The sequence below is a fragment of the Rhodococcus sp. SJ-2 genome (assembly GCF_053750035.1).
Map to the genome: position 1 here is coordinate 5550290 of NZ_CM132340.1, position 57671 is coordinate 5607960.

The following is a 57671-nucleotide window of genomic DNA, read 5'->3' on the forward strand; positions in this document are numbered from 1 at the left end:
TGAGCTACCGCCCCTCCGCAGCGACACGTCGCCGCAGAGCGCTATCCCGTACCGGACAGCGCGTACGCATGGTACCCGGCAGCAGATACCTTCCGACGCATCGGGGGTCGCGACCCGCTGAGAAACCTTCCTCCGCTTACTCGGGTCTCCTCAGGTTGTCGACGCGAGGAAACCCGAGAACATGGGGGAAAGTCGCGAACCTGGCCGCTGTGCCTGATACGTCATATCTGAAAGGCACCGAAACAGAAAATCCTCCCACCCCGCGTGGGGTGGAAGGATTTTGTGCGCTCCCCCGGCTGGACTCGAACCAGCAACCCTTCGATTAACAGTCGAATGCTCTGCCAATTGAGCTACAGGGGATTGACCTGCGGTGCTCCGGGGCGTTTCCCCCGGTGCGTGAAAAACCATAGCGCCCCTCCCACCGCAGCACCAAATCGCCTGCGTGTGGGCATGCGGAGCGTCATCGGGCAGGATGGAGAAGACGCGCACACAGGGTGGAAGGACGACACATTGATGGGATTGTTGGTCGGGGTTGCCGCGGGATACGTGCTCGGCACCCGGGCAGGCCGAGCCCGATACGAACAGATCAGCAAGACCGCCAAGGCGGTGGCCGCCAGTCCGGTCACCAAAAAAGCCATCGAGGTGGGACGTCAGAAGCTCTCGGACTCGTTGAACCCGCAGCCGAAGCTCGAACCGATGAAGCCGATCGACGAGACGACGACGGTCATGATCCCGCGAGATCAGCTCAAGAAGTAGCGTCAGCCGGCCAGGCCATCGCTGCCCGCATCTCCGATGGCCTGGTCGAGCAGGCTACGCCGATACTGTTCCAATGCGACGAGGTCGCCGAGCAGCGCATGGAACTCGTCCGACTCCGTGGCCGGCGAGATGCGTTGCAGCTTCGATTTGAGCTCTGCGACCTGCTCACCTACCCACACTTCCTGCAGACGCGCGAGTACTCCCCCGATGTAGCGGGGCATGCGGTCCTCTTCCGCAGGGATCGGCTCGACTGCGAGTTCCGTCACCAGCGAGTGCACAACCGGGTCGGTTGCGGCGCGACCGACCGCGTCGACCCATTCGGCACCGCCCATTCCCGAACCCACGCCTCCTACGCGAGCGATCGCCTCACGCACGGCAGAATAGGCAGGGTCGGTGAACGTCTCGGCGGGCAACGAATCGAACACCGTGCCCGCGATACCCGGATACTGCAGCGCAGCCTTGAGGCCGTCACGTTGCGGCCACAGCGCAGGATCACCCGGCCGGGGACGGCGCATCGCCGACTCCTGCGACGAGGAACTCTTGTCGACCGCGACGGCCCGAGATCTGGGCGCTGATGTCCGGCTGCCCCCGCGACGCGCTTCTTCCTGGACTCGGCGGCGAACCATGGGGATGTCGTCCCAGCCCACCCAGTGGGCCAGTTGCACCGCATAATTGTCCCGCAGGGAGCGGTCCTTGATCTGGGCAACAACCGGTACACAGCGACGGAGCGCTTCGACGCGTCCTTCCGCCGTGTCGAGATCGTGTTCGAGCAGGATCGACTTCACGACGAACTCGAACATCGGGGTGCGCCGCGCAACGAGATCACGAACAGCGGTGTCGCCGGACGCCTGCCGGAGCTCGCACGGATCCATTCCCTCCGGTGCGATCGCGACGTACGTCTTCGCTGCCGTCTTCTGGTCGCCCTCGAACGCCTTCATGGCTGCGGCCTGCCCGGCAGCGTCACCGTCGAAAGTGTAGATGACCTCGCCGCGGAAGTAGCTGTCGTCCATGAGCAGACGCCGCAGCATCGCGAGGTGCTCATCGCCGAACGCGGTACCGCACGACGCAACAGCGGTTTTCACCCCGGCAAGGTGCATGGCCATGACATCGGTATAGCCCTCGACGATCACCGCCTGATGCGACTTGGCGATCTCCCGTTTCGCGAGGTCGAGACCGAACAGCACCTGAGACTTCTTGTACAGCACCGTTTCCGGCGTATTCATGTACTTGGCGGTGATGGTGTCGTCGTCGTAGAGCCTGCGGGCACCGAATCCGATGACATCGCCTGCGAGATTGCGGATGGGCCAGAGCAACCGGCGGTGGAACCGGTCGATCGGTCCGCGACGCCCCTGCCGCGACAATCCCGCCGCCTCGAGTTCCGCAAACTCGAATCCGCGGCCCAGAAGGTGCTTGGTGAGCTGATCCCAGCCCCCCGGCGCATATCCGCAGCCGAACATCTCGGCGGCAGTCTGGTCGAAGCTGCGCTCGGTGAGGTAGTCGCGCGCGGCCTGCGCGTCGGGGCTGCGGAGCTGTTCGGCGTAGAACTGCTGCGCGGCGGCGTTCGCGGCGACCAGACGGGCACGGGTACCGCGATCGCGCTGCACGGACGGACCCCCGCCCTCGTAGCTGAGGGTGTAGCCGACACGTTCGGCGAGCTGCTCGACGGCCTCCACGAAGCTGACGTGTTCGATCTTCTGAATGAACGAGTACACGTCGCCACCCTCACCACAACCGAAGCAGTGGAAATGCCCGTGGTTGGGTCGGACGTGGAACGACGGCGACTTCTCGTCGTGGAAGGGGCACAACCCCTTCATCGAGTCGGCGCCCCCACGTTTGAGAGCGACATAGTCGCCCACGATGTCTTCGATCCGAACGCGGTCGCGAATGGCCGCGATGTCTCTGTCTGAAATTCTGCCGGCCACGACGACGAGTCTAGGCCGTGATCGCGTCCCGTCCGGCAGCGGTCGCTACTAGCCCCAACTGGCCTGCGCGGCGAGACTGTCGCGGTCGATCCGCTCCAGTCGCGATTCGGTACAGGACGCGATCTGATCGACGATGACACGCACCTTGGCTGCATCATCGGGTGCAGCCTCCCACTCGGCGACGTAGATCGGGTCGAGGCCTACCGGCGCCGTTCGCAGCAACCATTCGGCTACCCGATGGATACGTTCGCGCTGGCCCGCCTGCCTCGTTCGATGAGCACTGTCGGACATCACGAACTGCAGAGCCATGGTCTTGAGCAACGCGACCTCGGACGCCACGATCGACGGAATCACCAGGTCGGCGTCGTAACGGATGATCGGCGCGTCGCCGGTGGCGGCACGGGTACCGCTGATCGCGGCCGTCGCATAACGGCCGACGAGTTCGCTGGTGAGCCGTTTGAGCGCGACAGAGCTGGTGAGTGTGCCGTCGTATGTTCCCACCCCGACCACGACAGGCAGAGTGAACAGGCGCTGCGCGGCCTCCTCTAGCTCGGCCGGGTCGAGGCCGGAGAACTCTTTCATGCCCAGTGCGATCAGACCGGCCACGGATCCGGCTTCGCCGAGGATCCGCAGGTCGATGCGACCGTCGATCACACCGTCTTCGACGTCGTGCACCGAATACGCGACGTCGTCGGACCAATCCATGATCTGCGCTTCGAGGCACCGGCGACGCTCAGGAGCACCGTCGCGGATCCAGTCCAGTTCGTCGGCGTCGTCGTCGTAAGCGCCGAACTTCGCTCCCGGTGCGGGGCGGATCCACGGATACTTGAGCGTCGCGTCCAACGAGGTACGAGTGAGATTCAACCCCGCGCTCGTACCGTCCGCATGGAGGATCTTCGGTTCGAGTGCAGTGAGGATCCGCAGGTTCTGGGCATTTCCTTCGAAGCCCCCGCACGGCGCCGCAACCTCGTCGAGCGCGCGTTCACCATTGTGCCCGTAGGGCGGGTGGCCGATGTCGTGGGCGAGTCCTGCCAGGTCGACCACGTCGGGGTCGGCCCCGAGTCCTTCGGCGATGCTACGACCGATCTGGCCTACTTCCATCGAGTGGGTGAGCCGGGTGCGGGGGGTGTCGCCGTCGCGGGGGCCCACCACCTGCGTTTTGTCCGCGAGGCGGCGTAGAGCAGCGCAGTGCTGGACGCGGGCGCGGTCGCGCGCGAAGGCGGTGCGATCGGCTGCAGCGGCTCCCGCACCGGCAAGTCCCGATCGTTTCGGCGCTTCCTCCGCACGTCGCGCGAGGTCGTGTTCGCTGTATCCCGGCATCCCACCGCCCTTCGTCGTTGCGATCTCGGTCACTGGTCGGCCGTATATTCGAAATCCGCTGAGTAGTGCGTGATCTGGTACCAGATGAGCGCCCCGGTTTCCCGGGCAATGCCGTGGAACTGCGACTCGCGTGTGAATACTGCCGGCCCCTGCCGAGTGGGTGCGGTCCATGCATCGAGTCCGGCGTCGCGTGCCATCGTCCGCGTACGCAGGCCGTGCCATGGATCACTCACCAGGACAGCGGAGGACAGACCCATATCGCTCATCTCCTCGCTGACCGCCTTGATGCTCAGGAGGGTGTCGGACCCCTCCTCGACCGCCACGATGGCATCCGCGGGCACGCCGGTCTCGATGAGGTAGTTCTTGCCCGCGGCCGCTTCGGTGAACAGATCGCCCTCCTGCTTGCCACCGACCGTGACGATCGTGTCGGATACACCGTGTTCGTAGAGCTTGCGCGCCTGTTCGAGGCGCGCCTCGAACACCGGCGACGGAGTTCCCGAGTACTGCGCGGCACCGAGTACGACGATGGCGTCTGCTGGTGTCCAGTCATCGATGCGCGCAACCTGCCACACCCGCACTGCCGTGCCGCCCACCACCAGGAGCGCAGCGAGGAGCACTCCTGCGATCAGACGACGGCACCACCGAGCGAGTCGAGACCCGAGACTGCGCTGGTCGTCGGCGACGCTCGTGGCGATGTCGGGGCGGCGGGATGCGGTGCTCACTCCCCGATTCTGCCAGTGCCCCGCCGGGCGCCCGTGCTGACACGCACCACGGAGCCATCCGGGCGCGTGAAACCGATAGATTCGTCCCATGGCTCACCCATCGGCCGCGCAACGGCATCTCACGCCTGCCGCACTCGCCCTCATTCCCGTCCTGCTCGCGGTCGCAGCCTGGTTGATGGCTCCGGCCCTGGCCTCCGCCGAGCCGCCCTCGCGGCTTCCGCAACCGATCACCGACACAGCGGGTGTGCTGAGCGATGACGACACCGCCCGCATCCAGGCTGCGACGAATGTGTTGTACGACGAGCATCAGCTGCAACTCTGGGTCACGTACGTGTCGACGTTCGACGGGTACGACCGCGATAGCTGGGTCCAGACGACCGCGCGAGCCAGCGGATTCGGCTCGGACACCGCCCTGCTCGCTGTCGCGACCGACGATCGCGACTTCGCACTGTGGACTCCGAACGGCTCCGAGATCACCTCGTCCGAACGCGACCGGATCGCGACGAACGACGTCACGCCGGCGTTGCGCACGAGCGACTGGGCGGGAGCCGCAGTGGCAGCCTCCGAAGGACTCGGCAACGCCCTGACCCCCTCGAACGCACCCGTGACGACGCTGCTGGTCGGCGGTGGTGTCATCGCCGCAGGTGCCGGCGGGGTGTACCTGTACTCACGCCGGTCGAAGAGCAAGCGCGCCGAGGCCGGTGCCGCGCAGGCCGCCCAGATCGACCCCAATGACGTGGACAGCCTGCGTTCGCTGCCGCTAGAGGGTCTCGAACTGTACGCGCAGGAAGTGCTCGTGGAGACCGACAACGCGGTGCGATCGAGTTCTGAAGCACTCGAACTGGCGCGTGGTGAGTTCGGGCCGTCCGCGGTGCAACCGTTCGACCGGGCCTACGAGCAGGCCAGAGCTGCTCTGACTTCCGCGTTCGAGATCAGGCAGCGTCTCGACGACGACATCCCGGAGACCCCGCAGCAGCAGCGCGACATGCTCGTGCAGTTGATCTCGTCGTGCGGTAAGGCAAACAACGATCTCGACGCGCAGGTCGAGGCGTTCGACACCATGCGCAACCTGCTTCTCGATGCCCCGAAACGCCTCGACGCGCTGACCCAGCGCGCGATCGGGCTGCGAGCTCGACTCCCCCGGTCCGAGACGGTCCTCACCCAGCTGCGCGGCGAGTTCCCTGCCGGTGCGCTGACGCCCGTCGCCGACAATGTCGCGCTCGCGCGGGAGGAAATCTCGTTCGCCGAGAAGGCGATCGACGAGGGCCGGACCGCGGTCGCGCGACCCGCAGGCGAGCAGGGCGACGCGGTACGCGCCATCCGCGAAGCCGAGGGCGGCCTGGGCCATGCGACGACGCTGCTCGACTCCGTCGACCATGCTGCCGAGGACATCCGGCGGGCCATCGCGACCCTTCCCGCAGCGATGGAGGATGCGGCGCAGGGCATCGCGGACGCCGCCCAGCTTTCATCGGCGGGCGGCCCGGACCTCGATGAAGCGCGTAAGGCGGCACAGGACGCGCTCGATCGTGCGCGAGCCGAGCAGCACAACGACCCGCTGGGCAGTTTCACCCGCGTGGTGGAAACGGATGCACGACTCGATGCGTTGCGCGCGCAGACCCGCGAAGCGCAGGAAGCCGCGGAACAGGCCCGCCGACGCCTCGAGCAGGACCTGGCAGCGGCACAAGCACAGGTCACCGCCGCATCGGATTTCATCGGCACGAGGCGCGGTGCGGTCGGAGCGCAGGCCCGTACCCGGTTGTCGGAGGCAGAGCGGCATCTGGAGGCGGCACAGCAGTTGGCGCAATCGGATTCTGCTGCCGCCCTGCAGCACGCTCACGCCGCCGCGAGCCTGGCCGCGCAGGCGTTGCGATCGGCTCAGAACGACGTGCAGAAATGGGACCGGCAGCAGCGACCGCCGGGTGGGGGCTCGTCGGGCAGCAACATGACCGGCGCGATCCTCGGCGGCATCCTCATCAACAGCGTCCTGAACAGCGGCCGCGGAGGCGGAGGCTTCGGCGGCGGGGGTGGTTTCGGCGGCGGGGGTGGTTTCGGCGGGTCGAGCGGGGGCCGCTTCTAGAGAACACGCCGAGCCCGCAGTATCGGAGAATATCGCTCTCGCAGCCATCGAATTGCTTTCTTGTTTCGGAGAACCCTGGTAGCTTGCCGGTCAACCCCCGAATAGGTGACGAATGCCACATTCCACGTGAGGAGCTCCTTGTCGTGACGCAGACGGATTCCGGCAGAAATCGCATCCACTTCGATCGACACGCCCCCGCGTATCGAGAACAGTTCGAGTCGATCACCAAGGACATGCACTCGGGTTGTCCCATTGCGTGGACCGACACCCACGGTGGGCATTGGGTCGCGGCCGGGGCCGATGAGGTGTTCCACCTCGCCCGGTCCGAGGACATCTCCAACGACAACGACGTCCAGGGCGTCCGCCGCGGCTACCGTGGCATCACGATTCCCACCGGGGAGCTGCCGAACGGCGCACGCGGCGGCATGCTCGAGATGGACCCGCCCGAGCATCGGTATTACCGCCAGACGCTGAACCCCTACCTCTCACCGGCGGCTGTCAAACGATGGATTCCGGTCATCGACGAGGTGGTCCGCGCATGTCTCGACGAGAAGATCACCACCGGACGGATCGACTTCGTCGACGATCTCGCGAATGTCGTGCCTGCGGTGCTCACCCTCGGGATGCTCGGCATCCCGCTCGCAAAATGGGCGATCTACAACGAACCGGTGCATGCGTCGGTGTATACGCCGCCCGACTCTCCCGATCGAGCCCGCGTCGCCGACCTGCAGCGCGCGATGGGAGCCGACCTCTACGCCGCCGTCGCGCAAGCTCGCGTGGATCCACGCCCCGGACTGGTGAATGCGGTGGTGCATGCGGATATCGACGGCGAGAACCCGCCCGATGTGGAAGTCCTCGGCATGTTGTCGCTGTTGATCGGCGGCGGATTCGATACGACGACCGCACTCACCGCACACTCACTCGAATGGCTGTCACACAACCCGGACCAGCGAGAACTACTCAGCCGCGAGCGGGAGACCTTGCTCGACTCCGCAACCGAGGAATTCCTGAGATTCTTCACACCCGCCCCCGGAGACGGACGCACCTTCTCGGCCGACTGCGAATACGCAGGAGCACAGTTCCAAGAAGGCGAACGACTGTGGCTCTCGTGGGCGATGGCCAATCGTGATCCCGCACTGTTCGACGATCCTCACAACGTCGATCTCGAACGGAAAGGAAACCGCCACTTCAGTTTCGGACTCGGGATTCATCGCTGCATCGGATCCAACGTAGCGCGAACGGTGTTCAAACGGATGCTCGTGGCGGTGCTGGACCGAATGCCGGACTTCCACTGCGACCCCACCGAGGCCGTGCATTACGAGACCATCGGGATCATCCAGGGAATGCGGAACCTTCCCGCAACCTTTACCCCCGGCCCCCGACTGGGCGCCGGTCTCGACGAGACGCTCGCCCGACTTCAGACGGAGTGCGACGAGCGAGGACTCGCCGAGCCCATCACAGCGCAGACCGGAAGGTCGCAGTAGACGCAGAAGTCAGGCCCACCGCGTCGACGCGGTGGGCCTGACTTCTGCTGTTGTGCCTGGGATCACCAGCTCGAGTACCGGCGATCAGCACCCGATCAGACGCTGCGCGAGGTAGCCCTCGACCTGATCGAGGCTCACGCGCTCCTGCGCCATCGTGTCGCGCTCGCGGACGGTGACGGCCTGATCTTCGAGAGTGTCGAAGTCGACGGTGATGCAGAACGGCGTGCCGATCTCGTCCTGGCGGCGGTAGCGGCGACCGATCGCACCGGCGTCGTCGAACTCGATGTTCCAGTTCTGACGAAGACGAGCGGCGAGATCCTTGGCCTTCGGGCTGAGATCCGCGTTGCGCGAGAGCGGCAGCACCGCCGCCTTGACGGGTGCGAGCCTGCGGTCGAGGCGCAGCACGGTGCGCTTGTCGACGCCGCCCTTGGCGTTCGGCGCTTCGTCCTCGGTGTAGGCATCGACGAGGAATGCCATCAGCGACCGGGTGAGGCCTGCAGCCGGTTCGATCACGTACGGCGTGTAGCGCTCGCTGGTGGTCTGGTCGAAGAAGCTCAGGTCGGCACCCGAATGCTGTGCGTGGGTGGACAGATCGAAGTCGGTGCGGTTCGCGACGCCCTCGAGCTCACCCCATTCGCTGCCTTGGAAGTGGAAACGGTACTCGATGTCGACGGTGCGCTTCGAGTAGTGCGACAGCTTGTCCTGCGGGTGCTCGTACAGGCGCAGGTTGTCCTTGTTGATGCCGAGGCCGGTGTACCAGTCCATGCGGTAGTCGATCCAGTACTGGTGCCACTGTTCGTCTTCACCCGGCTTGACGAAGAACTCCATCTCCATCTGCTCGAACTCACGCGTGCGGAAGATGAAGTTGCCCGGGGTGATCTCGTTGCGGAAGCTCTTACCGATCTGGCCGATGCCGAACGGCGGCTTCTTGCGGGACGTGGTGAGCACGTTTGCGAAGTTCACGAAGATGCCCTGAGCGGTCTCGGGGCGCAGGTAATGCAGACCCTCTTCGCTCTCGATCGGGCCGAGGTACGTCTTGAGCATCATGTTGAAGTCGCGGGGCTCGGTCCATTGCCCCTTGGTGCCACAGTCGGGGCACGCGATCTCGGTCATCGCGACGGAGTCCGGGTCGTCGAGCTTGTTCTTCTCGGCGTACGCCTCCTGCAAGTGGTCCTGCCTGTGGCGCTTGTGACAGCTCAGGCACTCGACGAGCGGGTCGTTGAAGACGCCGACATGGCCGGAGGCGACCCACACCTGACGGGGCAGGATCACCGACGAATCGAGGCCCACGACGTCGTCACGGCTGGTGACCATATTGCGCCACCACTGCTTCTTGATGTTGTCCTTGAGTTCCACGCCGAGCGGGCCGTAGTCCCAGGCCGACTTGGTGCCGCCGTAGATCTCACCGCAGGGATAGACCAGCCCACGGCGCTTGGCGAGGTTGGCAACGGTATCGATCTTGGATTTGGGTGCCACTCGGATTCTCTCCATCTCGGATGCGGGTTCGCAGCATGCGTCGATCTCCAAGACTATCGTTCGGTGACCGGGCACCGAACACGCGGCGGTTGACATGCACATCCATGCATATCAAAATGAGATCGGTTTGCATTAGTGCGCTGTCCGCCCCCGAAGGAGCACCCTTGAGTCTCGACTCCGGTCATCACGACTGCACGGTGGGCGCTCGCACTCCAGAACCGCACGAACCCGGCGAGATCCGGCAGCCGATCCCCCCCGACACTTTGGTCACCGCGGGCGAATTGCTTCGCGCACTGTCCGCGCCTATAAGAATCGCGATCGTCCTTCAATTGCGGGAATCCGCGCGATGTGTGCACGAGCTCGTCGGCGCACTCGGCGTCACCCAGCCATTGATCAGCCAGCACCTACGTGTCCTGAAGACCGCCGGCGTCGTCCGCGGAGACCGATCCGGACGTGAAGTCCTCTACCGACTCGCGGACGAACACCTCGCCCACATCGTCGTCGACGCTGTCGCCCATGCCCAGGAACCTGCCGCCCAGGAAACAATCGCCCTGGGAACACCTGAACAGGAAGGTTGACGTCCACCTTGACCTCCGCCCGCAAGCCCCTCGTCGGGGTTCGCTCGACCAAACAACGCAGCGCGATCGTCGCCCTGCTCGACGACACCGAAGAGTTCCGGACGGCCCAGGACCTCCACGACGAACTCCGCAAGCGCGGAGACGCGATCGGCCTGACCACCGTGTATCGAACACTGCAGTCGCTCGCCGAGACGGGCAGCGTCGATGTGCTCCGCACCGATTCCGGGGAGTCGATGTTCCGACGCTGCTCCTCGGGTCATCACCACCATCTCGTGTGCCGCCGCTGTGGATTCACCGTCGAGGTGGACGGACCCGAGGTCGAGCGCTGGGCACACGAGATGGCTGACGCGAACGGATTCGTCGACGTCAGTCACACCATCGAGATCTTCGGCACGTGCAAGGATTGCGCACTCGCCGAGGACTGATCGGTCATGTCGTTTCGTCTGCAGGGTCGGCGCCTGCGCCCACGGCCCCCCGAGCACTCGCAGCACCGTCGAGCACCAGCAGGAGCATCGTCGTCAGCGCGGTGTCTTCGAGGCCGGTGATGGGGAACGAGTAACGCAGGACGACGTCGGCCTCGGCGTCGCGTTCGATCAGATGAACCGAACCGAACTGCACGGCGTCGGCAGCCGTGGCCACCCGAGCGCGCACGTCGTCGCCGAGGGGAAGATCCCAGCCTAGGACCCCGGTGAGCGACACGACATCGAGCCCGTCGGTGAGGGTGACCACCTGTGCCGCGAACGGGACCGCACCGTAATCGAATCCGAGGGCGTCGTCGCCATTCGGCTCGGAGGTGCGCAGATCGACGAACGGGGCGAGCAGACCGGCAATCCGCTCCCGGAAAGCCGTCATTTCACACCGCCGAACCGGCGGTCGCGGGACGCGTACTCGACGCAGGCCGACCAGAGGTCGCGTCGGTCGAAGTCTGGAAAGTTCTTGTCCTGGAATACCATTTCGGCGTAAGCCGATTGCCACAGCAGAAAGTTCGAGGTCCGCTGTTCCCCTGACGGCCGAAGGAACAGATCGACATCGGGCATATCCGGCTCGTCGAGATAGCGGGCCACCGTCGCTTCGGTCACCTTCTCGGGATCGATCTCGCCGGCCGCGACGCGACGTGCGATCTCGCGGGCCGCATCGGCGATCTCGGCTCGGCCACCGTAGTTGACGCACATGACGAGAGTCATCACGTCGTTGTCCTTGGTGAGCTCCTCGGCGATCTCGAGTTCCTTGATCACGCTGCGCCACAGGCGCGGGCGACGCCCGGCCCACCTGACGCGCACACCCATCTCGTGCATCTCGTCGCGGCGGCGGCGGATCACGTCACGGTTGAAGCCCATGAGGAACCGGACCTCATCGGGGCTGCGCTTCCAGTTCTCGGTGGAGAACGCGTACGCGGACAACCACTTGACGCCCACCTCGATGCTGCCGCACACGGCGTCCATGAGAACTGCTTCGCCTCGTTCGTGGCCGGCGGTGCGCGGCAATCCGCGCTCCTGCGCCCAGCGACCGTTTCCGTCCATGACCAACGCGACATGCTGCGGAATCAGCTCGGGCTGGATGATCGGGGCACGCGCCCCCGACGGATGCGGGTCTGGTGGGCGGATGGTGCGGTCAGCCGGTCGGTGCGGTTCGCGTCGTCGAATCACGGTCTCCATCCTGCCTGACGCCGACTTCCGAGCTCCCGCCCGCGTGCGGACCGCCACGTTCGATGAGCGGCAGCGTCCGTAGTTGACGCTCTAGGTGCCATTGCAGATGCGCAGCGATCAGACCGCTCGTCTGACTCAGTACCGAGGCCGATGCAGATTCGCTGACCTCCCAGTTCCCCCGGTTGAGCGCATCCATCAGCTCCAGCACTCCCGGTGCGGGCGTCGCCGCTCCCGGCGGCCTGCATTCGACACAGACGGCACCGCCCGCTCCTACATGGAACGCCGTGTGTGGTCCTGGACGGTCGCAACGGGCGCAGTGTGTGATCGCGGGTGCCCAGCCGGCGTAGAGCATGGCGCGCAGCAAGTAGGCGTCGAACACCAACTCCGGAGGACGCGTGCGGTCGCACACCGCACGCAGGGCACCGACGGTCAGTGCGTGGAGCCGGGGAACGGGAGCGCGTTCCTCGCCGGCAAGGCGTTCGGCCGTCTCGAGAATCGCACACGCGGTGGTATAGCGCCCGTAGTCGTCCACGATGCCGATTGCGAACGCGTCGAGCGTCTGGACCTGGGTGACGACATCGAGATTGCGCCCGGGGTGCAACTGCACATCGATATGAGCGAAAGGTTCGAGGCGCGCACCGAACTTCGAGCGGGTGCGGCGGACCCCCTTCGCGACGGCTCTGACCAGCCCGTGACGGCGGGTGAGCAGGGTGACGATGCGGTCGGCCTCACCCAGCTTGTGCTGGCGCAGCACCACAGCGTTGTCCCTGTACAACTTCACGCATCCGAGTGTGTCATGTCGCAACGACAACGCCTTCGCGGTGCGCGACCCCGCGTCGGGAACCTCGACACCGATACTGAAACGCGTTACTGTTCGTTCGAACGAACAACTTGGGGGATGCATGACCACGCACGACGTAACCACCCGATCCGCCGGGCTGACCGAGACGGTTGCCGCCCTCGACGCCGGCACCGCCACCTCGGTCGAACTCGTCCGCGTCGCACTCGACCGGATCGACGCGAGCCGATCCACACTCAACGCTTTCCGCGTCGCACGGCGGGAAGCAGCGCTGACCGAGGCAGCCGAGGCCGATCGACGCCGCGCCGCGGGCGAACGCCGTCCCCTGCTCGGCGTCCCGATCGCAGTCAAGGACGACACCGACGTCACCGGTGAGACCACAGCCTTCGGCTGCCCGGGCGAATTCCCGGTTCGCAACGACGACGCCGAAATGGTCCGCCGTCTGCGCGACGCCGGTGCAGTGATCGTCGGCAAGACCCATTCCTCCGAGGTCGGTCAGTGGCCCCTGACCGGGAACTCCACCTACGGATACACACGCAACCCTTGGTCACGGGGGCACACACCTGGCGGATCATCCGGCGGGAGCGCCGCGGCGGTCGCCGCCGGACTGGTCCCCGCAGCACTCGGCTCCGACGGCGCCGGTTCGGTTCGGATCCCGGCCGCCTGGACCAATCTGGTGGGCATCAAGCCGCAGCGCGGTCGGATCTCGATGTGGCCCCATCCCGAGGCGTTCTATGGGCTGACCACGCACGGACCACTCGCTCGCACGGTCGCCGACGCTGCGCTTCTCCTCGACGTGGTGAGCGGCAATCGCGCAGGCGATCTCCATCGCCGCGAGCCGATGGCCGTCTCCGACGCGGTAGGACGCGACCCCGGACGACTGAGAATCGCGTTGTCACTGAAGCTTCCGTTCACCGCCACGCCGAGACAGCTCGATCCTCGGGTACGTGTCCGCATCACCGCACTCGCCGCGACCCTCCGCGATCTCGGACACAAGGTGATCCTCGCCGACCCGGACTACGGAATCATGTTCGGTCTGAATTTTCTTCCGCGGTCGATGGCCGGAATCAACGACTGGGTGAGCGCGTTGTCCGACCCGTCCCTGACCGACCCGCGCACACGTGGCAATGCCCGCACCGGCAAACTCCTGCACGGATTTCCGCTTCGCGCCGCGAGAGCCGCCGAACCCAGGCTGCGGCGCCGTGTCGGCCGGATATTCGACCGGGTCGATGTCGTCCTCACCCCTACCACCGCGACACCGCCGCCACCGATCGGTGCGATCGACGGCCTCGGTGGCTGGGCCACCGACAAGGTGATCACCGCAGCGTGCCCGTATGCGTGGCCGTGGAACGTACTCGGATGGCCCGGAGTGAACGTTCCTGCCGGTTTCACCGACGAAGGATTGCCCGTAGGTGCACAACTTCTCGGGCACGACGACTCCGAGCCGATGCTCGTCTCACTCGCAGCGCAACTCGAATCGGTATTGCGCTGGGACGAACAGAGCCCGGTCGGGTGGTGGTAGTCGTGACCACCGATGCCCGGCACCGAATCATCGAGGCAACACTGCATCTCATCGGAACGGACGGAATCGCGGGAATCACCAATCGGCGCATCGCGTCCCGCGCCGAGGTGTCGCTGGGGTCGATCACCTACCACTTCCCCAGCCAATCCGATCTGCTGAAGGCGGCGCTCACGACCTTCGTCGACGAAGAGACCGAACGACTGCGCACGATCGCCGACTCGTATCGTTCTCAGACACTGTCGGTCATGGAAGCCGCGGCCCTCACCGAGCGGGTCGCAGAGGATCTCGCATTCACCGCCGAACGGATCGCACCGTACGAACTGTGGATCCAGGCGGGCCGGGATCCGGATCTGCGTGCGACCGCGGACGAATGCTGGTCCGCGTACGACGCACTGACCGTGACGATCCTCCGCGTCCTCGACGTCCCGAACGCAGAGGTGATCGGGCCGATCCTGGTCGCGACGATCGCCGGACTGCAACTGCGGCGTCTGTCGACCGGGTCCGGCGCGGATATTGCCGCCGCGACACTCCTCCTGCTCCAGGGAGCAACGCAACCCTGATCCACCGCGTTACGCGACGTCTTCCTCAGAGTTGCACCGTTCCGCTACCCACTTCCCTACCGCCCTCCAGGACACCGACTTCCACGTCCTCAGAATCGACGGTGATCTCGGCTGTGCATACGATCGGAACGGTCGACCTCGTCCCCGGTGCGAACGGCTCACCATGCGCAGGCCCTTTGATCGTGCAGGTGATCGCGTCCGCCGACGCAAAGGACACCTGTGGGCGATATCCGGAGAAGAAGGGGCTGCTGCGTCCACCGACGTTGCTCGGCTTCATCGACAGGTCGACGAGAATCTCTTCTCCCGCAGGGAACGTGACCGGACCCACCGCGACTTCGTCCTCCGCGAGACACCCGGCGACGAAGAACAGGGACGCCGCGGCAACCGCGAGAGGGGCATATACACGCATTCGGACCTCCGCATCGACAACGATGCGGAGACCCTAGCTCCATCGGACATATCCGACATCTACGTATTCCATCGGGAGGATCACCCGAAAGCAGCAGCGACGGGGTCAGAACCCGAGGCGACCGAGTTGCTTGGGATCCCGCTGCCAATCCTTCGCGACCTTGACATGCAGATCCAGGAAGATCTTCACCCCGAGCAGCCTCTCGATCTGAGTGCGCGCCGCCGTGCCCACCTCGCGCAGACGCGCGCCACCCTTGCCGATGACGATGCCTTTCTGGCTCGGGCGTTCCACGTAGAGCAGAGCATGCACATCGAGCATCTCACCCTGTTTCTCGGTGCGCCCCTCACGCTCTCGAATCTCCTCGATCACCACGGCAAGTGAATGTGGAAGCTCGTCGCCGAGGCCCTCGAGTGCCGCCTCGCGAATGAGCTCCGCCATGAGGGTTTCTTCGGGTTCGTCGGTGAGTTCACCGTCGGGGTAGAAGGCAGGCCCCGGCTCCATGTGCGAGGCGATCACGTCGACGAGGACTTCGACCTGCTCCCCCGAGGTCGCCGATACGGGAACCACGTCGGTCTCGCTGCCGAGCAACTGCGACACCGCGAGTAGCTGCGCTGCGACCTGCTCCTTACCCACTTTGTCGATCTTCGTCACGATGCCGATCAGCGGAGTGCGCGGCGCCACGGTGCGGAGCTGTTCGAGAATCCAGCGGTCGCCGGGGCCGATCTTCTCATCTGCGGGAAAACACATGCCGATGGCGTCGACCTCGGAGTATGTGTCGCGCACGAGGTCGTTGAGTCGCTGACCGAGCAAGGTCCGGGGCCGGTGCAGTCCCGGAGTGTCCACGAGGATCAGCTGCGTATGGTCACGGTGGACGATCCCGCGAATGGTATGGCGTGTGGTCTGCGGTCGCGACGACGTGATGGCGATCTTGCTGCCCACCATCGCATTCGTCAGCGTCGACTTACCGGTATTGGGACGCCCTACGAAACAGATGAATCCGGAACGGAATTCGGAGGCGCTCATTCTGTGTTCTGCCATCTGGTGTTCGACGCTGCTACGTCCTCGTTCACGATGCAGAGCACGCGCCGTCCTCCTTTCGTGAGGTGGGTGAGTCTTCGGATTCCGGAACGCGCCGGACGAACACGGTATTGACGCGGACGCGGCCGCGGACATCGGGGCCGCCTTCGCCACGCAGGACGAGTCCGTGAGTGTGCACCTGCGACCCCGGCAGCGGAACGCGCCCGAGTTCGTAGCCGAGTAGTCCGCCGACGGTGTCGACCTCGTCGTCGTCGATCTCGATACCGAACAGTTCGCCGAGATCCTCGACCGGGAGGCGAGCGGAGACACGATAGGTCTCATCACCGAGAGCCTCGATATCGGGGATCTCCCCGACGTCGTACTCGTCGGCGATCTCGCCCACGATTTCCTCGATGAGATCCTCGATCGTGACCAAGCCCGCGATGCCGCCGTATTCGTCGACGAGCACGGCCATATGGTTGCGGTCGCGCTGCATATCGGACAAGAGGTCGTCGAGACGCTTAGAATCGGGCACGAACACCGGCGGACGCATCACCTCGGCGACCGAGACACTGTGCCCGCCGTCGCTCGCGTCGTAGGTCTGTTGTACGAGGTCCTTCAGATAGACGACCCCGCAGATGTCGTCGACGTTCTCGCCGATCACCGGGATGCGGGAATGTCCGCTGCGCACGGCGAGAGAAGTCGCCTGCCCTGCGGTCTTGGTGCTCTCGATCCAGACCATCTCCGGTCGGGGCACCATGATCTCGCGCGCGGTGGTGTCGCCGAAATCGAAGACCGACTGGATCATCCGTCTCTCGTCATCGGCCACCACTCCGCGTTCCTGCGCCAGGTCGACGAGCTCGCGCAGCTCGATCTCGTTGGCGAACGGACCGTTACGGAACCCTCGGCCGGGGGTGACGGCGTTGCCCACGAGGATCAGGACCCTGCTGATCGGGCCGAGGACCACACCCAGCACGCGCAGCGGCGCAGCAGCGGTGAGTGCGATCGTGTAGGCGTGCTGCCTGCCGAGTGTCCGCGGCCCCACACCGATCACGACATAGTCGATCACGACCATGACCGCGGCACTGATGACGAGAGCCGCCGTACGATTCAAATGACCGAGCAGCTCCCCGGCGAGCACGACTGTCGCCGTGAGCTCACACAGGATACGAAGCAGCACGGCAAGATTGACGTATCGAGGCCGGTCTTCGAGGATTGCGCGGAGCCGGCGGGCACCCGCACGGCCTTCTTTCGCGAGGTCGTCCACGCGCGCAGGCGAGACCGTGTTGAGCGCTGAATCGACGGCCGCGAAGAGCCCGCCGATCACGACGAGCAGTACCGCGAGGACGTAGGAGATCACGGTGCTCACGCCGGCCTCACTCCAGCGGTGATGCCGGTGGTCTCACATCGCGTCCCATCTTCCGACGACACGGCTCAGATCTCCGGATTGTCGACGAATCCGGCCTTTCCGAGCAGCTGCTGATCGCGCGCGGCAAGCCGTGCGTCACGCTCGGCAAGGCGCAGTTCCTCGTACCACTCGGCGAGCAACTGGTTCTGGAGGCCGAACATCTCCTTCTCTTCCTCCGGCTCGGCGTGGTCGTAGCCGAGTAGGTGCAACATTCCGTGCACCGTGAGAAGAGCGAGTTCGTGGTCGAGCGAATGACCGGCCTTCTCCGCTTGGTCTGCGGCGAACGACGGACACAACACGATGTCGCCGAGCATGGACGGGCCCGGCTCGGGTGCGTCCGGTCGGCCTCCAGGCTCGAGTTCGTCCATCGGGAACGACATCACGTCGGTGGGACCGGGCAGATCCATCCAACGCACGTGCAGATCGGCCATGGTGTCGGAATCCACGAGCACCATCGACAGTTCCGCAGCGGGATGCACGTCCATTCGGGCGATGACGAAACGGGCGACGTCGAGCAGTTCTTCCTCGACGACCTCCATCCCGGACTCGTTCGAGATTTCGATGCTCATGACTGTCGTTCCTTCTGCACTTCTGACGGATTCGGGTTGTGCGGCATGCTCACCGGCGCTGGACCCGGTGTTGTGCGGCGCGACGCTGGGCTCGATTGCCGAGGCCCGCTGCGCCGTCTCGCTCGGCTTCGAAGCGCCCATAGGCGTCGACGATGTCGGAGACGAGCCGGTGACGCACCACGTCGCTGCTGTCGAGCCGTGCGAAGTGGATGTCGTCGATGTTGTCGAGGATCTCGGCAACAGCAGCAAGACCCGACCGGGCGCCGCCGGGCAGGTCGACCTGGGTGATGTCGCCGGTCACGACGATCTTCGACCCGAAGCCCAGTCGAGTGAGGAACATCTTCATCTGCTCAGCAGTGGTGTTCTGCGCCTCGTCGAGGATGATGAAGGCGTCGTTCAAACTCCTACCACGCATGTATGCCAGCGGCGCGACCTCGATCACCCCGGCCTGCATGAGCTTCGGAATCGCTTCGGGATCCATCATGTCGTGAAGGGCGTCGTGCAGGGGACGCAGATACGGGTCGATCTTCTCGTGGAGAGTTCCCGGCAGGAATCCGAGCCGTTCGCCTGCCTCGACCGCGGGACGGGTGAGGATGATGCGGGTGACCTGCTTGGCCTGCAGAGCCTGCACTGCCTTCGCCATTGCCAGGTACGTCTTGCCGGTGCCCGCCGGACCGATGCCGAACACGATCGTGTTGGCGTCGATCGCGTCGACGTACCGCTTCTGATTGAGCGTCTTCGGACGGATCGTCTTTCCACGTCGCGACAGGATGTCGAGGCTGAGCACCTCCGCCGGCGACTCGGACAGCCCGTTCGTGAGCATCCCGACGGTGCGGCGCACGGCATCGGGACCCAGTTGCTGGCCTCGGCGTACCAGCGTGACCAGTTCCCCGATCACCCGTTCGGCAAGGGCAACATCAGCGGGCGTACCACTGAGGCTGACGGTGTTGCCTCGCACGTGGATGTCGGCGGCAAGGGCCGCTTCGAGTGCGATGAGGTTTTCGTCGGCTGCGCCGACCAGGGGGGCTGCAGCCTCCGGCGGAAGATCCAGGCTCGATCGGACCGGGATCCGGCCTGCGTCGTCGGGGTCGCGTGTGCGGTCTGGTTCACTCACGTGGACGGAACGGCCTGCTTTCGGGTCAGATACGGACACGACGGGCGTCGTGTCCGTAGCCCAGTCTAGCGCCGTACGGTGCGCGCCTTCACGGCATTGCTGCGGCCGGTGCCCGGGCTCCGCATCGCGGCCCCGGATTCACTCCCTCGCCTGCAGCCAAAGCCGCGCCGATGCGACCACTTCGGCGGCGCGATCGGGACTCACGCCGGCGAGGACCAGCACTCCGAGTGCCATGGCACGGCTCGCATCATCGACGACCCCCTGATTGGCTTGTTCGAGCGTGGCAATCGTCAGGCCCTCCATCATCCCCACGAGCACAACGGTCGGTAGATAGCGAGAGAAGACGCCCGCTGCGCGCCCTCGTTCGACGACACCGAACGTGTGAGTGCGAACCGGCGCGATCAGCTGAGCGATTCGTTCCTCTCCGACTTCCTTCCGGGCAAACGACAGCAACACCCGGTATCGATCGCCGACCGGGCTCAGGCGCAGCACCCCGACCGCAAGCGCCACGGCAGCATCCTCGGGCTCGGGCTGCTCGACGGACGCCGCGAGCGCCGTTCCCGCCTCGTCCGCGAGCCCCTCGACGAGCGCGTCCCGGTTGGGGAAGTGCGCGTACACGGTACGTCGCACCACGCCCGCTGCTTTCGCGACGTCGTCCATGCTCGCATCCGGGTCCGCTGCGAAGCAGCGCATGGCCGCGTCGAGGATCCGCGAGCGGTTCGCATTGGCACGCTTCCGCGGACTGGGGACCGATTCCTCCACGCTGCTCATCCTCGTTTCTCCGCACATGTGATTCACGTTCCAGTCTAGTTGCACACGTCTGTGCAATTAACTAGATTGCACACGACTGTGCAACAACGGCCCGGCGCCCGGGCTCTCATCGAGGAGAACCGCATGACCGACACTGCCCCGGAGGTTCGGCGATCCGCCGAATCGGACCCCTACCCACGGCGATGGGCCGGTCTGGCGATCCTGTGCCTGAGTCTGCTCATCGTGGTGATGGCGAACACCGCGCTGATCGTCGCGGCGCCGGACATGCTTCGTGATCTACAGCTCACGAGCACCGACATGCAGTGGGTCATCGACGGATACACCGTTCCGTACGCGGCGCTGATGCTCCTGTGCGGCGTTCTCGGCGACCGGTTCGGTCGGCGACGAGCACTCCTCGCCGGACTTATGGTGTTCGCCGCCGGAGCCGTGTACGGAAGCCTGGCAGACAGCGCCACCGAGGTGATCGCCGCACGCATCGCGATGGGGGTCGGCGCTGCGGTGATCATGCCTGCAACCCTTTCCCTCCTCGTTGCAATGTTCCCGGCACACGAGCGCACCCGCGCGATCGCGGCATGGGCCGCAACCTCCGGGCTCGCCATCGCACTCGGTCCGCTACTTGCCGGATGGCTACTCGAATCACATGCATGGGGCTCGACATTCCTGATCAACGTGCCGATTGCCGCGGCCGCGGCAATCGCTTCCCTGATCCTCGTCCCACCGTCCCGCGCAGACAACCTCGACCGCACCGACTGGACCGGGGGGTTGCTGTCGATCCTCACCGTCGGCGGACTCGTCTACGCGATTATCGACGGATTCCACTTCGGCTGGAGCACAGCAACTCTCGGCGTAATCGCGGTGTCCGTGGCTGCAGCGGTGGCGTTCGTCGCGTGGGAATCGAGGCACCCACAACCACTTCTCGATCTCAGGCGGGTCGCCGACAGGACCGTCGGGGCAGCGTGTATCTCCGTGTTGCTCTTGTTCTTCGCAACTTTCGGGGTCATCTACTTCGTCGCACAGCAGTTCCAGTTCGTGCTCGACTACGGACCGCTCGAAACAGGCCTGCGCCTGCTTCCGCTCGCCGGGGCGGTCTCCGCGGGCGCGGCGGCAAGCGCTCGACTCGCACCCAGGTTCGGTACGCGCGTGACAGTGACCGCCGGGATGGCAGCGGCGACGGCGGGGGTACTGGTGCTCACGCAGTCCCACTCCGATTCCGGGTACGGGATCTACCTCGCGTGCCTGCTGCTCCTGGGCATCGGCATCGGCATTTCGACGCCGCCTGCCACCGACCTGATCATGGCCGGCTTTCCCGAGAACGAACTCGGTGCAGCAGGCGGACTCAACGATACCGCCGTCGAATTCGGCGGTTCACTCGGAATAGCTTTGCTCGGTTCGGTTCTCGCCACTGCCTACCATCAGTCGATCGCGGGCTTCCTGTCGGAGCTGCCATTCGGAGAGCTGACGGGGCCCATGGCCGAACAGGCAGAACTGGCCGTTACCGCAGCAGGCGACTCCGTGGGCGGCGCCTCGATCGTCGCGGAAGAACTCGCCACGAATCCGTTTGCCTCGCGCTACGCGGAACCGTTGCGAGAGGCCGCGGGCGCCGCGTTCTCCGACGCCATCGGGCAGGCGAGTCTTGTCGGGGGCATTGCACTGGCGGTCGGGACTCTGCTGGTCGCGACGATCCTGCCGTCAGCAGACCGAAGGCCACACGATCACATCGACCTCATCTCCGGGAAGTAGTCGCTCAGCGGGCCGATTCACGAACCCGCCCACGGGTCTTCGTCGAACCACGGGTCTTCGTCGAGCCACGGATTCTCGTCGAGCACCGCCTTCATCGTGAGATCCCAGCTACGAGTGCTGCGGTCGAGGAAGGCATTATGCCCTTCCCCCGGCACCTCCCACAGCACCACCCGGTCGCCGGCAGCGCCCGCGGCGGTCGCGTAGGCACGGCTGGCAGCCACCGGAACCTGCAGGTCCTCGCTGCCGTGGATGCATACCGTGGGCACGCAGGTCGGTACCCGATGCAGCGGCGAAGCATCGCGATAGACCTGCGGGTCGTCCGCATAGGACACTCCGAAGAGGGCTTCGAGTGCGGCGCCCCCACCGCGGGCGGCGGCTCGGGACGCGAGGTCGAGTGCCCCGGCCTGGGAGATCACGCGGCTCGGCCGCACTGGGCATTCCCGCTGCCCCGCCACCCACAGCGCGAGTTGGGCACCTGCGGAATGCCCGACGAGCCGGACATCGCCGGTATCGAGCGGAATCGGCGACGCTTCGGGCAGCAACGTCCGGGTCGCGGCGAGCGCAGCCTCGATGTCTGCGCTCGTTTCCGGCCAGGCCCCGCCGGCGCCGACCCGGCGGTATTCGACGTTCCACGCGGCCACCCCTCGCCGAGCGAGTTCCGCGCCCAACGTCGTCGCCAGATTGAGGTGGAAGTCGGCGCTCCAATAGCCGCCGTGAATCAGCATGACCACAGGGACCGGGCCGTCGGTCCCTGGCGGGATGTACAAGTGCCCGAACTGGGCGGGCTCGGAACTGTAGTCGATGCGGATGCGTGGCATATCCAGCATTATCGATCAGCTCAGGGTCGATCAACTCGGGGATCGATCAACTCAGGGGCTGCCTGCCCCAACGATCGGTGAGCACACCCACCGCACCGAGCGCAACGGCAGCGGCGGACGAGGTACGCAATACCGTCGGACCGAGCGACACCGCCGTCGCGCCTGCTGCGACGAGCGCTTCGACCTCCGCATCGTCGAGCCCGCCTTCGGGGCCGACGATGAGAACGAGTTCGGGGGCCTGCGCAAGGGGCAGCGACGAGAACGGGACGGTGGCCGATTCGTGCAGCACCGCGACGACACCACCGCGTTCGACGGTCTCCCGCGCCCGGGAAACGACTTCGGCGGTGCGGTGTAGCGGGCCCACCTCGGGCACGTAGGCCCGACGGGACTGCTTCGCCGCGGCCGTCGCCGCCGCCTTCCACTTCGCCAAACCCTTGTCCGCCTTGGAATCCCATCGCGCGACGCACCGTGACGACTGCCACGGCACGAACCCGTCGGCACCCGCCTCCGTCGCGAGTTCTATGGCAAGTTCCGACCTGTCGGATTTCGGAAGGGCCTGAACCACGGTCACTACCGGGCGCGGCGGTTCGATCATGCCGCGCCGGAGCACGGTGGCCTCGAGTCGGTCCTTGGCCACGGCCGTCACTTCGACGTCGGCGACGCCACCCCTTCCGTCGGAGAACACGAGCCGTTCCCCGACGGGGATGCGACGCACCGTCGCCGCGTGCCTGCCCTCCTTACCGTCGAGGACGGCAAGCGCCCCGATCTCCGGCAGCGGGTCCAAATAGAACAGCGTCGCAGCCACCGTGGTCGCCTAGCGGACGTTGAACGCGTCGCGTAGACGCGAGAACAGCCCCGACGAATGCTGAGACGACTTGGACACGACCTCGACGCGGTCCCGGTCGCTCACCGTCCGGTACTCACCCAGGATTTTGGTCTGCTTGTGGTCGAGTTTGGTCGGCACCACCACTTCGAGGTGTGCGTGCAGATCACCGCGCGCCCCCGAGCGCAGTTTCGGCATGCCGTGCCCTCGGATGACCGACACCGAGCCGGGTTGGGTTCCGGCGTCGACGGTGATGTCGACGGTTCCATCGAGGATCGTGTCGAGGCTCACGGAGGTTCCCAGGGCGGCATCGACCATCGGCACGCGAATGGTGCAGTGCAGGTCGTCGCCGTCGCGGACGAAGATGTCGTGCTGTTGCTCCTGGACCTCGACGTACAGGTCGCCTGCCGGACCGCCGCCCGGACCGACCTCTCCCTGCGCCGCGAGCCGGATGCGCATTCCGTTCCCGACTCCGGCGGGGATCTTCACCGTGATCTCGCGGCGGGCGCGCACGCGGCCGTCGCCGCCGCACTTGTGGCAGGGGTCGGGAATGGTCTCGCCGACACCGCGACATGTGGGGCACGGACGCGAGGTCATGACCTGCCCGAGGAACGAACGCTGCACGGACTGCACTTCACCGGCGCCACCGCAGGTCTCACACCGCACAGGCTTGGAATTGCCGTGAGTGCCGGAACCTGTGCACGAGTCGCACAGAATGGCGGTGTCGACGGTCACGCTTTTGGTGACCCCGCGAGCGCATTCGTCCAGTGTCAGCCGCGTACGCAGCAACGAGTCCGCACCCGGCTGGACACGGCCGCGAGGCCCTCGGGCTCCGCCTCCCCCGCCACCGCCGAAGAACGCCTCGAACACGTCGCCGAGACCACCGAATCCTGCTCCGCCGAATCCGCCCGCACCCGCACCGCCACCCGAAGCGAGCGGGTCGCCTCCGAGATCGACGATGCGCCGCTTCTCCGGGTCGGAGAGCACCTCGTAAGCTGCAGAGATCTCCTGGAAACGCTTCTGCGCCGACTCGTCCGGGTTGACGTCAGGATGGTGCTCGCGTGCCAGCTTGCGATACGCCCGCTTGATCTCCTGGTCGGTCGCATCCTTGGACACGCCGAGCGTCCCGTAGTAGTCCACGTTTGGTTCTCGTCCTTACTTCATCTACACAGAATTGGGCATGCTCAGCGCTCGCCGAGCACCTCACCGATATATCTCGCAACGGTTGCGACCGACGCGATGGTTCCCGGGTAATCCATCCGGGTGGGGCCGAGTACACCGAGCCCACCGAACACCGTCCCTGCCGCACCGTAACCGGTGGACACCACGGAGGTGCTGCGCATCTCGGCGACCTGGGTCTCCTCGCCGATTCGGACGGTGACCCGCCCGGCGTCCTGGCTGGCAGCGAGCAGTTTGAGGACCACCACCTGCTCCTCGAGTGCCTCGAGGACGTTCCGCAACGAACCTGGCATGCCGGGCAGGCCTTCGAAGTCGGCGGCGTTGCGAGTCAAGTTCACGGTACCGCCGAGTACGAGTCGGTCCTCAGGGTGCTCGACGAGAGTTTCCACCAGCACGGTGGCGCAGCGGATCACGACGTCACGAAGGTCTTCCGGTGCGTCCTCGGCAAGTTCGGAGACCGCGATCGATGCAGCGGCGAGCCGCTTGCCGCTCAGCGCGTTGCCGAGCAGATCGCGTAGCCGCACGAGGTCGTCCTCTTCGAGGACGTCGCCGAGTTCGACGATCCGCTGATCGACACGTCCGGAGTCGGTGATGAGCACGAGGAGCAGACGCGCGGGGGTCAGGGCGACCACTTCGAGATGTCGCACGGACGACGACGACAGGGTCGGGTACTGCACCACGGCGACCTGCCGAGTCAGTTGCGCCAGCAGCCTGACCCCACGACGCAGCACATCGTCGAGGTCGACACCGGATTCGAGGAACTGCAGAATCGCGCGACGCTCGGCCGCAGACAGTGGCTTGACCTCGGAGATCCGGTCGACGAACTGCCGGTAGCCTTTATCGGTGGGTACCCGTCCTGAACTGGTGTGCGTCTGCGTTATGTATCCCTCGGCTTCGAGGACCGCCATGTCGTTCCGGACCGTTGCGCTCGACACACCCAGATTGTGACGATCGACAAGTGTCTTCGACCCGATCGGTTCCTTGGTGGACACATAGTCCGCCACGATCGCCCGCAGAACCTGGAATCTCCGTTCCTCGGTGCTCGACATCTGCCCACCTCCGTTCCCCACGTGCATGCCCGAACACGTGCACCTCGCGCGCGATGCACGCGGGCGCAGTGTGCCGTACCCGGTCAGTCTAATCGTGTGGGAACCGAACAGATCCATCCGCCACCCCGTGCGTAGTGTGGGCGCATGATCTTCAAGGGCGTCCGGGACGGAAAGCCGTATCCCGATCACGGCCTGTCGCTGCGCGACTGGTCGAGGATTCCTCCGCGTCAGATTCGCCTCGACGAGATCGTCACCACCACGAAGGTTCTCGAACTCGATCGACTCCTGTCGGAGGACTCGACGTTCTACGGCGACCTGTTTCCTCACGCTGTGCAGTGGAAAGGGGTGCTGTACCTCGAGGACGGACTGCACCGGGCCGTGCAGTCCGCGCTGCGGAACAGGCCGGTACTCCACGCCCGTGTCTTCGACTACGACGCACTCGCCCCGCTCTCGGGAGCAGCCTCGCCCGAGCAAACCGATCCGGCCGGTCCCGAGATCCTCGGCGAGCCCCGGTTTCTCTAGCTCATTCGCGGTCGGTGCCGAGCAGGATGGTCCGCACCACCCCGTCCGCGAGCAACCGGCCGCGGTCGGTGAGAATCAGGTGATCATCGTCGACGACGGCGAGGCCGTCGTCGACGACCGTCCCCGCCGCGACGAGTTCACCGGCGTCCAGTTCTGTCAGTGGAAGTCCGGTGCGCAGGCGCACGGTGAGCATCACCGATTCGGTGTGGATGTCGGCAGCGGTCAGGGTTTCGCTACCGGCAACCGGTAACTGCCCTTCGGCGAGGACACCGGCGTAGCGCCCGGGGTGTTTGACGTTCCACCAGCGCACCCCGCCGACGTGGCTGTGCGCCCCCGGACCCGCCCCCCACCAGTCCCCGCCGTCCCAATAGCCGAGATTATGACCGCATCGTGCCGAATGGTCCTCGGCGCGAGCCCAATTGGAGACCTCGTACCACGTGAGTCCGGCTTCCGCGAGCCGGCGGTCGATGCGTTCGTACCGAGACGCGAGTACGTCGTCGTCGGGCGCGGGAAGTTCACCGCGCCGGACCCGACGGGCCAGTGCAGTTCCGTCCTCGACGATCAGCGCATAGGCCGACACGTGGTCCACACCGGCGCCGAGCACGGCATCGAGCGACGCATCGAGATCGGCATCGGTCTCGCCCGGCGTGCCGTAGATCAGATCCAGGTTGACGTGTCCGAATCCGGCCTCGCGAGCCTCGCGCGCCGCGGCGACGGGTCGGCCCGGAGTGTGCGTGCGGTCGAGCACCGCGAGCACGTGGGAGGCCGCCGACTGCATACCCAGGGAAATGCGGGTGTAGCCGGCGTCGCGGATCCGAGCGAAGAACTCGGGCGACGTCGACTCGGGATTCGATTCGGTGGTCACCTCGGCACCGGGCGCGAGCCCGAACGACGATCGGACCACACTCAGCACGTCGGCAAGTCCGTCGGCACCGAGCAGGGACGGCGTACCACCACCGACGAACACGGTCTCCGCGGCCGGAGTACCGCGGCCGCTGCGGTCGAGCATTGCAGCGCCTGCGTCGAGTTCGCGCCGGAGTCCTTCCATCCACGACTCGGGCGAGGCCGCGGATCCGAGCTCACCCGCGGTATAGGTGTTGAAGTCGCAGTAACCACAGCGGGTCGCGCAGAACGGTACATGCACGTACACGCCGAACGGTCTGCTGCCGACGCCGTCGAGTGCGCTCGCCGGCAGTTCGAACCCGTATCCCGCACCGGGCGCGGTGTGTTCAGCACCGGGCACACTGCGTTCAGCACCGGGCACACCGCCGGTTCTCGTCTCACTCACAGCCTCCAGTGTTCCAGAGAGACGGCGAGCTCCCATCGGCGCAGCGCGCCTACCTCGACATTTCCCCGATTTTTGGTGGAAATACCCTCCGGATTCGGAAACAGCCCCGTGACATGGCACAATGTTCGCCATGACCGGACTCGGAGTGCGACTCGTGGCGCGACGCCACGTCGACCTCAAGCGTGTCTGTGCGTCTTTCTGTCTGCCCTGCGCCGCCTGTCGCTAGTTTTCGGCACCATCCCCGGCACATCCCAGATCCCGCCGGGTCGAGGCGTGTTCGCATGAGGTCAGCCCCCTCGCACCCTCGATCCGGTCCTTCGAATCCAGGAGAACTGCATGTCGTCGACCACCGACGTCGCTCCCCCCGCCGACACGGCACCCCCCGCCCGCCGGCGCTCGGCGAAGCCCGCCAAGCGTCGCGCAGAAGGCCAATGGGCGCTGGGCTACCGCGAGCCGCTCAACCCGAACGAGCAGACCAAGAAGGACGACAACCCGCTCAACGTTCGGCAGCGGATCATCGACTCCTACCAGCACGTCGGATTCGACAACATCGACAAAGCGGATCTCCGCAGCCGCTTCCGCTGGATGGGCCTGTACACACAACGGGCCGAAGGATACGACGGCACGTGGACCGGCGACGACAACGCCGACCTCCTCGAGGCCCCGTACTTCATGATGCGAGTCCGCACCGACGGGGGCGAGCTGAACACCGCGCAGGTGCGCGCGATCGCAGGTATCTCGAAGGATTTCGCGCGCGATACCGCCGACATCACCGACCGCCAGAACATCCAGTTCCATTGGATCGAGATCGAGAACGTGCCGGAGATCTGGCGTCGCCTCGAGGAGGTCGGGCTCGAGACCACCGAGGCCTGCGGCGACTGCCCCCGCGGAATGCTCGGTTCCCCCCTCGCCGGCTTGTCCCCCAACGAGGTGATCGACGCGAGCCCGGCGCTCGCCGAGATCAAGCGCCGCTATATCGGCAACCCCGAGTATTCGAACCTCCCGCGCAAGTTCAAGACTGCGATCTCCGGCCAGCCCGATGTCGTGCACGAGATCAACGACGTCTCCTTCGTCGGCGTCAACCATCCCGAGCACGGCCCGGGCTTCGACCTGTGGGTCGGCGGCGGTCTGTCGACCAATCCGATGCTCGCCGAACGCACCGGTGCGTGGATCCCGCTGGACGAGGTCCCCGATGTGTGGGAGGGCGTCGTCGCGATCTTCCGCGACTACGGCTACCGTCGGCTGCGTTCCAAGGCACGTCTGAAGTTCCTCATCAAGGACTGGGGCATCGAGAAGTTCCGCGAGGTACTCGAGACGGAGTATCTGAAGCGTCCGCTGATCGACGGGCCTGCGCCCGAGACACCGCTCCATCCGATCGACCATGTCGGTCTCACCAAGCAGACCAACGGACTCAACGCGGTCGGATTCTCAGCTGTGTCCGGCCGAGTGTCCGGCACGACCCTCGACGTGATTGCCGACGCGATGGACGAGGCGGGCACAGACTCGCTGCGGCTGACCCCGTACCAGAAGCTGATCGTCGTCAACGTTCCGGAAGACAAGATCGCCGGTCTCGACAGTGCTCTCGAAGCCGTGGGTCTGAGCTCGCGTCCGTCGCGGTGGCGCCGCAACCTGATCGCCTGCACCGGCCTCGAATACTGCAAGCTGTCGTTCACCGAGACCCGGAGCCGGTCTCAGAACCTCGTGCCGGAACTCGAGAAGCGCCTCGCCGAGCTCAATTCCCAGCTCGACGTGCCGATCACGCTCAACTTCAACGGCTGCCCCAACTCCTGCGCGCGCATTCAGATCGCCGATATCGGGTTCAAGGGAATGCTGGTCGACGATGGTGACGGCAACCAGATCGAGGGGTTCCAGGTACACCTCGGTGGCAGCCTCGGGTTCGATATCGGATTCGGTCGCAAGCTGCGTCAGCACCGCATCCTCGCGCACGAGGCCACCGACTACATCGAGCGCATCGTGCGCAATTTCATCAAGCACAGGAACGCAGGCGAACGCTTCGCCGAGTGGGCCGTACGAGCAGATGAGGCGGATCTTCGATGACCACATCGACACACACCACCGACGACCTACGAGAGCTCGCCGCGCAGGGGGCGGCAAACCTCGCAGGTGCGTCGGCTCAGGAATTGCTTCGCTGGACCGAGGACACGTTCGGCGACTCGTACATCGTCGCATCGAACATGCAGGATGGGGTGCTGGTACACCTCGCCGCCCAGATCCACCCCGGCGTCGATGTCCTGTTCCTGGAAACCGGCTACCACTTCGCCGAGACGCTCGGCACTCGTGACGCCGTGGAGCAGGTGTACGGGGTCAACGTGATCAATGCCGCGGCGAAGCAGACCGTTGCCGAGCAAGACGCACTGCTGGGCAAGGATCTGTTCGCCCGTGAGCCCAACGAGTGCTGCCGGCTGCGCAAGGTGGTGCCTCTGAAGGAAACCCTGAGCGGGTATCGCGCGTGGGTCACCGGTATCCGGCGAGTCGAATCGCCGACGCGGGCCAACGCGCCGTTGATCTCGTTCGACGAAGCGTTCGGACTCGTGAAGATCAACCCGATCGCCGCATGGTCCGATGAGGACATGCAGAACTACATCGACGAGCACGGGATTCTCGTCAATCCTCTCGTCGACGAGGGCTACCCGTCCATCGGGTGCGCCCCGTGCACGAACAAGCCACTTCCCGGGGCCGATCCGCGCAGCGGACGCTGGGCCGGCCAAGCCAAGACCGAATGCGGGTTGCACTCCTCATGACACTCATCGATACGAAGTTCGACGAAGAACGAATCAAGCTCGACGGCAACAAGTTCGATACTCTCGACGCCCTCGAGTCCGAAGCGATCCACATCTTCCGCGAAGTTGCAGGCGAGTTCGAGCGTCCCGTGATCCTGTTCTCGGGGGGCAAGGATTCGACCGTTCTGCTGCACCTCGCGCTCAAGGCCTTCTGGCCTGCACCACTGCCTTTCGCGCTGTTGCACGTCGACACCGGCCACAATCTCCCCGAGGTGCTCGCATTCCGCGACCACGTCGTCGAGAAGTACAACCTGCGGCTGCATGTCGCGAGCGTCGAAGAGTACATCTCCGACGGCCGCCTCACCGAGCGGCCCGACGGAATCCGTAACCCCCTGCAGACGGTGCCTCTCCTCGACGCGATCTCCGAGAACCGTTTCGACGCCGTCTTCGGCGGCGCCCGTCGCGATGAGGAACGTGCACGCGCAAAGGAGCGGATCTTTTCGCTGCGCAACGCATTCGGCCAGTGGGATCCCAAGCGCCAGCGCCCCGAGCTGTGGAACCTCTACAACGGCAAGCATGCCCCCGGTGAACAGGTGCGTGTGTTCCCGCTGAGCAATTTCACGGAACTGGACATCTGGCGCTACATCGCACGCGAGAACGTAGAACTCGCGAGCATCTACTACGCGCACGAACGCCCCGTCTACCAGCGCGACGGCATGTGGATGACGCCCGGTGTGTGGGGCGGTCCGAAGGACGACGAAGAGCTGCAGACCCTCTCTGTGCGTTACCGCACGGTGGGCGACGGATCCACGACCGGCGCCGTGCTGTCCGACGCCGCCGACAACGAGGCCATCCTGGCCGAGGTTGCGGCATCGCGCCTGACCGAACGCGGCGCAACACGCGGCGACGACCGAGTTTCCGAAGCGGCCATGGAAGACCGCAAGCGAGAGGGCTACTTCTGATCATGAGCGACCTCCTTCGCCTGGCTACCGCCGGGAGTGTCGACGACGGCAAGTCCACCCTCGTGGGCCGTCTGCTGTACGACACGAAATCCGTTCTGGCCGACCAGATCGATGCCGTGACCCGTGCATCCGTCGACCGTGGCCTCGATACACCCGACCTGTCGCTCCTCGTCGACGGCCTGCGCGCCGAACGGGAGCAGGGCATCACCATCGACGTTGCCTACCGGTACTTCGCCACACCGAAGCGCAGCTTCGTGCTCGCCGACACCCCCGGTCACGTGCAGTACACGCGGAACACTGTGTCCGGCGCCTCCACCGCGCAACTCGTCGTCCTGCTCGTCGACGCACGCAAGGGTGTGATCGAACAGACCCGCAAGCACGCAGCGGTGCTCGCACTTCTCGGCGTGCCCAAACTTGTTCTCGCCGTCAACAAGATCGACCTCGTCGAAGACCCGGCACAGGTCTTCGCCGACATCAGGGACGAATTCACCTCGCTCACGCGCTCACTCGGCTGGGCCGCCGAGGACGTGCAGGAGATTCCCGTGTCGGCGTTGCACGGAGACAACGTCGCCACCCGCTCGCAGAACACCCCGTACTACGACGGTCCGACCCTCATCGAACACCTCGAGTCCGTCCCGGTCGACGCCGATACGCACGGGCGGCACGATGTCGGCCTGCGGTTCGCGGTCCAGTACGTGATCCGGCCCCGCACTGCTCAGTTCCCCGACTATCGCGGCTACGCCGGTCAGATCGGCGCCGGTTCGGTGCGTCCTGGCGATGAGGTCGTGATCCTGCCGTCCGGAATCCGCACGACTGTCGAACGCATCGACACCGCGGACGGCGAACTCGACGTCGCGCACGCCGGCCGGTCGGTGACCCTCATCCTGGCCGATGATGTCGACGTCTCCCGTGGCGATGTCATCGCTGCTCCTGGAGCACCGGAGCCGATCGGCGAATTCGAGGCGACCGTGTGCTGGCTTGCCGAGAAGCCTCTGCGTCCCGGTGCTCGTCTGCTGCTCAAGCACGGCACGCGCACAACGCAGGCAATCGTCGGCACTCTCGAGGAGCGCTTCGACGAGCAGAACCTGACCTCTGTCCCCAACCCGGAATCGTTGGAACTCAACGAGATAGCACGGATCTCGGTGCGCGTCGCTGAACCGATCGCTGCCGACGACTACAAGGTCAACCGCCGCACCGGAAGCTTCCTGCTCATCGATCCGGCCGGTGGCAACACTCTCGCGGCCGGTCTGATCGGGAACGGGTTGTCCGACATCGAACTCGGAGATCACGTTCCCGCATGATCCCGCTGATCGCTGTCGCGCACGGCAGCCGTGACCCGCGCTCTGCGCGGGCCGTGGCTGCCGCGCTCGCAGCGGTCCGCGACCGGCATCCTGAACTCGATGTCCGGCTCGCGTTCCTCGATCTGAACAGCCCGTCGGTCCCGCAGGTCCTCGATGCCGTGGCCGCCGCAGGGCATCGACAGGCTGTCGTCGTTCCGTTGCTGCTCGGCAGCGCGTTCCACGCGCGTATCGATCTTCCGGCTCTGCTCGCGGAATCCGCGATCCGCAACCCCCACCTCGACATCGTGACCTCCGAGATCCTGGGCGACGACGAACTGCTCGTGTCGGCGGCGCGCGACAACATTGTTGCCGCAGGTGTGTCGCGGGACGATCCGGCAGTCGGAGTCGCGCTCTGTGCTGTCGGTTCGCGCCGGGCCGGTGCGAATTCGTCGACCGCGATGGTCACACCGCGCGTATTGGCCGGGACCGAGTGGGGCTCGGGCCGAACATGCTTCGCGACGGCCACCGAGCCGTCCGTGGAAGCGACACTGACGGAACTCTCCCGCGCGGGTGCGCGAACACTCGTGCTCGTGCCCTGGATGCTGGCGCCCGGACTGCTGTGGGATCGGGCGTGCGCCGCAGCCGAATCTCTGCGGGACGTGCACATCGCCGCGACCCTCACCGATCACGCGGCCGTCGGCGACGTGATCGTCGCCCGCTACGTAGCCGCCGTCGCTGCTTCCCGCATGCTCGTCGCCGCCTGACGCAGGTCACACGAGACACGGGCATCCGCCACTGCGAGTGTTCGCGCGGTATTCACCTTCTTCGGCTAGAACGGTAGCTACCCGTCCGTGGGCAACCCGTTCGTCGGGAATCCCGATCCGCGAGGAGAACGCGTGCAGAACGAGCTACGGCACTACATCGACCGTCTCCGCACCGAAGGCTATTCGGTCCGTGACGATCACGGCGAGGATCCCGACCTCATCGACACGCACGGACGCGCGGTCGACACCTGGCGTGAGAACTACCCGTACAAGAAGCGGATGGACCGCGCCACCTACGAGGTCGAGAAGTACCTCCTTCAGATCGAGCTACTGAAGTTCCAGGCGTGGGCGCAGGACAACAAGTCGAAACACATCATCGTGTTCGAAGGCCGCGATGCTGCCGGCAAGGGTGGCACGATCAAGCGCTTCCAGGAGTACATCAATGTTCGGCATGCGCGTGTGGTCGCTTTGAACAAGCCGTCCGACCGCGAGTCCGGTCAGTGGTACATGCAGCGGTACATCGAGCATTTTCCCACCGCGGGCGAGCTCGTGATGTTCGATCGTTCCTGGTACAACCGCGCTGGCGTCGAGCGTGTGATGGGGTTCTGCACTGACGAGGAGTACGAGCGGTTCCTGCGGCAGGTCCCGTTGTTCGAGCAGCTGATCATCGACGCAGGAATCTCCTTGACCAAGTTCTGGTTCTCGGTGACCCAGAACGAGCAGCGCACCCGCTTCGCAATCCGCCAGCTCGATCCCGTCCGTCGATGGAAGCTGTCGGAAATGGACCTCGAATCCCTCGACAAGTGGGATCTGTACACCACTGCGAAGGAAGTGATGTTCCGGCGTACCGATACCGACTACGCGCCGTGGACCACCATCAAGTCCAACGACAAGAAGCGCGCCCGCATCAATGCCATGCGCTTCTTCCTCAACCAGTTCGACTACGAAGACAAGGACAGTCAGGTCGTGTTCGCGGCCGACCCCAAGATCGTGCAGCGCGGAAAGGATGCGGTCGGCGACTGAACGCAGTGCGCGGCGGTGTCGGTCAGGAATCGAGATTCTCGATCGCTGGCGGCCCGATGTGGTCTGTACCACACTGGTGGCAGAGTAAGGAGAGACCACCATGGGCACTACACCGAACAGACGGGGAATCGTGGCCGGCATCGACGGTTCCGACAGTGCGCTCGGTGCGGCGCGCTGGGCCGCATCGATTGCGCTCCGCTTCGGCGAACCTCTTCAACTGACGCACGTCGTGCCGGAACGACCATCGAGCAACGGTGCCGCCGCAGACCGAGCAGGTGACAATGCGCTCGACGCGGCGGAGGCTGCGGTGCGTGCCGCACAACCCGGGGTCGTCGTCGAACGCACCGTCGAGGTGGGCAAGGCTGCACAAGCCCTCGTCGAGATGTCGAACACCGCACGCATGATCGTGCTCGGCCACACCACCACGAGCGAGCTGCAGTCCATGTTCGCGCGATCCGATGTGGTGCACACAGCCAACCACGCACACTGTCCGGTCGTATCATGGCGCGGCGAGCCGGGCCCAAGCGAACTCGATGGCAAACCTATCGTGCTGGGGGTCGACGGCAGCTCACTGAGCGCGGGAGCCATCGACCACGCTTTCGAGATCGCGGACAAGACCGGGGCACCGCTGACCGCGGTGCACACCTGGACGGAGCAGTCCACCCTCACCTACGGCGAGGGGTCACGGTTCACGGACTGGGACGCCTACCAGGAGCACCGGACCGCGGAACTTGCAGAGAGCCTGGCCGGCCACCGTGAGAAACATCCCGACGTCGAGATCACGTACAGCGTCGAGCGCGGCAAACCCGACGTGATGCTTCTCGAACATTCCGCGCACGCGCAGCTGGTGGTCGTCGGTAGTCACGGCCGCAGCACCATCGCGTCCGCGCTGCTCGGCTCGACCAGCCAGAATCTGATCCACCACTCGATGTGCCCAGTCCTCATCTGCCGTAGCTGAGAATCCCTGCTAGTCGGCGCTCACCACAACGGGCTCACCGGGCGCGCCGGTGACCTGCGCGTACACCGTATCTCCGGCCTTCAGACCGAGCGCACGCGCATCGCCCCGCGTGGTCTGTGCGATGAAGGGTTCGCCGGTGGCTGCGTTCGTCAGCTCGACGCGCACCTCGAATCCGAGATGCACCACCCGCTCGACGGTGGCGCGTGCGACACCGAGCTCCTCCGTGCCGGACGCCTGCGCGACCTCGAGTCCGGGTTCGTGACCGAGCCTGATGTCGTGCGGCCGCACGAGCCTGCCGTTGAACTTCGAGACGTTCCCGAGAAACGACATCACGAAGTCGTTCTCCGGGCGGTCGTAGAGATCCTCCGGCGTGCCGACCTGCTCGATCCGTCCTCGGTTCATCACGGCGATGCGGTCGGCGACATCCAGCGCTTCCTCCTGGTCGTGCGTGACCAGAACAGTGGTCACGTGAACCTCGTCATGGAGTCGGCGCAGCCAGGTCCGCAGGTCGGCGCGTACCTTCGCGTCGAGCGCGCCGAACGGCTCATCGAGTAGGAGCACCTGAGGGTCCACCGCCAGAGCACGGGCGAGCGCCATGCGCTGCCGCTGCCCGCCCGAGAGCTGAGCGGGGTACCGATGCTGGAATCCGTCCAGGCCTACGACCTGGAGGAGTTCGTCGACCTTCGCCGTGATCTGCCGCTTCGGGAGCTTGCGGATCTTCGGACCGAACGCGACGTTCTCGCGAACCGTCATATGCTTGAAAGCAGCGTAATGCTGGAACACGAAGCCGATCCCACGTTTCTGCGGTGATACGTGCGTGACATCGTTGCCCGCGATGCGGACGGTGCCGCCGTCGAGGGATTCGAGCCCGGCGATCGATCGCAGCAGCGTCGATTTACCCGAGCCGGACGGACCGAGCAGGGCCGTCAACGAGCCGGGCGGGATGTCGAGTGAGACGTCCTCGAGCGCGGAGAAGTCGCCGTAACTCTTGAACGCCCCGGTAACGGTGATCATGCTTTGGTGCTCCTCTTGCGGTCGAGCAATGTCATCAGCAGCAGAACCAGCACTGCGATGGCCATGAGCAGGGTGGCCGCGCTGTACGCGCCGAAAGTGTTGTGGTCGTCGATGTAGCGAGCATGGACGAGCAACGTGAGGGTCTGAGATACCCCGGGAAACCCGGACGAAACCATGATGACCGCACCGAACTCACCGAGCGCGCGGGCGACGGTGAGGACGATGCCGTACGTCAGTCCCCAGCGGATTGCCGGCAGGGTGATTCGCCGGAACGTCTGCCACTTGCCTGCACCCAGAGTCGCGGCGGCCTGCTCCTGTTCCTCACCGATCTCGTAGAGGACAGGTTCGACCTCGCGTACCACGAACGGCAAAGTGACGAAGATCGTCGCGATGACCATGCCCGGCAGTCCGAAAATCACTCTGAATCCCAAGGATTCGAGCCCACCGAACCAGCCGCCCGCACCCCACAGCATGATCAGCGCGACACCGACGACGATCGGCGACACCGCGAACGGTAAATCCACGACGGACTGCAGAAGTCCGCGTCCCGGGAATCGTCCGCGCACGAGTGCGAGCGCAACGACGATGCCGAACACGACATTGACGGGGACGACGATCGCGACGATGAGCAACGACAGGTTGAGCGCGGAGATCGCTGCGGGCGTCGAGATCGAGTCGACGAACGCCATCACACCGTTCTCGAAGGTGCGGTAGAGGATGATACCGATCGGTACGACCAGCAGTACCACCAAATAGCCCAGAGCGATCACACGCAGCGAGATACGCGAGAGCGGAGAGAGTTTCACGCGTCGTTCTCCTCACGGACACGACCGCGGTTCGCGACGAGCCGCAGCACGAACAGTGCCACGAACGCGATGAGCAGCAGTGCCACCGAGACCGCCGCGGCGTTGACGGGCCGGTCGATCTCGATCTGCTGCTGAATGTACTGCGATGCCACCTGAGTCCGGCCGGGAATGTTCCCTCCGATCAGCACGATCGAGCCGTACTCCCCGATTGCGCGGGCGAACGCGAGCCCGACTCCGCCGAGGACCGCGGGCGCCAGAGTCGGCAGCACCACGGTCCGGAAAGTCGTGAAGTTGTCGGCACCGAGTGATGCCGCGGCCTCCTCGACCTCTCGGTCTGCCTCGATCAGGACGGGTTGAACCGATCGCACCACGAACGGCAGCGTAACGAACGCAAGCGCAACGACCAGACCGGGCTGTGTCGCGTTGAGCTGGAGACCGACGGGGCTCTGCGGTCCGTACAGCGCGAGCAGCACGATGCTCGCCACGATCGTGGGAAGAGCGAACGGCAGGTCGATCAGTGCGTTGACGATCTTCTTGCCCGGAAACTCGTCCCGTACGAGTACCCACGCGATCAATGTGCCCATCACCGCGTTGATCAACGCCACCACGATCGACACGGTAACCGTGACGCGAAGGGTGGCCAGCGCATTCGGTGCGGTTACGGCGTCCCAGAAGCCACCGAAGCCTTCCGAGAAGGCTTCGGTGGCCAGGGCCGCGAGTGGCAGCAGGACGATGATGCTCAGCCACAGGGTGGCGATGCCGATCCCGAGCGGGCCTACGGCACCGGTTACTTTCGCGGCGGTTCGCCCACGCTGCTTCGGGACGGGCGCTTCTACTGGAGTACTCACGGTCGGGTTCTTCTGCTTCCGGCTCTATTTCGTTGCGTTGTCGTAGATCACGGCGATGGCGCCGGTGCCTTCGGCGAAGAGCTCGTCATCGACGGCACTCCATCCACCGAGGTCGTCGATCGTCCACAACGTTTCGGGTTCCGGGAAGTCCGCGGCGAATTCTTCTGCAACGGCAGGATCGACGGGCCGGAATCCGGCTTCACCCCACAGACGCTGGGCTTCCTCTGTATAGAGGAAGTCGAGGAATGCCTGGGCCTTTTCCGCGTTCGCTGAATCGTTGATCACCGCAGCCGGGTTCTCGATCTTGAAGGTCACCGGCGGCGTCACATGCTCGACCGGATCGCCGTTGCGCTCTATGAACAGTGCCTCGTTCTCGTAGCTGAGCAGCACGTCGCCGGTGCCCTGCAGGAACGTTTCGGTGGCCTCACGACCGGACTTGGGCTGCACTTTCACGTGGTCCTGGACGAGGGCCGTCACGTAGTCGAGCCCGGCCTGCTGGTCCTGACCGCCGTTGCTCTTCGCAGCGTAGGGGGCAAGCAGGTTCCACTTCGCCGATCCCGAGCTGAACGGGTTCGGTGTAACGACCTCGACGTCATCACGCAGCAGGTCGTCCCAGGTCCGGATGTTCTTGGGATTGCCCTCACGCACCACGATCGTCACCACGGAACCGAACGGCAGGCCCTTGTCTGCGCCGGTATTCCAGCCCTCGTCGACGAGACCCGCGTCGACGAGTCGCGTGATGTCGGGTTCGACGGAAAAATTCACGAAATCGGCGGCGGCGCCATCGCGCACCTTGCGAGACTGGTCGCCTGAGGGGCCGTAGGACTGCTGGAACACGACTCCTTCACCTGCGTCGGTCTCCTGGAATGCCGGGATCAACAGGTCGAAACCGGTCTTCGGCACCGCGTACGCATACAGGTTTACGGTGCCTCCGGAACCGTCGGCGCCCGTATCACCACCGACGGTATCGCTGGCTCCGCCACCCGAGCACGCGGTCAAGAAGGTGGACGTCGCGACGGCGAGCGCCGCCAGTCCGAGAAATGTGGAACGAATCGTCATCGTGGGTGCCTCCTGCAGGCTGTTCCGGACGGAACAGAGCGGACAGATCTGGGATTCGGGGAATCGGGGTCGATGTCATCGCGAGACCGCAGTAACGGTCGCCCGCCTCACAGAATCGGGCAGGGCACAGCACTCGCCTGAAGCCAGTCCACTGGAGAAACGACGACAGACGACACCACGGGGTCGCGAACCCGGTTGCCGGTGCGGTGGAACCGCTGACATCGGCGCGGGTGGATCAGCGACAACAACAGTCGATGTCGGCAACAGACGGCATGCCCACAGCAATCAACGCCAATTCGTGGCGTGCGCTGGGCAATGCGTTTGCAGACACTCGGGAGACTTTAGCAGAGCATGAACGGGTGTCCAGCAGGAAGTTCTCGACGCCGGAGTTCTACAGCGTCAGCAACCACGCGACGACTACGAGAACGAGAAGCGCGATGAGCGCCAGGGTCACTCGCGAGCGTGGCATGTCAACAATCCTCCGTGTTCGGTGCCGATGGTGCTGCTTCTCCGTTCCGTGGAGACGGTCCGGGTTCGCCTCGTCCCACCGCAGCGAAACCCGTGGCGATCACGCGGTCGAGCATCCAGGCCACCGCACCACCCAGCGGCACCATCACGATCAGCACCAAAGCGGCCTGGGGCACGAACGACAGGCCCGTGAGCCACAGTTCGAACCCGTCCCACCACGATGCCGCCCGTTCCATCCCGTCCACTGTAGTGCGTCCGGTCATTTGCCCTGCGTCACACCCGCGCCGCACCGATCATGGAGAGATGACCTCCGCCGCGCACACACCGTCATCCCTGCCGAGCCGCACACCGTTCCCTCCGATCGGCGACTACGGGTTCCTGTCGGACTGCCAGACGTCATGTCTGGTTGCGCGCGACGGTTCGGTCGAATGGTTGTGCGTGCCGCGTCCCGATTCACCGAGTGTGTTCGGCTCACTGCTCGATCGGAGCGCAGGTCACTTCCGCATCGGGCCGCACGACCGGTCGGTGCCCGCGGCCCGCCGGTATCTTCCAGGTGGTGTCGTGCTGGAGACGACGTGGCAGACCGAGACCGGTTGGATCGTCGTCCGTGACGCACTGGCGATGGGACCGTGGTACGACCTTCACCGACGCTCCGCCATCCAACGGAGGACTCCATCCGATTGGGAGGCCGAGCACATTCTCCTGCGCACCGTTCGGTGCGTCAATGGCACGGTCGAACTGAACATGAGTTGCGAACCCGCGTTCGATTACCATCGCGGCGGCACGCAGTGGGAGTACACCGGCGACGTGTACGAGGAGGCGACGGCCGTGTGCGCGGACGCACCGGACGAACACCCGCGCCTGCGTCTGACCTCCAATATGCGCCTCGGCATCGAGGGCCGGGAAGCGCGTGCCCGGACCCGCATGAGAAAAGGTGACACCGTCTTCGTCGCCCTGTCGTGGGGCGATCCGGCGCCGCCGCGCACCTTCGAGGAAGCCGCCACGAAAATGCTCACGACGCAGGACTACTGGCGCGAGTGGGTCACGACCGGCAGGTTCCCCGATCACCCGTGGCGCACCTACCTCGAACGCAGCGCACTGACCCTCAAGGGGCTGACGTATTCCCCGACCGGCGCTCTCCTCGCGGCCGCCACCACCTCTCTTCCGGAAACACCTGGAGGTGAACGCAATTGGGACTACAGATACGCTTGGGTGCGCGACTCCACCTTTGCCCTGTGGGGCCTGTACACACTGGGTCTCGATCGCGAGGCCGACGACTTCTTCTCGTTCATCCTCGAGGTGTCCCAGGGCGCCGACGGCAAGGACCACCATCCCCTACAGGTCATGTACGGGGTCGGGGGCGAGCGCGTACTGGAGGAATCGCAACTCGACCATCTGAGCGGCTACAACAATGCCAGACCCGTACGTATCGGCAACGACGCATACCGGCAACGCCAGCACGACGTGTGGGGGGCCCTCCTCGACTCGGTGTATCTACACGTGAAGTCGCGTGAGCAGATACCGGAATCTCTGTGGCCGCTGCTCAGCAGCCAGGTGGAGCAGGCGGTCGCGCACTGGCGGGAACCCGATCGCGGGATATGGGAAGTGCGCGGCGAGCCCCAGCATTTCACCTCGTCGAAGGTGATGTGCTGGGTCGCACTGGACCGCGGCGCCAAGCTCGCCGAGATGCACGGCCAACCCGACCACGCGGCGCGCTGGTCGGCAGTCGCCGACGAGATCAAATCGGACATCCTCGAGCACGGTGTCGACGAACGCGGTGCTTTCACTCAGCGGTACGGCGATCCGGCACTCGACGCGTCGAACCTGCTGATTCCGTTGCTCCGATTCCTCCCGCCCGATGATCCGCGAGTGCGCGCAACGGTACTCGCGATCGCGGACGAACTGACCGAGCACGGTCTCGTGCTGCGCTATCGGGTCGAAGACACCGACGACGGACTTTCCGGAGAGGAGGGAACGTTCACCATCTGCTCGTTCTGGCTGGTGTCCGCACTCGTCGAGATCGGTGAGGTGGAACGGGCGTCGATGCTGTGCGGACGATTACTCGATTTCGCGAGCCCGCTGAAGCTGTATGCCGAGGAAATCGACCCCGCTACCGGGCAGCACCTGGGCAACTTCCCCCAGGCTTTCACCCATCTCGCTCAGATCAATGCGATCGTGCACGTCATCCGTGCCGAACAACGCACCGAGTCAGGAGAATTCAAGCCCGCGCACGCGCGGCACTGAGCTCGTCACGAAGCGGCGACGGCCTCGAGCTGCGGGCGGAGTTCGTCGAGTGCGTACTGCATCGACAACGACGAAGGAAGGTTGAACGCGACGACGGTGGGATAATCGACCACAGCCAGTCCGCCGTTCGCCACCGACGGCAGCTGATCGAACCCTGGCAGGGCCATGAGATCTGCTTCGGTCCCGCCGTTGGGAAGGATGACCAGCAGGTCTGCGACAAGTGCGTCGACGCGTTCGGGGCTGAGCGTCACGCGTCCGAAGGCAACACCGGCCTCCTCGACGAGCGCCGGCGGCAGGGTCATGCCCAGTTGCTCGAAGAGCACGGACGCGCCGTCGGATGGATCGGCGACGGCAACGAATTGCCGCTCCGCGAACATGAACTGGGCCAGGACTGCGGTCTTGCCTTCGAGCCCGGGGAGCGCGTACTCGTCGATCTCGGCGTTCCGCTCGGCGATGATCTGCTCGGCGTCGTCGGTGCGGTCCAACAGTGTCCCCAGGGCTCGGAGCTGGTCGGCCCAGTTGTCGACACCCGTCTCTCCGAGCGGGGCGACCGTGGGCGCCACTTCGGTGAGGGTGTCGTACGCATCGGCGGAGGCGATCTGCCAGTTCCCGAGAATCAGGTCGGGCTCGAGCGCTGCGATCGGTTCGATCGGCAGTGGCCCCTGCATCAACGACGAGTTTCCGCCCGTGAGGTCGACGGCATCCTCCGAGACCTCGCTCTGCCACGGGTACAGGCCACGCTCGTCGCCCTCGGACCCCGCGCTGAGGTAGCCGACAGGCTGGACACCGAGTTCGAGGAGTGCGTCGACCCATTGGGTCGATGTCGCAACGATGCGTTCCGGGGTGTCCTCCACGACCGTTGTTCCGAAAGTATGCTCGATGCTGACACTTTCGGAGACCTCGGCGGATTCGGTGTCGTCGGCGCTCGAACACCCCGCCACCCCGAATCCGACAAGAACAGCTACGGCACACGCAGACAGGGAACGCACACGCATCGAAGACGCCTCTCAACATTAGGTGAGGCACACCTTAACCCGTCGGCGCTCCGAATGGGAACAGTGTCAGCGGAAACGGCCGAGCAACTCTTCTGCCTGCGCGCCGATATCACGGATGACGTCGCCGGCCGGCCGCTGTGCTCGGACGAGCCCTGCGGCTTCGCCTGCATAGACGACTCCGATATCAGGGTCGTCGCCTGCGTACTCGTCGGCAAGGGTCTGCTCGTCCGCCCCACGGCCATGCCATGTCTCGGTGAAGCTGTTGACCAGGGCGCGGCCGCCCCACCGGGCGGGCCACGGCTGGTGGCGGGCCTTGTCGAACACATCGGTGTACACGGTGTCGGTGCTTCCGGCCGCGATCAACCGAGCGCGTGCATAATCCGGTCCCACAGTTTCCGGGCTGGCAAGCAGAGCCGTCCCCACCAGGGCACCTGCTCCCCCGGACGCGAGCACGGCGGCAAGCCCGCGACCCGACGCGATGCCCCCCGCGGCGAGTACCGGAAGTCCGGTGGACTCGAGCACTTCCTGCAGCAATGGCAATGTCCCGATCCTCCCGGTGTGGCCACCGGCCTCGTGACCTTGCGCCACCACCGCGTCGACTCCCGCGGCCTCGACCACTCGAAGATCCTCGAGGGTGTTGATCTGGGAGATCACGGTGGCACCGGCGTCGTGAACCCGTTGCACATACGGAGCGGGGTCCCCGAACGACAGAGCAACCACCTGGGGACGGTGCTCGAGGACCGCGCCCAGAAGCGAATCGTCGTCGTGCAGCGACCACGTCATGAGACCGAAGCCGAGAAGCCCGCCGCCGATCTCGCGTGCCGTCCGGGCTTGCTGCTCGAGCCACTCGGCGTTGTTGTATCTCGCCGCTCCGATCAGTCCCAGGCCCCCGGCCTTGGTGACCTCACCGGCGAGAGCTCCACCGGCCCGTCCACCCATCGGCGCCCCCACGAGCGGAATCGTGATTCCGAATTCACGTGTCAGCCAGGTCTCGAGCACGATGGGTCCTTTCGCCGAGCGGTTACTTCTTGGGCTTGTCCGAGGACGCCTCCGACGACAAGGCCGCAACGAATGCTTCCTGCGGCACGTCGACGCGACCGATCGTCTTCATGCGCTTCTTGCCTTCCTTCTGCTTCTCGAGCAGCTTGCGCTTACGGCTGATGTCGCCGCCGTAGCACTTGGCGAGCACATCCTTGCGGATAGCGCGAATGTTCTCGCGCGCAATGATCTTCGATCCGATGGCGGCCTGTACGGGCACCTCGAACTGCTGGCGTGGGATGAGTTCCTTGAGCTTGGTCGTCATCTTGTTGCCGTACGCTGCTGCGGCGTCCTTGTGCACGATCGCACTGAAGGCGTCGACCGCTTCTCCCTGCAGCAAGATGTCGACCTTGACCAGGGCCGCTTCCTGTTCACCCGCTTCCTCGTAGTCCATGCTCGCGTATCCGCGCGTGCGCGACTTGAGGGAGTCGAAGAAGTCGAAGATGATCTCGGCCATCGGCAGGGTGTAGCGCAACTCCACGCGGGTCTCGGACAGATAGTCCATGCCCCCGAGCTCACCGCGCCGTGACTGGCACAGCTCCATGATCGAGCCGATGAACTCGCTCGGCGCGATGATCGTGCACTTGACGATGGGCTCGTAGATCTCGCGGGCCTTGCCTTCGGGCCAGACCGACGGGTTGGTGACGATGACCTCCTCACCACCCTCGAGGACGACGCGGTACACCACGTTCGGGGCAGTGGAGATCAGGTTGAGCCCGAATTCGCGTTCGAGCCGCTCACGGGAGATCTCCATGTGCAGCAGACCGAGGAATCCACACCGGAATCCGAAGCCCAACGCAACGGAGGTCTCGGGTTCATAGGTGAGCGCGGCGTCGTTGAGCTGGAGCTTGTCGAGGGCGTCGCGCAGTACCGGGTAATCGGAACCGTCCACGGGGTACAGGCCGGAATAGACCATGGGCCGCGGTTCGCGGTAGCCGGTGAGCGGCTCCGAGGCTCCACCGCGCGCGAGCGTCACCGTGTCGCCCACCTTCGACTGGCGCACGTCCTTCACGCCCGTGATCAGGTAGCCGACCTCGCCGACACCGAGGCCGGTCGTCGCTTTCGGCTCCGGTGACACGATGCCGACCTCGAGCAGTTCGTGGGTCGTACCGGTCGACATCATCTTGATCTTCTCGCGCGGCATGATCTTGCCGTCGACGACGCGAACGTAGGTGACGACACCGCGGTAGGTGTCGTACACCGAGTCGAAGATCATCGCGCGGGCAGGTGCATCGGAATCACCGACAGGCGCGGGTATCTGCCGGATCACCTCGTCGATCAGCTCGGGGACTCCTTCGCCGGTCTTACCGGAGACACGCAGGACGTCGGAGGGTTCGCATCCGATGATGTTGGCTATCTCACCCGCGTACCGATCGGGATCGGCGGCGGGCAGATCGATCTTGTTGAGAACCGGAATGATCGTGAGGTCCTTGTCGAGTGCGAGGTAGAGATTCGCCAAGGTCTGCGCCTCGATTCCCTGTGCGGCATCGACGAGCAGCACGGCTCCCTCACATGCCTCGAGCGCGCGCGAGACCTCGTAGGTGAAGTCGACGTGGCCAGGTGTGTCGATCAGGTGCATGACGTAATCTTCACCGTCGAGTTTCCACGGCAGGCGCACGTTCTGCGCCTTGATCGTGATGCCGCGTTCACGCTCGATATCCATCCGGTCGAGGTACTGGGCGCGCATCTGCCGTTCCTCGACCACGCCGGTGAGCTGCAGCATCCGGTCCGCCAACGTCGACTTGCCGTGGTCGATGTGCGCGATGATGCAGAAGTTCCGGATCTTCGCGGGATCCGTGAAGGTGGTGTCGGCGAACGTGGTGATGTCGTGCTCCTGACTCGGGCCGGCAGCGGCCTGGGGCCGCGGTCATCTTGAAGAATATCCAAGACTCGCAATCGCCGGGTCGTCGGCTGTGCCGACAGGTGGGTACCGCGTGCGCACCCGCACGGCTGCTCATGCGCGGGAAGCGTGGTTACACTGGCCGATCGTGGCTGGCAAGTGGATGGAAATGGGCAAGCAACTCGGGCGTCTTGCGGTCGAACACGGCCCACGGCTGTACAAGCAGTTGCAGCAGTCGGGAGCACTCGACCGCGCGAAGGGCACACTGGCTCAGGACTCCGGCCGGGCTGCGCCCGTACCTGTTCCGGGTCGCCCCGTGGCTTCTCGCACCACCCCGACGGCGCAGCGTGCGCGCACGATCGAGTACTCGCCCGATCTCGACGGAAATGCCGATCCCGGCGAGATCGTCTGGACGTGGGTGGAGTACGAAGAAGATGCGAGCCAAGGCAAGGACCGTCCCGTCCTCGTCGTGGGACGCGAAGGTTCGACGCTGCTCGGCCTGATGCTCTCGTCCAACGGCGACCGCGACGGACACCCCGATTGGGTCGGGATCGGCACAGGCCCGTGGGATCGCGAGAACCGACCGAGCTGGATCCGACTCGATCGCATCCTGGATGTTCCGGAAGACGGCATCCGCCGCGAAGGCGCGATCCTCGAGCGTTCCCGTTTCGATCGGGTCGCATCACGCCTCCGCGCGGATTTCGACTGGACGTAGAAAGCCGGACATACAGTGCGGGCTAGCCGGCTGCTGCTCTACGACGCGCGCAATCCCTGGTTACGGCCGAACAACAACGTGTAGACGAGCGCACCGAGCGCGCCTCCGATGAGCGGGAACACGATGAACAGCCACAGCTGCGCGAGCGCACCTTCTTGATAGAACGCCACTGCAAGACTGCGCGCCGGGTTGACGGAGGTGTTGTCGATCGGGATGGCGATCAGGTGGATCACCGCGAGTGAGAATCCGATCGCGAGTCCCGCGTTGAGCACATCGGAGATCTGATCGGTGCTGGCAAGCACCACGAAGACCAGCAGGCCGGTGAGCAGGATCTCGATGATCATCGTGGCGCCGATTCCGTATCCGTTCTCGATGACTCCGCCGAGTGGTCCCTCGATCGCGGAGGGGCTGTGCGGGCCCCATCCGTTTGCTCCCAGTCCGTCGGCTGCCCGGTCGTAGGACGGCAGCGACGACGCGACCGCGAAGATCGTGACACCGGCGATGAGTCCTCCGGCGACCTGAGCGATCCAATAGCCGACAGCGCGAACGGGCGTGACGTGCCCGACGATGAGCTGGCCCAACGTGACCGCCGGATTGACGTGGCATCCCGAGATCGGGCCGATCGTGTAGACGAGGAAGAGCAGCGTCAGACCGAACGCGAGCGCAACGCCGAGGTTGCCGACTTTCGCTCCGGCGAACACTGCAGTTCCGACTGCGGAGAATACGAGCACGAATGTGCCGATGGCTTCGGCGACGCACTTCCTGATATCCGAGAAGTCGTTCGGACCTGCCGCCTCCTGGGCAGTTTCATGTTCTGACGTCATGCCGTCAGTGTCATGCCGATGTCTGTGACGCGGGGCCGACTCGCAACATTGTTGTGAGATAGCCAACATTTTCGGGCCCACGGATTGCCGGCGCACGAGTGCGATACCGCCGGCTCTGTTTGGGCATTGACGGCCAACGCTGGTATCGTCGACCGTCGTGCCCTAGCGCACCCAGAGCTTTCCTATCAACTACCAGCAAGACGACAGGATTTTACGCGTGGCCAACATCAAGTCCCAGGTGAAGCGGATTCGCACCAACGAGCGCAACCGGCTCCGGAATCAGTCGGTGAAGTCCTCGCTGCGCACTGCGATCCGTTCGTTCCGCGAGGCCGCGGCCGCTGGAGACAAGGACAAGGCCAACGAGCTCCTCGTCGCCACCAGCCGTCAGCTCGACAAGGCAGCCAGCAAGGGCGTCATCCACGCCAACCAGGCTGCAAACAAGAAGTCTGCTCTCGCGAAGCTTGCCAACAAGCTCTGAGCCCTCAGCTCCGAGGTAGAGGACGCAAGCTCTGCTGACACGAGGCCGCACCTTTTCGGAGGTGCGGCCTTCTGTCGTATCGATGACGGGTCGTCAGATGACGGGTCGTCAGGCGACCAATTCCGCGATGGTACGGACGGCGGACTCCACCGCATAGTCGGCGTCGGCCGCCGCACCCTTGACATCGGCGTTGAGTGCCGCGACCACACCGAGTGCGGTTCCGATCGATTCCGGTGCCCATCGACGCGCTTGCCCCTGCGCCTTCTTGACCTTCCACGGCGGCATGCCGAGCCCCGACGCCATGGAGAACGGATCTCCCCGCCCGGCCGATCCCACTTTCGCGATCGTGTGCACGGCATCGGCGAGGGCATCGGCCAGCAGGACATGTGCGACGCCCCGGTGCATCGCCCATCGCAACGCTTCCATCGCTCCGGGGACATCTCCCGCCACTGCTTTCTCGGCTACATCGAATCCGGTGATCTCGGCTTTGCCCGAGTAGTAACGACGGACCGCGTTCGCGTCGATCTTGCCGCCGGTATCGGCCACCAGCTGACTGCATGCCGCCGCGAGTTCGCGTAGATCCGAGCCGACCGCGTCGATCACGAGTTGTTCGACGTCGCCTGCGACCCGCACACCGGCTGCTTGGAATTCCTGGTGCACGAACGCGCGCACCCATTTCGCGCGCTCCCCTGCCTTGTCGGGCGCCTGGCATGCGTGCTCTTCGGCACCGCACTTCTGCAGCGCCCCCACCATCGCCTTCGTGCGTCCTCCACCGGTGTGCAGGATGACCAAGGTGACCCCGTCGGGGGGTGCTGCAGCCGCGTCGAGAATCAAGGCCACCGCATCTTTGCCTGCGTCGGCGGCGGATTCGAGAATGACGACCCGGTCTTCTGCGAACAGCGACGGACTCAGAAGTTCGGCCAGTTCCGGGACACCTGCATCCCCTGCGCGCAACCGCGAGACCGGAAGGTTGGCGCCTGCACCACTGCGGGCACGTACCGTCGCGATGATCTTCGTGACAGCGCGGTCCACCAGGAGTTCTTCGTCGCCGAGAACCAGGTGCAGGGGTGTGTCGCTCACGGACCGATCGTGCCACGTGAGTCCGACACGACGGCCAGCGCCCCGGACCCGGCGCGCACCACGGCAATATCTCCGTGCAGGTCGGTACGCAGTATCCGGGAGCCCACCTCGTGCAGGGCCTCGACGATCTCCGGGTGCGGGTGCCCGAAGGTGTTGTCGCGTCCCGCGCTGATCACCGCCACCCGGGGGCGCACCGCAGCCAGAAAGGCTTCCGACGTCGTCCGCGAGCCGTGGTGAGGAACCTTGAGGACATCGGCGCGCACGTCGACCCCGCTGCGCATCAACGCGTCGAGAGCGGGTGCTTCCGCGTCACCCGGAAGCAGGATGCGTCCCACTGCTGTCTCGGCGACCATCACCAGCGAAAGGTCGTTCTCCGAGTCGCCGGAGCGTTCGGCCTGGGGACCGAGGATCCGGATCGTCACCGACCCGACGCGCAGTACCTCCCCGGCTGCCGCTTCCCGGATTCGCACTCCGAACTCGGTGGCCCGGCCGGTAAGGTCTCCCATCGTGTCTCGGCCCATCGCGCCCGGGCCCACGATCACCTCCCCCACCCGGCGACCCTGCAGCACCCCGCGCAAACCACCCATATGATCGGCGTGCAGGTGCGAGACGATCACGACCGGCACCGAGTCGATATGCAATCGTCGCAGGCACCGATCCACCGGTGTGGCCTCCGGTCCTGCGTCCACGACCACCGCACTCCCGTCACCGGCCGCGAGCACCACTGCATCACCCTGCCCCACATCGCAGGCCGCGAACACCCACTCGTTCGCCGGCCAGCCGGGGGCGAACAGGCGTAGTGGAATCCACACCGCGAGCACCGAGACCGACGCGACACCGGCAAGATCCCGAATTCTCCTGTAACGCATGAGGACACAGCCAGCAATAGCCGCGCAGCAGATCACCGCCGCTCCCCAAGGCCCGTCCGGTAGCGAGAACTCCGCCGAGGGCACCGATGCTGCGCGAGCGGCGACGGCAATGAGCCACCACAGCATCGGTGCTGCGCCGCGCGCGACGAACTCGGCGACATCTGGGACCACCGACGCACACAGCGCCACGAGCGAACCGAGAACGGTCAGTGGTGCAAGCACCGGCGTCACCAGAATATTCGCTGCCACCGCCACGATACTGACGGTCCCCGTCGCAGCTGCAAGGATCGGTGCGGTCACGATGTACGCCGCGCACGACACCGCGCACACCTCGGCCACCGCGCGAGGCCATCCACGCGCCTGCATCGACGCGACCCAGACCGGCGCAATGAGCACGAGTCCGGCGGTGGCCGATGCAGACAACGCGAATCCCACGTCGACCGCGAGGTCCGGCCACACCAGGACCAGAAACCCGATTGCCGTGCACAGTGCGGGAAGTGCCTGTCTCTGTCTCCCGGCGACGAGCGCCAGGAGCGCGACCCCTCCCATCGCGGCGGCACGCAACACGCTCGGCGACGGACGCACAACGATCACGAACAGCACCAGTGCCGTACCCGCAAGGACAGCGCCCGTCCGCGGGCCTATTCCGACGAACCTGACCAGCAACAGGATCGCCCCCAGCAGGATGCTGACGTTCGCGCCGGACACCGCGGTCAGGTGTGTCAGACCCGACACTCGGAAGTCCTCGCGCACGTCGTCCGGAAGTCGGCTCGTATCACCGACGATCAGTCCTGGGAACAATCCGGCCGCAGAAGGACCCAGTGCTCGTGCCGACACCTCGGCGAGATCCTCCCGGATTCCTCCTGCCCATTCTGCAAGAGCCGAAGGCGCTTCCGTCGCGCGCGGTGCGCCGTCGGCCCGGAGGATCGCCACCGAGGTCCCCGGATCCATGTCTCCCGAGGCCACATTCTCGGATATCCTGCCCCGCATGGTGACTCGCTGCCCCGGCAACAAATGTTCCCAACCGCCGGCGGGTGCGAATACCACCGCAGTGCCCCCGACTGCCATCGACTCACCGCCCAGCGTCACGTGTCGTATCGCGACAGGAATACGCACCTGTGGTTCACCACCGAACGGTGAACTCCGAATCAACCGTGGATCATCGGACGGTTCCACCACTGCGGTGGTCCACGCATCGGCCGGTGCCGTCGCGAGCGGATGGTTCTCGACGAACCACATCCGCACGGCGACAGCACCGCCGCATCCCGCAGTGACGACCAGAACGACGACCACTCCCCGCATCACCGAGCCCCGTGTCGACGAATGCCCCCTGCGCTTTCGCCGACACGGGGCTCCCGTACCCGCCGCCCATAGTGCGACGACCAGTGCCCCCACCACGGCAAGCGCGGTCACGAGAACCGAGATCCGCCAACCCCAACAGAGACCGACCAGGGTTGCAGCCCACACTGCGAGGGTGCACGGCAGGAGTCGGGCGTCCACTGAGACCGGTGGGGTCACACGGCCACCAACTCGCGTAACCGGGCCAGTCTGGCGGGGCCTATCCCATCCACCTCGGAGAGCTGCTCGACGTCGGTGAACGGTCCGTTGTCGCGTCTCCAGGCGACGATCGCCGCTGCGGTAACGGGACCCACACCGGGCAGCGCATCGAGGGCAGCTTCGTCGGACGTGTTGAGATTCAACGGATTCTGGCCCTGCCCAGGGCCACCATCGTCCCCACCCGCAACACCGCCTCCCGTCCCGGACACCGCGCTGCCTTCAGGAGCCGGGTGCGGCGGCGCCACTCCGACGATGATCTGGTCGCCATCGGCCACCCGCCGAGCGAGGTTCAGGCCGAGCAGGTCTGCGCCGTCACCGGCTCCGCCCGCCGCGTCGAGTGCATCCGCGACTCGCGCGCCCTGGTGCAGGTGCACCAATCCCGGCTTGGTCACGAGCCCGACCACACTGACCACCACCTCCGCCTGCTGCTCGGGCACCGGAGCACGCGACGATGTCGCGAGCACTTCGACAGCAGGCAGCGGAGGAACGGATTCGGGTACCGGACGGTCCCGCCACACGACGACGACTGCGACGAGAACTGCCACGACAGCCACCGCGGCGAGCGCCTTACCACCGCCGCGGCCGGCGTCCCAGCGCGCGGTACGCATCCGTTCGAGGACGCTCAGTGACTCGCCGGCCTCATCAGGTCGCGAACGGTCTGGGAGCAGGTCGTCGAACTCGTCCGGCTCGTCGTTCCCGACCCGACCGATCGTCTCGGATCGCACGATGGCGTCCAGCCGCGTTCTCGCGAGGTCTCCGTCGCTGCCCATGCCGTGACGCTAGCGCCGACCCGGGCGGTGAAGCGCTCGCGGACCACCGTGACGCGAAATCTGTGGATGGATGGAGCGGCTGTGGATAACCTCCCGTTCAGCGCCGTGCCACGACGATTCCGATCGCCCCCGGACCGACGTGCGCACCGAGCACTCCGTCGATCTCACAGATGAGAAGTTCGGACGCATCGGGGATCCGCCCGGAAAGTTGCTCCGCCAGCAGATCTGCGCGTTCAGGTGCTCCGCGATGATGCACCGCGAGGAGTGGGGCAGGCCCGGCCTCGGCGACAATTCCATCGACCAGTTTCGAAAGCGCCTTCGTCATCGTCCGCGTCTTCTCACGCAGCACGAGTTTCCCGTCGACGAGATGGAGAACCGGTTTCATCGCAAGAGCCGTGCCGAGCAGTGCGGTGGCCGTACCGATTCGACCGCCGCGGCGCAGATGGTCGAGTCGGTCGACCACCAGCAGGGTCCGTCCGGACGCGGCCACCTCGACGGCACGCGAGTACACCTCGTCGAGATCGGCGCCGGATTCGGCCGCACGCGCCGCTTCGAGTGCGGCAAATCCCAAGCCCATCGCGGTGTTCTGTGAATCGATCAGCCGCACCCGATCGCCGAGCGAGTCGGCGGCGTGCTTCGCAGCCTCCCAGGTGCCCGACAGTAGTCGCGACAGGTGTACCGCCACCACGCCGTCGCCGTCGCTGTCGTCGAGCGCACGCGAGTAGACCTCGAGCAGTTCGGCCGGCGACGGACCGGACGTGGTCACCCCCGACAGATCTTCGGGAAGCTCATCGATACCCTCGCGAAAGTCCCGCCCCTCGGAGATCACGTGCAGGGGAACGATCCGGATGTCGTATCGCTCCGCCATCTTCGGATCGAGACAACACGACGAGTCGGTGACCACCACTACTGACACGGCACCTACCGTATGCCGTCGGAGGCGGGTTGCGCATCCGGACGAGCCATTCGCACCGCGTCGATCATCGCATCGGCAACCTTGCGATGTCCGTCCCATCCCCAATGGATTCCATCGGGGTTCGCCTCGTCCGAGAAGATGTTCTCGCGCACAGCTTCGCCGAGATCGACAAGGGGAACCGACTTTTCGTCGGCCCACTGTGAAATCGCACGGGCAGCAGGACGCCGCCCACGATGCACCGACCGGTACTGCTCACTGTCGTGCACGGACGGCAACGTCCCGACCACCGGCAGGTCTGGTCGCATGTAGGCGAGTGATTCCCGGATGGTTTCGAGATATTCGACGCTCACCTTCGGCGGGAGCGCGACCGGCCACCCCAGCGGCGACAACCGCGGCTGGGCCCAGCCGTACGCGGTACGTACGGTTCTCCGCAGCGAGGCAGGCCGCAGGTACCGCATGCTTTCCCTCAGGGCCGTGGGCAACGGCGAGGGCAAGGTGTCCATTCCGCCGACAGCGATCACGACCGCCCCCGCCCGTGGAATGGCAGCCCACACACGTGGATCCTGTGTCATCGCCCACCATGCGTCGCGGGTGGTCCAGCCGATACGGGCGATGAGGTCGACATCCCACCCGAGGGCGGCTGCCGTGAGATTGGGCCAGATTCGCGGATCGTCGGCCGGCAGGCCGCCTTTGGGCCCGTAATAGCTGAGGGAGTCACCTATCACCAGCAGCGAGGGCCTCGGCGCGGCTGTTCCGGGTTCAGAGAGCGTCATCGGGCGACACCGTTGCCGACGCGTTCCACACATCGAGCCGCCAGGCCGGCGAATCACCGTAGCCGCTGAGCTGCACCCAGCCGGTGTTCCCCAGCCCCCCGAGAACCGGCCATCGCTCGACCGGCAGGTCGAGCAACGACGCGGTCAGCGCGGCGATCAACCCACCGTGTGCGACGAGCACGATCGGCCGGTCGCTCCACTGCTCGTGCTTGGCGAGCAACTCGTCGACGACGGGCCTGCTTCGTCGGGCGACGTCCTCGCGGCTCTCACCGCCCGGCGGCGCCCAGGTCGCATCTCCTCTCCACTGCGCACGCGCGCCCGGGTGACTCGCATCGACCTCGGCGTGGGTCATCCCCTGCCACTGTCCGAGGTGTGTTTCACGCAACCGGGGATCGATCTCGACCGGCAGACCTGCGCGATCGCCGATTGTCGTTGCGGTGTCGTACGCACGTCGCAGATCCGACGAGACGATCGTGATCGGGTCGAAATCGGCGACCGTGTGGGACACCGCCAGTGCTTGGCGACGACCGAGGTCCGACAGGTCGGTGTCGAGCTGGCCCTGCATGCGGCTGGTCGCGTTGTACTCGGTCTGCCCGTGGCGCAGCAGGATCAGGTGCCGCACCCGCACCGGCGCACTCACCCACGCTCCGTATCATCGTCCGCCGTCTCATCGTCCGCCGCGGAACGCGGGCCGCCGACTCCGTCGACCGGGACCGTCGGACAGTCCTTCCACAGACGCTCGAGGGCGTAGAAGTTGCGCTCTTCCTCGTGCTGGATGTGAACGACGACGTCGATGTAGTCGAGCAGGGTCCAGCGTCCTTCACGCGTGCCCTCGCGACGGACCGGCTTGTGCCCGGCGTCGCGCAGCTTCTCCTCGACGTTGTCGACGATGGCGTTGACCTGGCGCTCATTGGGTGCCGATGCGATGACGAAGCAATCGGTGATCACCAGTTGCTCCGACACGTCGAGCACTACGACGTCGGTCGCCAGCTTTTCGTCTGCGGCGAGGGCCGCGATCCGGGCCATCTCGAGGGCTTCTGCCGTTGCGCTCACTACGTGCTCTTTCTCTCGGTGTTCACGTGGTTCGATGTGGGTGCATCCACATAGAGGTGACGCTTACTGATGTACTGCACCACACCGTCGGGCACGAGGTACCAGACCGGACGGTGATTGTGGACTCGGGTACGGCAGTCCGTCGAGGAGATTGCCAGCGCCGGGATCTCGACGAGGCTCACCGCTTCGGCCGGAAGTCCCTCGAGGTGCGGGGCGAGGTGCTCGACGCTGAGGTCGTAGCCGGGGCGGGAGACCCCTACGAAACGCGCGAGCTCGAACAACGTCGGCCAGTCCTGCCATGACAGGATCGAGGCGAGGGCATCAGCGCCGGTGATGAAATACAGTTCCGAGTCCGGATACTGCTCTCGCAGGTCACGAAGGGTATCGACGGTGTAGGTCGCAGTACCGCGATCGATATCGACGCGGCTGACAGTGAATCGGGGGTTCGACGCGGTCGCGACCACGGTCATCAGGTACCTGTCTTCAGCGGCGCTGACTCGCCGACCCGATTTCTGCCATGGCTGGCCGGTCGGTACGAAGATCACCTCGTCGAGACCGAATCTGGCGGCAACCTCGCTGGCGGCGACAAGGTGACCGTTGTGGATGGGATCGAAGGTTCCGCCCATCACGCCCAGGCGTCGCGGGGACCCCGGGTGTCGGTCGGATGGCTGAGGCACGGTTGTCCAGCTTACGGGTTGACGTCCACCACGCTATGACTGACCGGGGATTTCTCCCGCGGCCGGCGGTGCGAGGGGCCGGTCGCCCCGGCTGTGAACGACCGGCGTGCGCCCGCGGGCCTTCCGATCAGACCGGAAGCAGAGCAGCCACCACCTCGGCCAGTTGTTTGGCCGAACGGCATTCGTGCATGGTGATGACCTCGCCGTACACCCGCGCTGCAGAGTCCCCGGCACCCCATTGCCCACGCGGCTCCGGGTTGAGCCAGTGCGCGTGCCGCGCCACCTGGACCATGTGCCCGAGGGCATCGAGGTTGGGATTGCGGTAGTTGTTGCGCCCGTCTCCGAGAATCAGGAGGGAACTGCGGCTGGTCAGGCTGTGCGCGTGCCTCTCGTTGAAGGTGGCAAAGGCGTTCCCGTAGTCGGAGTGGCCATCGTATGTGATCAACTCCGCTTCACGCAGCATCTGCGACATCGCTGTCCCCAGGTCGATGCCTGTGGCGAAGTGATGGGTCACCTCGTCGGTGGTGTCGATGAACGCGAACACCCGGACGCGCGAGAACTGCTCGCGCAATGCGTGGACCAGCAGCAGCGTGAAATGCGAGAACCCCGCGACCGAGCCTGAGACATCACACAGGACGACGAGCTCCGGCCGCGCAGGGCGGGGCTTGCGATTGATCAGATCGATAGGCACACCACCCGTCGACATCGACTTGCGCAGCGTGCGTCGCAGATCGATGGCACCGGCGCGGCTCCGGCGGCGCCGCGCGGCGAGCCGGCTCGCGAGAAGACGAGCGAGCGGCATCACCTGTCGGCGCAACGCAACGAGCTCCGAGTCGGAAGCGCGCAGGAAATCGACTTCTTCCGCGAGTTTCGGAACCCCGTACTTCTCGACTCGCTCGCGACCGAGTTGTTCAGCGGTGCGGCGACGCGTTTCCCGTTCGATCATCGCCCGGAAGTCGGCGATCCGGCGTGCGGCGGTCTGCCGCGCAACCTCGGTCTCGTAGTCACCGCTGTCGCGGTCGTCGCGCGACCCGTTGCCGAGGAGCCCCTCGAGAATTCGAGTGAGCAGGGTCTCCGGGGAGACGTCACGCAGAGTCTGGTACGCCGAGAACGACGGCCCGTTCGACGACTTGTACTGGCCGAGCGCTTCGACGAGCTGTGCGGTGAGCATCTCGGTCGCGGCAAGCGCGTCCGGGGAATCGTCGGCGAGGAGTTCGGCGATCAGGTCGCGGACGGCCTCGAGGTCGATCTCGCCGGAGGGAGTTCGAGGCAAGGTGAACTCTGCACCGTCGGCGCCACGCCTGCCGGTCGCCGCGGGGAACCACAGATCGAACAACGCGTCGAAGGTCGGGCGGTGGGTCGGCCTGCGCAAGAGTGTGCACGCCAGTCCCTCGCGGAGGATATCCCGGTCGAGCAGGTCTATCACCGACATGACCTGCCCTGCATCGACAGTTTCGGACGGACCCACCGCGATACCGCGACGGCGCAGCGCCTCGACGAAACCGACGAGATGACCTGGAATGCCGTACGGGGCCCTCAGCGCTGCACCCGGACCGGATGTCGGTGCGTCGGCCATGTCAGTTCAGCCGGAGCTCGGCTGCCGCACGGTCCTGATCGGACCGATGCTTGAGGACGACCCCGAGAGTGGTGCGTACGGCCGCATCATCGAGGGTGTTCATTCCCAGTGCGAGCAACGTCCGGCCCCAATCGATCGTCTCGGCGACCGACGGCACCTTCTTGAGTTGCATGCCGCGCAACACATGGACGGTGCGGACAAGCTGTTCGGCGATCGCTTCGGACAGCTCGGGGACCCGGCTCGCGAGGATCCTTCGTTCCAGATCGGCATCCGGGAAATCCAGGTGGAGAAAGAGGCATCGCCGTTTGAGGGCCTCGGACAATTCGCGGGTCGCGTTGGACGTCAGGACCGAGAACGGCTTACGGGACGCCCGGATGGTGCCGAGTTCGGGAACCGTCACGGCAAAGTCGCTGAGCACCTCCAGGAGCAGCCCCTCGATCTCGACGTCGGCCTTGTCGACCTCGTCGATCAGTAGCACGGTCGGGTCGTCGCGCCGGATCGCGGTGAGCAGAGGACGCGACAGAAGGAACTCCTCGGAGAAGACGTCTTCCTTCGTCGAATCCCACGATTCGCCTGCTGCGGCTCCGGCCCCCGCCGACTGGATACGGAGAATCTGTTTCGCGTGGTTCCACTCGTAGAGCGCGCGGGATTCGTCGACGCCCTCGTAGCACTGCAACCGCACCAGTTCGGCACCGGAGGTCTGCGCAACCGCCCTCGCCAGTTCGGTCTTACCGACGCCGGCGGGGCCTTCGATGAGCAGGGGCTTGTCGAGCC

At 65.5% G+C, this 57671-nt stretch carries 57 protein-coding genes and 2 tRNA genes (2 of these 59 running past the window's edge); 19 read left to right on the top strand and 40 right to left on the bottom strand.

Annotated elements, in window-relative coordinates; genetic code table 11:
- A tRNA-Ile gene (locus tag ACSYG9_RS25915) sits at positions 1–14 on the bottom strand (it extends 60 nt beyond the left edge of the window).
- 273 nt (positions 15–287) lie between these two features.
- Positions 288–360: transfer RNA gene (locus ACSYG9_RS25920), tRNA-Asn, on the bottom strand.
- Between the two features lie 153 nt (positions 361–513).
- Between ACSYG9_RS25920 and ACSYG9_RS25925 the strand changes: the two genes are divergently transcribed.
- The gene (locus ACSYG9_RS25925; protein WP_169686231.1) at positions 514–756 is read left to right on the top strand and encodes a hypothetical protein; all 243 of its coding nucleotides are present in this window, start codon (positions 514–516) and stop codon (positions 754–756) included.
- A 2-nt stretch (positions 757–758) separates the two neighbouring features.
- Here the strand turns inward: ACSYG9_RS25925 and dnaG are convergent, their stop codons facing one another.
- Genes dnaG through ACSYG9_RS25940 form a run of 3 tightly spaced genes read right to left on the bottom strand, consistent with a single transcriptional unit; the run spans position 759 to position 4720 of the window.
- Entirely contained in the window at positions 759–2678 is a 1920-nt protein-coding gene (gene dnaG, locus ACSYG9_RS25930; RefSeq protein ID WP_454840469.1) for a DNA primase, read from the bottom strand.
- Between the two features lie 48 nt (positions 2679–2726).
- The gene (locus ACSYG9_RS25935) at positions 2727–3998 is read right to left on the bottom strand and encodes a deoxyguanosinetriphosphate triphosphohydrolase (RefSeq protein ID WP_454843041.1); all 1272 of its coding nucleotides are present in this window, start codon (positions 3996–3998) and stop codon (positions 2727–2729) included.
- A 29-nt stretch (positions 3999–4027) separates the two neighbouring features.
- Positions 4028–4720 carry an ElyC/SanA/YdcF family protein gene (locus tag ACSYG9_RS25940; RefSeq protein ID WP_440125136.1) on the bottom strand — a complete coding sequence of 231 codons (693 nt, stop codon included), beginning with the start codon at positions 4718–4720 and terminating at the stop codon, positions 4028–4030.
- A gap of 88 nt (positions 4721–4808) precedes the next feature.
- On the opposite strand from ACSYG9_RS25940, the gene ACSYG9_RS25945 reads away from it, so the two are divergent.
- Positions 4809–6797 carry a TPM domain-containing protein gene (locus tag ACSYG9_RS25945; protein WP_454840471.1) on the top strand — a complete coding sequence of 663 codons (1989 nt, stop codon included), beginning with the start codon at positions 4809–4811 and terminating at the stop codon, positions 6795–6797.
- A 143-nt stretch (positions 6798–6940) separates the two neighbouring features.
- The gene (locus tag ACSYG9_RS25950; protein ID WP_454840473.1) at positions 6941–8281 is read left to right on the top strand and encodes a cytochrome P450; all 1341 of its coding nucleotides are present in this window, start codon (positions 6941–6943) and stop codon (positions 8279–8281) included.
- An 84-nt stretch (positions 8282–8365) separates the two neighbouring features.
- Here ACSYG9_RS25950 and ACSYG9_RS25955 read toward each other — a convergent pair whose 3' ends face one another.
- Positions 8366–9757, bottom strand: a complete 1392-nt coding sequence (locus tag ACSYG9_RS25955; RefSeq protein WP_440125139.1) for a glycine--tRNA ligase — start codon at positions 9755–9757, stop codon at positions 8366–8368.
- A 164-nt stretch (positions 9758–9921) separates the two neighbouring features.
- On the opposite strand from ACSYG9_RS25955, the gene ACSYG9_RS25960 reads away from it, so the two are divergent.
- Together ACSYG9_RS25960 and ACSYG9_RS25965 are read left to right on the top strand one after the other, a co-directional pair.
- Complete coding sequence (locus ACSYG9_RS25960) at positions 9922–10335, top strand: metalloregulator ArsR/SmtB family transcription factor (protein WP_440125140.1); 414 nt, start codon at positions 9922–9924, stop codon at positions 10333–10335.
- An 8-nt stretch (positions 10336–10343) separates the two neighbouring features.
- Positions 10344–10760, top strand: a complete 417-nt coding sequence (locus ACSYG9_RS25965) for a transcriptional repressor (RefSeq protein ID WP_440127817.1) — start codon at positions 10344–10346, stop codon at positions 10758–10760.
- Between the two features lie 4 nt (positions 10761–10764).
- Here ACSYG9_RS25965 and ACSYG9_RS25970 read toward each other — a convergent pair whose 3' ends face one another.
- Genes ACSYG9_RS25970 through recO form a run of 3 tightly spaced genes read right to left on the bottom strand, consistent with a single transcriptional unit; the run spans position 10765 to position 12762 of the window.
- Positions 10765–11187, bottom strand: a complete 423-nt coding sequence (locus ACSYG9_RS25970) for a hypothetical protein (protein WP_454840475.1) — start codon at positions 11185–11187, stop codon at positions 10765–10767.
- Entirely contained in the window at positions 11184–11990 is an 807-nt protein-coding gene (locus ACSYG9_RS25975) for an isoprenyl transferase (RefSeq protein WP_169686218.1), read from the bottom strand. The genes ACSYG9_RS25970 and ACSYG9_RS25975 overlap by 4 nt, the downstream gene beginning before the upstream one ends.
- Positions 11947–12762, bottom strand: coding sequence for a DNA repair protein RecO (gene recO / locus ACSYG9_RS25980; RefSeq protein ID WP_440125142.1), 816 nt, complete (start codon positions 12760–12762; stop codon positions 11947–11949). The genes ACSYG9_RS25975 and recO overlap by 44 nt, the downstream gene beginning before the upstream one ends.
- A 121-nt stretch (positions 12763–12883) precedes the next feature.
- Here recO and ACSYG9_RS25985 point away from each other — a divergent pair, with 121 nt between their 5' ends.
- Both ACSYG9_RS25985 and ACSYG9_RS25990 read left to right on the top strand, forming a co-directional pair.
- Positions 12884–14302 carry an amidase gene (locus ACSYG9_RS25985; protein WP_454840477.1) on the top strand — a complete coding sequence of 473 codons (1419 nt, stop codon included), beginning with the start codon at positions 12884–12886 and terminating at the stop codon, positions 14300–14302.
- Between the two features lie 2 nt (positions 14303–14304).
- Complete coding sequence (locus ACSYG9_RS25990) at positions 14305–14862, top strand: TetR family transcriptional regulator (protein ID WP_440125144.1); 558 nt, start codon at positions 14305–14307, stop codon at positions 14860–14862.
- Positions 14863–14887: 25 nt separating this feature from the next.
- On the opposite strand, the gene ACSYG9_RS25995 is transcribed toward ACSYG9_RS25990, so the two are convergent.
- From ACSYG9_RS25995 to ACSYG9_RS26020, 6 genes are all read right to left on the bottom strand, one after another.
- The gene (locus ACSYG9_RS25995) at positions 14888–15271 is read right to left on the bottom strand and encodes a hypothetical protein (RefSeq protein WP_440125145.1); all 384 of its coding nucleotides are present in this window, start codon (positions 15269–15271) and stop codon (positions 14888–14890) included.
- Between the two features lie 105 nt (positions 15272–15376).
- Positions 15377–16294 (bottom strand): GTPase Era, encoded by a 918-nt coding sequence (gene era, locus ACSYG9_RS26000; protein ID WP_440125146.1) that lies wholly within the window; start codon positions 16292–16294, stop codon positions 15377–15379.
- 43 nt (positions 16295–16337) lie between these two features.
- Complete coding sequence (locus ACSYG9_RS26005; RefSeq protein ID WP_440125147.1) at positions 16338–17657, bottom strand: CNNM domain-containing protein; 1320 nt, start codon at positions 17655–17657, stop codon at positions 16338–16340.
- Between the two features lie 65 nt (positions 17658–17722).
- On the bottom strand, positions 17723–18265 hold the full coding sequence (gene ybeY / locus ACSYG9_RS26010) for an rRNA maturation RNase YbeY (RefSeq protein WP_247273487.1): 543 nt from the start codon (positions 18263–18265) through the stop codon (positions 17723–17725).
- A 49-nt stretch (positions 18266–18314) separates the two neighbouring features.
- The gene (locus ACSYG9_RS26015) at positions 18315–19379 is read right to left on the bottom strand and encodes a PhoH family protein (RefSeq protein WP_454840479.1); all 1065 of its coding nucleotides are present in this window, start codon (positions 19377–19379) and stop codon (positions 18315–18317) included.
- 138 nt (positions 19380–19517) lie between these two features.
- On the bottom strand, positions 19518–20141 hold the full coding sequence (locus tag ACSYG9_RS26020) for a TetR/AcrR family transcriptional regulator (protein ID WP_454843042.1): 624 nt from the start codon (positions 20139–20141) through the stop codon (positions 19518–19520).
- Between the two features lie 132 nt (positions 20142–20273).
- Between ACSYG9_RS26020 and ACSYG9_RS26025 the strand changes: the two genes are divergently transcribed.
- Complete coding sequence (locus ACSYG9_RS26025) at positions 20274–21890, top strand: MFS transporter (RefSeq protein WP_454840480.1); 1617 nt, start codon at positions 20274–20276, stop codon at positions 21888–21890.
- 17 nt (positions 21891–21907) lie between these two features.
- Here ACSYG9_RS26025 and ACSYG9_RS26030 read toward each other — a convergent pair whose 3' ends face one another.
- Genes ACSYG9_RS26030 through hrcA form a run of 4 tightly spaced genes read right to left on the bottom strand, consistent with a single transcriptional unit; the run spans position 21908 to position 25759 of the window.
- Complete coding sequence (locus ACSYG9_RS26030) at positions 21908–22708, bottom strand: alpha/beta hydrolase family protein (protein WP_454840482.1); 801 nt, start codon at positions 22706–22708, stop codon at positions 21908–21910.
- Between the two features lie 46 nt (positions 22709–22754).
- Entirely contained in the window at positions 22755–23513 is a 759-nt protein-coding gene (locus ACSYG9_RS26035; RefSeq protein WP_454840484.1) for a 16S rRNA (uracil(1498)-N(3))-methyltransferase, read from the bottom strand.
- Positions 23514–23522: 9 nt separating this feature from the next.
- Positions 23523–24671, bottom strand: coding sequence for a molecular chaperone DnaJ (gene dnaJ / locus ACSYG9_RS26040; RefSeq protein WP_440125152.1), 1149 nt, complete (start codon positions 24669–24671; stop codon positions 23523–23525).
- Between the two features lie 44 nt (positions 24672–24715).
- Positions 24716–25759 (bottom strand): heat-inducible transcriptional repressor HrcA, encoded by a 1044-nt coding sequence (gene hrcA, locus ACSYG9_RS26045; RefSeq protein ID WP_440125153.1) that lies wholly within the window; start codon positions 25757–25759, stop codon positions 24716–24718.
- 144 nt (positions 25760–25903) lie between these two features.
- Between hrcA and ACSYG9_RS26050 the strand changes: the two genes are divergently transcribed.
- The gene (locus tag ACSYG9_RS26050; protein WP_440125154.1) at positions 25904–26281 is read left to right on the top strand and encodes a type II toxin-antitoxin system VapB family antitoxin; all 378 of its coding nucleotides are present in this window, start codon (positions 25904–25906) and stop codon (positions 26279–26281) included.
- Position 26282: 1 nt separating this feature from the next.
- On the opposite strand, the gene hemW is transcribed toward ACSYG9_RS26050, so the two are convergent.
- The gene (gene hemW, locus ACSYG9_RS26055) at positions 26283–27524 is read right to left on the bottom strand and encodes a radical SAM family heme chaperone HemW (RefSeq protein ID WP_454843043.1); all 1242 of its coding nucleotides are present in this window, start codon (positions 27522–27524) and stop codon (positions 26283–26285) included.
- A 381-nt stretch (positions 27525–27905) separates the two neighbouring features.
- On the opposite strand from hemW, the gene ACSYG9_RS26060 reads away from it, so the two are divergent.
- The 7 genes from ACSYG9_RS26060 to ACSYG9_RS26090 all read left to right on the top strand — a co-directional run bounded on the left by ACSYG9_RS26060 (position 27906) and on the right by ACSYG9_RS26090 (position 35297).
- Complete coding sequence (locus tag ACSYG9_RS26060; RefSeq protein ID WP_454840486.1) at positions 27906–29627, top strand: nitrite/sulfite reductase; 1722 nt, start codon at positions 27906–27908, stop codon at positions 29625–29627.
- Positions 29624–30331 carry a phosphoadenylyl-sulfate reductase gene (locus tag ACSYG9_RS26065; RefSeq protein WP_440125156.1) on the top strand — a complete coding sequence of 236 codons (708 nt, stop codon included), beginning with the start codon at positions 29624–29626 and terminating at the stop codon, positions 30329–30331. Before ACSYG9_RS26060 ends, ACSYG9_RS26065 begins: the two co-directional genes overlap by 4 nt.
- Positions 30328–31272 (top strand): sulfate adenylyltransferase subunit CysD, encoded by a 945-nt coding sequence (gene cysD / locus ACSYG9_RS26070; RefSeq protein WP_440125157.1) that lies wholly within the window; start codon positions 30328–30330, stop codon positions 31270–31272. The genes ACSYG9_RS26065 and cysD overlap by 4 nt, the downstream gene beginning before the upstream one ends.
- Before the next feature lie 2 nt (positions 31273–31274).
- Complete coding sequence (locus ACSYG9_RS26075; protein WP_440125158.1) at positions 31275–32573, top strand: GTP-binding protein; 1299 nt, start codon at positions 31275–31277, stop codon at positions 32571–32573.
- Complete coding sequence (locus ACSYG9_RS26080; protein WP_440125159.1) at positions 32570–33316, top strand: CbiX/SirB N-terminal domain-containing protein; 747 nt, start codon at positions 32570–32572, stop codon at positions 33314–33316. The genes ACSYG9_RS26075 and ACSYG9_RS26080 overlap by 4 nt, the downstream gene beginning before the upstream one ends.
- 132 nt (positions 33317–33448) lie before the next feature.
- On the top strand, positions 33449–34339 hold the full coding sequence (gene ppk2 / locus ACSYG9_RS26085; protein ID WP_440125160.1) for a polyphosphate kinase 2: 891 nt from the start codon (positions 33449–33451) through the stop codon (positions 34337–34339).
- Between the two features lie 100 nt (positions 34340–34439).
- Entirely contained in the window at positions 34440–35297 is an 858-nt protein-coding gene (locus tag ACSYG9_RS26090; protein ID WP_440125161.1) for a universal stress protein, read from the top strand.
- 9 nt (positions 35298–35306) lie between these two features.
- Here ACSYG9_RS26090 and ACSYG9_RS26095 read toward each other — a convergent pair whose 3' ends face one another.
- The 6 genes from ACSYG9_RS26095 to ACSYG9_RS26120 form a co-directional block, all read right to left on the bottom strand.
- On the bottom strand, positions 35307–36311 hold the full coding sequence (locus tag ACSYG9_RS26095) for a TOBE-like domain-containing protein (protein WP_440125162.1): 1005 nt from the start codon (positions 36309–36311) through the stop codon (positions 35307–35309).
- Positions 36308–37117 carry a sulfate ABC transporter permease subunit CysW gene (gene cysW, locus ACSYG9_RS26100; RefSeq protein ID WP_440125163.1) on the bottom strand — a complete coding sequence of 270 codons (810 nt, stop codon included), beginning with the start codon at positions 37115–37117 and terminating at the stop codon, positions 36308–36310. Before cysW ends, ACSYG9_RS26095 begins: the two co-directional genes overlap by 4 nt.
- Positions 37114–37965 (bottom strand): sulfate ABC transporter permease subunit CysT, encoded by an 852-nt coding sequence (cysT, locus tag ACSYG9_RS26105; RefSeq protein ID WP_454840490.1) that lies wholly within the window; start codon positions 37963–37965, stop codon positions 37114–37116. Before cysT ends, cysW begins: the two co-directional genes overlap by 4 nt.
- A 24-nt stretch (positions 37966–37989) precedes the next feature.
- Positions 37990–39024, bottom strand: coding sequence for a sulfate ABC transporter substrate-binding protein (locus ACSYG9_RS26110; protein WP_454840492.1), 1035 nt, complete (start codon positions 39022–39024; stop codon positions 37990–37992).
- A 235-nt stretch (positions 39025–39259) separates the two neighbouring features.
- On the bottom strand, positions 39260–39355 hold the full coding sequence (locus tag ACSYG9_RS26115) for an Ms4533A family Cys-rich leader peptide (RefSeq protein WP_374229841.1): 96 nt from the start codon (positions 39353–39355) through the stop codon (positions 39260–39262).
- 139 nt (positions 39356–39494) lie between these two features.
- Positions 39495–39728 carry a hypothetical protein gene (locus tag ACSYG9_RS26120; protein ID WP_454840493.1) on the bottom strand — a complete coding sequence of 78 codons (234 nt, stop codon included), beginning with the start codon at positions 39726–39728 and terminating at the stop codon, positions 39495–39497.
- A 67-nt stretch (positions 39729–39795) separates the two neighbouring features.
- Between ACSYG9_RS26120 and ACSYG9_RS26125 the strand changes: the two genes are divergently transcribed.
- Positions 39796–41736, top strand: a complete 1941-nt coding sequence (locus ACSYG9_RS26125) for a glycoside hydrolase family 15 protein (protein WP_440125167.1) — start codon at positions 39796–39798, stop codon at positions 41734–41736.
- A 5-nt stretch (positions 41737–41741) separates the two neighbouring features.
- Here the strand turns inward: ACSYG9_RS26125 and ACSYG9_RS26130 are convergent, their stop codons facing one another.
- The 3 genes from ACSYG9_RS26130 to lepA form a co-directional block, all read right to left on the bottom strand.
- Positions 41742–42731, bottom strand: coding sequence for an ABC transporter substrate-binding protein (locus ACSYG9_RS26130; protein ID WP_454840495.1), 990 nt, complete (start codon positions 42729–42731; stop codon positions 41742–41744).
- A gap of 66 nt (positions 42732–42797) precedes the next feature.
- On the bottom strand, positions 42798–43730 hold the full coding sequence (locus ACSYG9_RS26135; RefSeq protein ID WP_440125169.1) for a nitronate monooxygenase: 933 nt from the start codon (positions 43728–43730) through the stop codon (positions 42798–42800).
- A gap of 22 nt (positions 43731–43752) precedes the next feature.
- A complete protein-coding gene (gene lepA / locus ACSYG9_RS26140) occupies positions 43753–45594 on the bottom strand; it encodes a translation elongation factor 4 (protein ID WP_454843044.1) in 1842 nt (613 codons plus the stop codon).
- Positions 45595–45757: 163 nt separating this feature from the next.
- On the opposite strand from lepA, the gene ACSYG9_RS26145 reads away from it, so the two are divergent.
- Entirely contained in the window at positions 45758–46324 is a 567-nt protein-coding gene (locus tag ACSYG9_RS26145) for a type II toxin-antitoxin system PemK/MazF family toxin (RefSeq protein ID WP_454840497.1), read from the top strand.
- Between the two features lie 38 nt (positions 46325–46362).
- On the opposite strand, the gene ACSYG9_RS26150 is transcribed toward ACSYG9_RS26145, so the two are convergent.
- Complete coding sequence (locus ACSYG9_RS26150) at positions 46363–47148, bottom strand: aquaporin (RefSeq protein ID WP_454840499.1); 786 nt, start codon at positions 47146–47148, stop codon at positions 46363–46365.
- Positions 47149–47365: 217 nt separating this feature from the next.
- Between ACSYG9_RS26150 and rpsT the strand changes: the two genes are divergently transcribed.
- Positions 47366–47626, top strand: a complete 261-nt coding sequence (gene rpsT, locus ACSYG9_RS26155) for a 30S ribosomal protein S20 (protein ID WP_169686152.1) — start codon at positions 47366–47368, stop codon at positions 47624–47626.
- A 108-nt stretch (positions 47627–47734) separates the two neighbouring features.
- Here rpsT and holA read toward each other — a convergent pair whose 3' ends face one another.
- The 10 genes from holA to ACSYG9_RS26205 form a co-directional block, all read right to left on the bottom strand.
- Positions 47735–48706, bottom strand: coding sequence for a DNA polymerase III subunit delta (holA, locus tag ACSYG9_RS26160; RefSeq protein ID WP_440125172.1), 972 nt, complete (start codon positions 48704–48706; stop codon positions 47735–47737).
- Positions 48703–51093 carry a DNA internalization-related competence protein ComEC/Rec2 gene (locus ACSYG9_RS26165; protein WP_440125173.1) on the bottom strand — a complete coding sequence of 797 codons (2391 nt, stop codon included), beginning with the start codon at positions 51091–51093 and terminating at the stop codon, positions 48703–48705. Before ACSYG9_RS26165 ends, holA begins: the two co-directional genes overlap by 4 nt.
- The gene (locus tag ACSYG9_RS26170) at positions 51090–51902 is read right to left on the bottom strand and encodes a ComEA family DNA-binding protein (protein ID WP_454840501.1); all 813 of its coding nucleotides are present in this window, start codon (positions 51900–51902) and stop codon (positions 51090–51092) included. Before ACSYG9_RS26170 ends, ACSYG9_RS26165 begins: the two co-directional genes overlap by 4 nt.
- 97 nt (positions 51903–51999) lie before the next feature.
- On the bottom strand, positions 52000–52818 hold the full coding sequence (locus ACSYG9_RS26175; RefSeq protein ID WP_440125175.1) for a DegV family protein: 819 nt from the start codon (positions 52816–52818) through the stop codon (positions 52000–52002).
- Positions 52819–52823: 5 nt separating this feature from the next.
- The gene (octT, locus tag ACSYG9_RS26180; protein WP_440125176.1) at positions 52824–53591 is read right to left on the bottom strand and encodes a diglucosylglycerate octanoyltransferase; all 768 of its coding nucleotides are present in this window, start codon (positions 53589–53591) and stop codon (positions 52824–52826) included.
- Complete coding sequence (locus ACSYG9_RS26185; protein WP_440127821.1) at positions 53578–54156, bottom strand: histidine phosphatase family protein; 579 nt, start codon at positions 54154–54156, stop codon at positions 53578–53580. The genes octT and ACSYG9_RS26185 overlap by 14 nt, the downstream gene beginning before the upstream one ends.
- Positions 54157–54227: 71 nt before the next feature.
- Complete coding sequence (gene rsfS / locus ACSYG9_RS26190) at positions 54228–54644, bottom strand: ribosome silencing factor (RefSeq protein WP_440125177.1); 417 nt, start codon at positions 54642–54644, stop codon at positions 54228–54230.
- Positions 54644–55270 (bottom strand): nicotinate-nucleotide adenylyltransferase, encoded by a 627-nt coding sequence (gene nadD / locus ACSYG9_RS26195; protein ID WP_454843045.1) that lies wholly within the window; start codon positions 55268–55270, stop codon positions 54644–54646. The genes rsfS and nadD overlap by 1 nt, the downstream gene beginning before the upstream one ends.
- A gap of 178 nt (positions 55271–55448) precedes the next feature.
- The gene (locus ACSYG9_RS26200; RefSeq protein WP_440125179.1) at positions 55449–56897 is read right to left on the bottom strand and encodes a VWA domain-containing protein; all 1449 of its coding nucleotides are present in this window, start codon (positions 56895–56897) and stop codon (positions 55449–55451) included.
- A 1-nt stretch (position 56898) separates the two neighbouring features.
- A protein-coding gene (locus ACSYG9_RS26205) for an AAA family ATPase (protein WP_440125180.1) crosses the window boundary here: on the bottom strand, positions 56899–57671 show its 3' portion. The gene runs 124 nt beyond the window's last position; the window shows 773 of its 897 coding nt (coding positions 125–897); the start codon falls outside the window, past its right edge; its stop codon occupies positions 56899–56901.

What these genes read in the sequence shown, in the direction of transcription:
- ACSYG9_RS26170 (WP_454840501.1), bottom strand. Translation starts at nt 51,902, where the DNA reads ATGGGCAGCGACGGAGACCTCGCGAGAACGCGGCTGGACGCCATCGTG.
- ACSYG9_RS26110 (WP_454840492.1), bottom strand. Translation starts at nt 39,024, where the DNA reads ATGACGATTCGTTCCACATTTCTCGGACTGGCGGCGCTCGCCGTCGCG.
- ACSYG9_RS26075 (WP_440125158.1), top strand. Translation starts at nt 31,275, where the DNA reads ATGAGCGACCTCCTTCGCCTGGCTACCGCCGGGAGTGTCGACGACGGC.
- ACSYG9_RS26130 (WP_454840495.1), bottom strand. Translation starts at nt 42,731, where the DNA reads ATGCGTGTGCGTTCCCTGTCTGCGTGTGCCGTAGCTGTTCTTGTCGGA.
- ACSYG9_RS26080 (WP_440125159.1), top strand. Translation starts at nt 32,570, where the DNA reads ATGATCCCGCTGATCGCTGTCGCGCACGGCAGCCGTGACCCGCGCTCT.
- ACSYG9_RS26095 (WP_440125162.1), bottom strand. Translation starts at nt 36,311, where the DNA reads ATGATCACCGTTACCGGGGCGTTCAAGAGTTACGGCGACTTCTCCGCG.
- ACSYG9_RS26090 (WP_440125161.1), top strand. Translation starts at nt 34,440, where the DNA reads ATGGGCACTACACCGAACAGACGGGGAATCGTGGCCGGCATCGACGGT.
- hrcA (WP_440125153.1), bottom strand. Translation starts at nt 25,759, where the DNA reads ATGTCGAGCACCGAGGAACGGAGATTCCAGGTTCTGCGGGCGATCGTG.
- ACSYG9_RS26125 (WP_440125167.1), top strand. Translation starts at nt 39,796, where the DNA reads ATGACCTCCGCCGCGCACACACCGTCATCCCTGCCGAGCCGCACACCG.
- ACSYG9_RS25995 (WP_440125145.1), bottom strand. Translation starts at nt 15,271, where the DNA reads ATGCGTGTATATGCCCCTCTCGCGGTTGCCGCGGCGTCCCTGTTCTTC.
- ACSYG9_RS26025 (WP_454840480.1), top strand. Translation starts at nt 20,274, where the DNA reads ATGACCGACACTGCCCCGGAGGTTCGGCGATCCGCCGAATCGGACCCC.
- ACSYG9_RS25970 (WP_454840475.1), bottom strand. Translation starts at nt 11,187, where the DNA reads ATGACGGCTTTCCGGGAGCGGATTGCCGGTCTGCTCGCCCCGTTCGTC.
- ACSYG9_RS26120 (WP_454840493.1), bottom strand. Translation starts at nt 39,728, where the DNA reads ATGGAACGGGCGGCATCGTGGTGGGACGGGTTCGAACTGTGGCTCACG.
- ACSYG9_RS26200 (WP_440125179.1), bottom strand. Translation starts at nt 56,897, where the DNA reads ATGGCCGACGCACCGACATCCGGTCCGGGTGCAGCGCTGAGGGCCCCG.
- ACSYG9_RS25985 (WP_454840477.1), top strand. Translation starts at nt 12,884, where the DNA reads ATGACCACGCACGACGTAACCACCCGATCCGCCGGGCTGACCGAGACG.
- octT (WP_440125176.1), bottom strand. Translation starts at nt 53,591, where the DNA reads ATGACGCTCTCTGAACCCGGAACAGCCGCGCCGAGGCCCTCGCTGCTG.
- era (WP_440125146.1), bottom strand. Translation starts at nt 16,294, where the DNA reads ATGAGCGCCTCCGAATTCCGTTCCGGATTCATCTGTTTCGTAGGGCGT.
- ACSYG9_RS26065 (WP_440125156.1), top strand. Translation starts at nt 29,624, where the DNA reads ATGACCACATCGACACACACCACCGACGACCTACGAGAGCTCGCCGCG.
- ACSYG9_RS26150 (WP_454840499.1), bottom strand. Translation starts at nt 47,148, where the DNA reads ATGACGTCAGAACATGAAACTGCCCAGGAGGCGGCAGGTCCGAACGAC.
- ACSYG9_RS26030 (WP_454840482.1), bottom strand. Translation starts at nt 22,708, where the DNA reads ATGCCACGCATCCGCATCGACTACAGTTCCGAGCCCGCCCAGTTCGGG.
- ACSYG9_RS26185 (WP_440127821.1), bottom strand. Translation starts at nt 54,156, where the DNA reads ATGCAGGGCCAGCTCGACACCGACCTGTCGGACCTCGGTCGTCGCCAA.
- cysD (WP_440125157.1), top strand. Translation starts at nt 30,328, where the DNA reads ATGACACTCATCGATACGAAGTTCGACGAAGAACGAATCAAGCTCGAC.
- ACSYG9_RS25975 (WP_169686218.1), bottom strand. Translation starts at nt 11,990, where the DNA reads ATGGAGACCGTGATTCGACGACGCGAACCGCACCGACCGGCTGACCGC.
- ACSYG9_RS25945 (WP_454840471.1), top strand. Translation starts at nt 4,809, where the DNA reads ATGGCTCACCCATCGGCCGCGCAACGGCATCTCACGCCTGCCGCACTC.
- nadD (WP_454843045.1), bottom strand. Translation starts at nt 55,270, where the DNA reads ATGGGCGGAACCTTCGATCCCATCCACAACGGTCACCTTGTCGCCGCC.
- ybeY (WP_247273487.1), bottom strand. Translation starts at nt 18,265, where the DNA reads ATGAGCATCGAAATCTCGAACGAGTCCGGGATGGAGGTCGTCGAGGAA.
- ACSYG9_RS25935 (WP_454843041.1), bottom strand. Translation starts at nt 3,998, where the DNA reads ATGCCGGGATACAGCGAACACGACCTCGCGCGACGTGCGGAGGAAGCG.
- ACSYG9_RS26050 (WP_440125154.1), top strand. Translation starts at nt 25,904, where the DNA reads ATGATCTTCAAGGGCGTCCGGGACGGAAAGCCGTATCCCGATCACGGC.
- ACSYG9_RS26060 (WP_454840486.1), top strand. Translation starts at nt 27,906, where the DNA reads ATGTCGTCGACCACCGACGTCGCTCCCCCCGCCGACACGGCACCCCCC.
- ACSYG9_RS25925 (WP_169686231.1), top strand. Translation starts at nt 514, where the DNA reads ATGGGATTGTTGGTCGGGGTTGCCGCGGGATACGTGCTCGGCACCCGG.